General features: G+C 69.0%; 50 protein-coding genes and 6 pseudogenes (1 of these 56 cut by a window edge). 34 read left to right on the top strand and 22 right to left on the bottom strand.

Annotation, left to right across the window (positions count from 1 at the left end):
• From EAO77_RS34605 to EAO77_RS34590, 4 genes are all read left to right on the top strand, one after another.
• A protein-coding gene (locus tag EAO77_RS34605; RefSeq protein WP_187283542.1) for an MMPL family transporter crosses the window boundary here: on the top strand, nucleotides 1-2107 show its 3' portion. 122 nt of this gene lie to the left of the window's left edge; the window shows 2107 of its 2229 coding nt (coding positions 123-2229); its start codon lies beyond the left edge, outside the window; it ends in the stop codon at nucleotides 2105-2107.
• 575 nt (nucleotides 2108-2682) lie between these two features.
• Nucleotides 2683-3651: an NAD(P)H-quinone oxidoreductase gene (locus tag EAO77_RS34600; protein ID WP_147992284.1), complete on the top strand. Its 969-nt coding sequence runs from the start codon at nucleotides 2683-2685 to the stop codon at nucleotides 3649-3651.
• A gap of 195 nt (nucleotides 3652-3846) precedes the next feature.
• Entirely contained in the window at nucleotides 3847-4764 is a 918-nt protein-coding gene (locus EAO77_RS34595; protein ID WP_147992283.1) for an NAD-dependent epimerase/dehydratase family protein, read from the top strand.
• A gap of 297 nt (nucleotides 4765-5061) precedes the next feature.
• Nucleotides 5062-5946, top strand: a complete 885-nt coding sequence (locus EAO77_RS34590) for a DUF4394 domain-containing protein (protein WP_147992282.1) — start codon at nucleotides 5062-5064, stop codon at nucleotides 5944-5946.
• A 502-nt stretch (nucleotides 5947-6448) separates the two neighbouring features.
• On the opposite strand, the gene EAO77_RS34580 is transcribed toward EAO77_RS34590, so the two are convergent.
• Nucleotides 6449-7078, bottom strand: a complete 630-nt coding sequence (locus tag EAO77_RS34580) for a TetR/AcrR family transcriptional regulator (protein ID WP_147992280.1) — start codon at nucleotides 7076-7078, stop codon at nucleotides 6449-6451.
• A gap of 108 nt (nucleotides 7079-7186) precedes the next feature.
• On the opposite strand from EAO77_RS34580, the gene EAO77_RS34575 reads away from it, so the two are divergent.
• Nucleotides 7187-8170 (top strand): GNAT family N-acetyltransferase, encoded by a 984-nt coding sequence (locus EAO77_RS34575; RefSeq protein WP_147992279.1) that lies wholly within the window; start codon nucleotides 7187-7189, stop codon nucleotides 8168-8170.
• Between the two features lie 22 nt (nucleotides 8171-8192).
• On the opposite strand, the gene EAO77_RS34570 is transcribed toward EAO77_RS34575, so the two are convergent.
• Entirely contained in the window at nucleotides 8193-8678 is a 486-nt protein-coding gene (locus EAO77_RS34570) for an Lrp/AsnC family transcriptional regulator (RefSeq protein WP_187283541.1), read from the bottom strand.
• 124 nt (nucleotides 8679-8802) lie between these two features.
• Here EAO77_RS34570 and EAO77_RS34565 point away from each other — a divergent pair, with 124 nt between their 5' ends.
• Together EAO77_RS34565 and EAO77_RS34560 are read left to right on the top strand one after the other, a co-directional pair.
• On the top strand, nucleotides 8803-9831 hold the full coding sequence (locus EAO77_RS34565) for an alcohol dehydrogenase catalytic domain-containing protein (protein WP_147992277.1): 1029 nt from the start codon (nucleotides 8803-8805) through the stop codon (nucleotides 9829-9831).
• A 222-nt stretch (nucleotides 9832-10053) separates the two neighbouring features.
• Nucleotides 10054-10248, top strand: coding sequence for a hypothetical protein (locus EAO77_RS34560; RefSeq protein WP_147992276.1), 195 nt, complete (start codon nucleotides 10054-10056; stop codon nucleotides 10246-10248).
• A 58-nt stretch (nucleotides 10249-10306) separates the two neighbouring features.
• On the opposite strand, the pseudogene EAO77_RS34555 reads toward EAO77_RS34560, so the two are convergent.
• Together EAO77_RS34555 and EAO77_RS34550 are read right to left on the bottom strand one after the other, a co-directional pair.
• Nucleotides 10307-11015, bottom strand: a pseudogene (locus EAO77_RS34555) (IS5 family transposase).
• Nucleotides 11016-11046: 31 nt separating this feature from the next.
• Nucleotides 11047-11619 (bottom strand): S1 RNA-binding domain-containing protein, encoded by a 573-nt coding sequence (locus EAO77_RS34550; protein WP_147992275.1) that lies wholly within the window; start codon nucleotides 11617-11619, stop codon nucleotides 11047-11049.
• A 266-nt stretch (nucleotides 11620-11885) separates the two neighbouring features.
• Here EAO77_RS34550 and EAO77_RS34545 point away from each other — a divergent pair, with 266 nt between their 5' ends.
• On the top strand, nucleotides 11886-12743 hold the full coding sequence (locus EAO77_RS34545) for a hypothetical protein (protein ID WP_261994284.1): 858 nt from the start codon (nucleotides 11886-11888) through the stop codon (nucleotides 12741-12743).
• Nucleotides 12744-12820: 77 nt separating this feature from the next.
• On the opposite strand, the gene EAO77_RS34540 is transcribed toward EAO77_RS34545, so the two are convergent.
• Nucleotides 12821-14644: an FG-GAP-like repeat-containing protein gene (locus tag EAO77_RS34540; protein WP_147992274.1), complete on the bottom strand. Its 1824-nt coding sequence runs from the start codon at nucleotides 14642-14644 to the stop codon at nucleotides 12821-12823.
• 64 nt (nucleotides 14645-14708) lie between these two features.
• A complete protein-coding gene (locus tag EAO77_RS34535; RefSeq protein ID WP_147992273.1) occupies nucleotides 14709-15428 on the bottom strand; it encodes a hypothetical protein in 720 nt (239 codons plus the stop codon).
• A 425-nt stretch (nucleotides 15429-15853) separates the two neighbouring features.
• Here EAO77_RS34535 and EAO77_RS34530 point away from each other — a divergent pair, with 425 nt between their 5' ends.
• On the top strand, nucleotides 15854-16948 hold the full coding sequence (locus EAO77_RS34530; protein ID WP_147992272.1) for a hypothetical protein: 1095 nt from the start codon (nucleotides 15854-15856) through the stop codon (nucleotides 16946-16948).
• A gap of 45 nt (nucleotides 16949-16993) precedes the next feature.
• Complete coding sequence (locus EAO77_RS34525; protein WP_147992271.1) at nucleotides 16994-17500, top strand: hypothetical protein; 507 nt, start codon at nucleotides 16994-16996, stop codon at nucleotides 17498-17500.
• Between the two features lie 57 nt (nucleotides 17501-17557).
• Here EAO77_RS34525 and EAO77_RS34520 read toward each other — a convergent pair whose 3' ends face one another.
• Complete coding sequence (locus EAO77_RS34520; RefSeq protein WP_147992270.1) at nucleotides 17558-19084, bottom strand: RICIN domain-containing protein; 1527 nt, start codon at nucleotides 19082-19084, stop codon at nucleotides 17558-17560.
• 455 nt (nucleotides 19085-19539) lie between these two features.
• Here EAO77_RS34520 and EAO77_RS34515 point away from each other — a divergent pair.
• Nucleotides 19540-19985: pseudogene (locus EAO77_RS34515) on the top strand (SixA phosphatase family protein); the annotation flags it as partial.
• A 353-nt stretch (nucleotides 19986-20338) separates the two neighbouring features.
• Here the strand turns inward: EAO77_RS34515 and EAO77_RS34510 are convergent.
• From EAO77_RS34510 to EAO77_RS34500, 3 genes are all read right to left on the bottom strand, one after another.
• Nucleotides 20339-21805 carry an NUDIX domain-containing protein gene (locus EAO77_RS34510; RefSeq protein WP_147992269.1) on the bottom strand — a complete coding sequence of 489 codons (1467 nt, stop codon included), beginning with the start codon at nucleotides 21803-21805 and terminating at the stop codon, nucleotides 20339-20341.
• Between the two features lie 248 nt (nucleotides 21806-22053).
• A complete protein-coding gene (locus EAO77_RS34505; protein ID WP_261994283.1) occupies nucleotides 22054-23997 on the bottom strand; it encodes an ATP-binding cassette domain-containing protein in 1944 nt (647 codons plus the stop codon).
• Complete coding sequence (locus tag EAO77_RS34500; protein WP_147992268.1) at nucleotides 23994-24878, bottom strand: phosphotransferase; 885 nt, start codon at nucleotides 24876-24878, stop codon at nucleotides 23994-23996. The genes EAO77_RS34505 and EAO77_RS34500 overlap by 4 nt, the downstream gene beginning before the upstream one ends.
• 1054 nt (nucleotides 24879-25932) lie before the next feature.
• Between EAO77_RS34500 and EAO77_RS39545 the strand changes: the two genes are divergently transcribed.
• The 4 genes from EAO77_RS39545 (at nucleotide 25933) to EAO77_RS34490 (ending at nucleotide 27284) form a co-directional block, all read left to right on the top strand.
• Nucleotides 25933-26028, top strand: a complete 96-nt coding sequence (locus tag EAO77_RS39545) for a YfbM family protein (protein WP_222723733.1) — start codon at nucleotides 25933-25935, stop codon at nucleotides 26026-26028.
• Between the two features lie 20 nt (nucleotides 26029-26048).
• Nucleotides 26049-26204 (top strand): hypothetical protein, encoded by a 156-nt coding sequence (locus EAO77_RS39060; RefSeq protein ID WP_187283540.1) that lies wholly within the window; start codon nucleotides 26049-26051, stop codon nucleotides 26202-26204.
• A gap of 432 nt (nucleotides 26205-26636) precedes the next feature.
• Entirely contained in the window at nucleotides 26637-26954 is a 318-nt protein-coding gene (locus tag EAO77_RS34495; RefSeq protein ID WP_147992267.1) for a hypothetical protein, read from the top strand.
• 69 nt (nucleotides 26955-27023) lie between these two features.
• The gene (locus tag EAO77_RS34490; protein WP_222723732.1) at nucleotides 27024-27284 is read left to right on the top strand and encodes a hypothetical protein; all 261 of its coding nucleotides are present in this window, start codon (nucleotides 27024-27026) and stop codon (nucleotides 27282-27284) included.
• A 1130-nt stretch (nucleotides 27285-28414) separates the two neighbouring features.
• On the opposite strand, the gene EAO77_RS34485 is transcribed toward EAO77_RS34490, so the two are convergent.
• Both EAO77_RS34485 and EAO77_RS34480 read right to left on the bottom strand, forming a co-directional pair.
• Nucleotides 28415-28810 (bottom strand): DUF1330 domain-containing protein, encoded by a 396-nt coding sequence (locus tag EAO77_RS34485; protein WP_147992313.1) that lies wholly within the window; start codon nucleotides 28808-28810, stop codon nucleotides 28415-28417.
• Nucleotides 28811-29046: 236 nt separating this feature from the next.
• Nucleotides 29047-29328 (bottom strand): transposase, encoded by a 282-nt coding sequence (locus tag EAO77_RS34480; protein ID WP_261994282.1) that lies wholly within the window; start codon nucleotides 29326-29328, stop codon nucleotides 29047-29049.
• Nucleotides 29329-29421: 93 nt separating this feature from the next.
• Here EAO77_RS34480 and EAO77_RS34475 point away from each other — a divergent pair, with 93 nt between their 5' ends.
• The 4 genes from EAO77_RS34475 to EAO77_RS34460 all read left to right on the top strand — a co-directional run bounded on the left by EAO77_RS34475 (nucleotide 29422) and on the right by EAO77_RS34460 (nucleotide 34328).
• On the top strand, nucleotides 29422-30630 hold the full coding sequence (locus tag EAO77_RS34475; protein ID WP_147992265.1) for an alpha/beta hydrolase family protein: 1209 nt from the start codon (nucleotides 29422-29424) through the stop codon (nucleotides 30628-30630).
• A 720-nt stretch (nucleotides 30631-31350) separates the two neighbouring features.
• Nucleotides 31351-32238: a sigma-70 family RNA polymerase sigma factor gene (locus EAO77_RS34470; RefSeq protein ID WP_147992264.1), complete on the top strand. Its 888-nt coding sequence runs from the start codon at nucleotides 31351-31353 to the stop codon at nucleotides 32236-32238.
• Between the two features lie 204 nt (nucleotides 32239-32442).
• The gene (locus EAO77_RS34465; protein WP_147992263.1) at nucleotides 32443-32958 is read left to right on the top strand and encodes a carboxymuconolactone decarboxylase family protein; all 516 of its coding nucleotides are present in this window, start codon (nucleotides 32443-32445) and stop codon (nucleotides 32956-32958) included.
• Between the two features lie 116 nt (nucleotides 32959-33074).
• A complete protein-coding gene (locus EAO77_RS34460; protein WP_147992262.1) occupies nucleotides 33075-34328 on the top strand; it encodes an SGNH/GDSL hydrolase family protein in 1254 nt (417 codons plus the stop codon).
• A gap of 243 nt (nucleotides 34329-34571) precedes the next feature.
• On the opposite strand, the gene EAO77_RS34455 is transcribed toward EAO77_RS34460, so the two are convergent.
• Entirely contained in the window at nucleotides 34572-35237 is a 666-nt protein-coding gene (locus EAO77_RS34455) for a hypothetical protein (protein ID WP_147992261.1), read from the bottom strand.
• A 316-nt stretch (nucleotides 35238-35553) separates the two neighbouring features.
• Nucleotides 35554-36153, bottom strand: a complete 600-nt coding sequence (locus EAO77_RS34450; protein WP_147992260.1) for a TetR/AcrR family transcriptional regulator — start codon at nucleotides 36151-36153, stop codon at nucleotides 35554-35556.
• Between the two features lie 114 nt (nucleotides 36154-36267).
• On the opposite strand from EAO77_RS34450, the gene EAO77_RS34445 reads away from it, so the two are divergent.
• A complete protein-coding gene (locus tag EAO77_RS34445) occupies nucleotides 36268-37161 on the top strand; it encodes an SDR family NAD(P)-dependent oxidoreductase (protein WP_147992259.1) in 894 nt (297 codons plus the stop codon).
• Here EAO77_RS34445 and EAO77_RS34440 read toward each other — a convergent pair.
• Entirely contained in the window at nucleotides 37133-38116 is a 984-nt protein-coding gene (locus EAO77_RS34440) for an IS481 family transposase (RefSeq protein ID WP_147992258.1), read from the bottom strand. The two genes, EAO77_RS34445 and EAO77_RS34440, sit on opposite strands and share 29 nt — an antisense overlap.
• A gap of 613 nt (nucleotides 38117-38729) precedes the next feature.
• On the opposite strand from EAO77_RS34440, the gene EAO77_RS34430 reads away from it, so the two are divergent.
• From EAO77_RS34430 to EAO77_RS34405, 6 genes are all read left to right on the top strand, one after another.
• The gene (locus EAO77_RS34430; RefSeq protein WP_147992257.1) at nucleotides 38730-39380 is read left to right on the top strand and encodes an adenylate kinase; all 651 of its coding nucleotides are present in this window, start codon (nucleotides 38730-38732) and stop codon (nucleotides 39378-39380) included.
• A gap of 443 nt (nucleotides 39381-39823) precedes the next feature.
• Complete coding sequence (locus tag EAO77_RS34425; RefSeq protein ID WP_147992256.1) at nucleotides 39824-40102, top strand: hypothetical protein; 279 nt, start codon at nucleotides 39824-39826, stop codon at nucleotides 40100-40102.
• A gap of 36 nt (nucleotides 40103-40138) precedes the next feature.
• The gene (locus tag EAO77_RS34420; protein WP_315986128.1) at nucleotides 40139-40969 is read left to right on the top strand and encodes an ATP-binding cassette domain-containing protein; all 831 of its coding nucleotides are present in this window, start codon (nucleotides 40139-40141) and stop codon (nucleotides 40967-40969) included.
• Nucleotides 40966-42216, top strand: a complete 1251-nt coding sequence (locus EAO77_RS34415; RefSeq protein WP_147992254.1) for a hypothetical protein — start codon at nucleotides 40966-40968, stop codon at nucleotides 42214-42216. Before EAO77_RS34420 ends, EAO77_RS34415 begins: the two co-directional genes overlap by 4 nt.
• 211 nt (nucleotides 42217-42427) lie before the next feature.
• Nucleotides 42428-42892: a hypothetical protein gene (locus tag EAO77_RS34410; RefSeq protein ID WP_147992253.1), complete on the top strand. Its 465-nt coding sequence runs from the start codon at nucleotides 42428-42430 to the stop codon at nucleotides 42890-42892.
• Between the two features lie 310 nt (nucleotides 42893-43202).
• The gene (locus tag EAO77_RS34405) at nucleotides 43203-44135 is read left to right on the top strand and encodes an IS5 family transposase (protein WP_261994281.1); all 933 of its coding nucleotides are present in this window, start codon (nucleotides 43203-43205) and stop codon (nucleotides 44133-44135) included.
• A 509-nt stretch (nucleotides 44136-44644) separates the two neighbouring features.
• Here EAO77_RS34405 and EAO77_RS34395 read toward each other — a convergent pair.
• Both EAO77_RS34395 and EAO77_RS34390 read right to left on the bottom strand, forming a co-directional pair.
• Nucleotides 44645-45061 (bottom strand): hypothetical protein, encoded by a 417-nt coding sequence (locus EAO77_RS34395; protein ID WP_147992251.1) that lies wholly within the window; start codon nucleotides 45059-45061, stop codon nucleotides 44645-44647.
• An 85-nt stretch (nucleotides 45062-45146) separates the two neighbouring features.
• A pseudogene (locus EAO77_RS34390) lies at nucleotides 45147-45296 on the bottom strand (ATP-binding protein); the annotation flags it as partial.
• 146 nt (nucleotides 45297-45442) lie between these two features.
• On the opposite strand from EAO77_RS34390, the gene EAO77_RS34385 reads away from it, so the two are divergent.
• From EAO77_RS34385 to EAO77_RS34370, 4 genes are all read left to right on the top strand, one after another.
• On the top strand, nucleotides 45443-46507 hold the full coding sequence (locus EAO77_RS34385; RefSeq protein WP_147992250.1) for a tyrosine-type recombinase/integrase: 1065 nt from the start codon (nucleotides 45443-45445) through the stop codon (nucleotides 46505-46507).
• Nucleotides 46504-46818 (top strand): helix-turn-helix domain-containing protein, encoded by a 315-nt coding sequence (locus tag EAO77_RS34380; protein ID WP_147992249.1) that lies wholly within the window; start codon nucleotides 46504-46506, stop codon nucleotides 46816-46818. Before EAO77_RS34385 ends, EAO77_RS34380 begins: the two co-directional genes overlap by 4 nt.
• A 413-nt stretch (nucleotides 46819-47231) precedes the next feature.
• A complete protein-coding gene (locus tag EAO77_RS40705) occupies nucleotides 47232-48491 on the top strand; it encodes a tyrosine-type recombinase/integrase (RefSeq protein WP_261994280.1) in 1260 nt (419 codons plus the stop codon).
• A gap of 15 nt (nucleotides 48492-48506) precedes the next feature.
• Complete coding sequence (locus EAO77_RS34370; RefSeq protein WP_187283539.1) at nucleotides 48507-48971, top strand: DUF6228 family protein; 465 nt, start codon at nucleotides 48507-48509, stop codon at nucleotides 48969-48971.
• 497 nt (nucleotides 48972-49468) lie between these two features.
• Here the strand turns inward: EAO77_RS34370 and istB are convergent.
• Nucleotides 49469-50146: pseudogene (gene istB / locus EAO77_RS34360) on the bottom strand (IS21-like element helper ATPase IstB); the annotation flags it as partial.
• Nucleotides 50143-51784 (bottom strand): annotated as a pseudogene (gene istA / locus EAO77_RS34355) (IS21 family transposase). The pseudogenes istB and istA, both read right to left, overlap by 4 nt.
• Nucleotides 51785-52219: 435 nt before the next feature.
• On the opposite strand from istA, the gene EAO77_RS34350 reads away from it, so the two are divergent.
• Both EAO77_RS34350 and EAO77_RS34345 read left to right on the top strand, forming a co-directional pair.
• Nucleotides 52220-52423: a hypothetical protein gene (locus EAO77_RS34350; RefSeq protein ID WP_147992247.1), complete on the top strand. Its 204-nt coding sequence runs from the start codon at nucleotides 52220-52222 to the stop codon at nucleotides 52421-52423.
• Entirely contained in the window at nucleotides 52420-53088 is a 669-nt protein-coding gene (locus EAO77_RS34345; RefSeq protein WP_147992246.1) for a hypothetical protein, read from the top strand. The genes EAO77_RS34350 and EAO77_RS34345 overlap by 4 nt, the downstream gene beginning before the upstream one ends.
• Before the next feature lie 165 nt (nucleotides 53089-53253).
• On the opposite strand, the gene EAO77_RS34340 is transcribed toward EAO77_RS34345, so the two are convergent.
• Nucleotides 53254-53475: a hypothetical protein gene (locus EAO77_RS34340; RefSeq protein ID WP_147992245.1), complete on the bottom strand. Its 222-nt coding sequence runs from the start codon at nucleotides 53473-53475 to the stop codon at nucleotides 53254-53256.
• Nucleotides 53476-53515: 40 nt separating this feature from the next.
• On the opposite strand from EAO77_RS34340, the gene EAO77_RS34335 reads away from it, so the two are divergent.
• A protein-coding gene (locus EAO77_RS34335) for an IS5 family transposase (protein WP_410088753.1) occupies nucleotides 53516-54360 on the top strand; the annotation gives its coding sequence in 2 pieces (ribosomal slippage) (nucleotides 53516-53857 and nucleotides 53860-54360; 843 coding nt in all).
• 4 nt (nucleotides 54361-54364) lie between these two features.
• Here the strand turns inward: EAO77_RS34335 and EAO77_RS34330 are convergent.
• Nucleotides 54365-54829: a barstar family protein gene (locus EAO77_RS34330; RefSeq protein ID WP_261994279.1), complete on the bottom strand. Its 465-nt coding sequence runs from the start codon at nucleotides 54827-54829 to the stop codon at nucleotides 54365-54367.
• Between the two features lie 199 nt (nucleotides 54830-55028).
• Here EAO77_RS34330 and EAO77_RS34325 point away from each other — a divergent pair.
• Nucleotides 55029-55223, top strand: a pseudogene (locus EAO77_RS34325) (IS5/IS1182 family transposase); the annotation flags it as partial.
• A gap of 9 nt (nucleotides 55224-55232) precedes the next feature.
• On the opposite strand, the gene EAO77_RS34320 reads toward EAO77_RS34325, so the two are convergent.
• Nucleotides 55233-56372 (bottom strand): helicase associated domain-containing protein (locus EAO77_RS34320; protein WP_187283538.1); only part of this gene is annotated, 1140 nt, incomplete at its 5' end.

Below are 56372 nucleotides of genomic sequence, written 5' to 3'. Positions count from 1 at the left end.
GTCCACGCAGTTCACGATCCCCGGCGTCGAGGCGCAGGAGGCCCAGGACCTTCTCAAGGAGAAGTTCCCGCCCGCCGCCGGCGGTGTCGTGCGCATCGTGGTCGCCGCTCCCGAGGGCAGGACCGTCACGGAGCCGGCGCAGCAGAAGGCGCTCGGCAGCGTTCTGCGCGAGGCCGCGACCGTGGACGGCGTCATCGACGTGTCCCAGCCGGCCGAGGTCGGCGCGGTCTCGGCCGACCGGACCATCGCCTACTCCGACGTCCGGTTCACGGACGAAGCCCCCGAGGTGACGGAGGAAGCCAAGGAAGAACTCGCCGCCGCGGTCGAGCCCCTCCGTGAAATCGGCATGCAGGTCGAACTGGGCGGCTCCGCCATGCTCCCGCAGACCGAAGCCGGAGGCGTGGCCGAACTCGTCGGCGTCGTCATCGCCTTCGTGATCCTCGCCGTCGCACTGGGCTCCGTCGTCGCGGCCGGACTGCCGCTGCTGACCGCCCTCGTCGGCGTCGCCATCGGCCTGCTCGGCACGATGTTCGTCTCCGGCTTCGTGGAGATGACCGGTACCGCGACCGTACTGGCCCTGATGATCGGCCTCGCCGTCGGCATCGACTACGCCCTGTTCGTCATCTCCCGGCACCGTGAACAGCTCGCCGACCCCGACGCCGACTGGGAGGAGTCGATCGCACGCGCCACCGCCACCGCCGGCAGCGCCGTCGTCTTCGCCGGCGCCACGGTCGTCATCGCACTCGCCGCGCTGGCCGTCACCGGCATCCCGTTCCTCACCATCATGGGCCTGGCCGGAGCCGGAACCGTCCTGATCGCCGTTCTGGTCGCCATCAGCCTCCTCCCGGCCGTCCTCGGAGTGTTCGGCGAACGGATGCGCCCGCGCACCGCCAAGCAGAAGAGCGAGCGCAGGAACCGCGCTCCCGGCTCCTGGGGCCTGGCCTGGGCTCGCGGCGTCACCCGCACGCCGGCCGTCGTCCTGGTCGCCGGCATCCTGGGCCTGCTGGCTCTCGCCCTGCCCGCCAAGGACCTGCGCCTGGGCCTGCCCAGCTACGCCGCCCAGCCCGAGGCCAGCACCCAGCACAAGAGCTACGACCTGCTCAGCGAGGGCTTCGGTCCCGGCTTCAACGCCACCCTCGTCACCGTCGTCGACACCGAGAGGATCCCGCAGGACCAGCGGCAGGTCGCCGTGGCCCAACTGCGCGGCACCCTGGTCGCCGACGGGAACGTGGCCGCCGTATCGCCTCCCGTGCCCAGCCCCTCCGGCGACGTCGTGGTCATGGCCGTGATGCCGAAGTCGAGTCCTGACGCGGAAGCCACCACCGACCTGGTCCATCGCATGCGCGATCAGGCGCCCCAGGTCGCCGACGCGGGCGGAGACCTCTACGTCACCGGCCAGACGGCCATGGCGATCGATGTCGCCGACAAGCTCGGTGACGCACTGCCCCTGTTCATCGGCGTCATCGTCCTGCTCGCTCTGGTCCTGCTGGCCATCGCCTTCCGGTCGGTCCTCGTGCCCCTCAAGGCGGCACTCGGATTCCTCCTCTCGGTCGGTGCGAGCCTGGGCGCCTCCGTCTGGGTCTTCCAGGAGGGCCACCTGAACGGCCTGCTCGACGTGTCAGCAGTCGGACCGGTCACCAGCTTCCTCCCGATCCTGCTCACCGGCGTGCTCTTCGGCCTGGCCATGGACTACGAGGTGTTCCTCGTCAGCCGGATGCGCGAGCACTACGAGCACAGCCAGGACGCGGCCGAGGCCATCGCCCAGGGTGTCTCCAGCAGTGCGAGAGTCGTCCTGGCCGCCGCACTGATCATGGTCGCGGTCTTCGGCGGCTTCGTCTTCAACGAGGATCCGATCGTCAAGGCCATCGGATTCTCACTCGCCTTCGGCGTGTTCGTCGACGCCTTCGTCGTCCGCATGACGCTCGTGCCTGCCGCCATGGCCCTGCTCGGACGACGCGCATGGAGCATGCCCCGCCGGCTCGACCGAATCCTCCCGGACGTCGACATCGAGGGCGCGCGTCTGCCCGCCCCCGCTCCGCCCCAGCAGGCCGCGCACCCGCGAACCGAGGAGGAGGCCCCGCGCCGGAAGACGGCCACCCGGGTCTGACGGACCCACGCCGAACTCCGGGCCCGTCGACGTTCGGGTGGCGTGGACGGCCCCGGACACGACACCCTGCACCTCCCCTGGGACGAGGAGGTGCAGGGTGTCATTGCACATCAGGAACAACGGGCGGCCTGCCGGCCCCTTGCGGCCGCGGACGGCCGGGAGCGCCGCGCCATGTCTGCTGCCGCCCGCGGATCGGAAAGCAGCCGGCCCGTCGGTTCCCCGACACGCCTGCCACGGGCCGGCGCGGCCCTTCCCGCTCTGCTCGCGGCGCCAGAACGCCGAGTGCCGATTCCCGAGGCCCTCGGGCGGAGCCTTCCCGACCGCGGCCGCGGCGCGACGAGGACGTGGCCCGCGTGCCGGCCGCGTGCCGCCTTCTGCTTCCTCGGTGAAGGTCGCTACGGGAGGCGCGATACCCGGGGGGCGGCCGATGATCGGTTCAGGGAGTCGGAGCCTTCCGGATGTTTGCGGTGCTTACTTCCGTCGGGTAATGTGAGTGGTGTACACATTGAGCTCGCGGTGATCCGGCCTCCCGGATCGCGAGAGTTCCTCATTTCGCTTTTGGGAACGGAGTCGTCGTGAAGGCTGTGTCGATCACGGAGCATGGTGGTCCTGAGGTTCTGCAGTGGGTGGACGTCGAGGACCCGACACCTGCCGCGGGCGAGGTGGTCGTCGATGTGGTGGCCAGCGCCCTGAACCGGGCGGACGTGATGCAGCGGTGGGGGCTGTACCCGCTGCAGCCCGGCTGGTCGCCGTACCCGGGCCTGGAGGTCTCCGGCCGGATCGGCGCGATCGGTGAGGGCGTGACCGGATGGCAGGTGGGAGACGAGGTCTGCGCCCTGCTGACGGGTGGCGGATACGCGCAGAAGGTCGCCGTTCCGGCGGGGCAGCTGCTCACGGTCCCGGAGGGTGTCGGGCTGACGGCGGCGGCTGGTCTGCCGGAGGTGACGGCGACGGTCTGGTCGAACATCGTCATGACCGCGGGCTTGAAAGCAGGGGAGACCCTCCTGGTGCACGGCGGTGGCGGTGGTGTGGGGACGATGGCGATCCAGATCGCAAAGGCTCTCGCCGCCCGTGTGGTGACGACGGTGGGCGGTGCGGAGAAGGCGGCCCAAGCCCGCGAGCTGGGCGCGGACATGGCGATCGACTACCGGACCGAGGACTTCACCGAGCACGGTCCCTACGACGTCATCCTCGACGTCGTGGGCGGTGACTACTTGGAGCGCAACGTCCGCTCTCTCGCCGCCGACGGCCGACTGGTCGTGATCGGTCTGCAGAAGGGCCTGGAGGGCCGGCTCGACCTGGCGGAGATCGTGTTCAAGCGGGCGTCGGTGCACGGGACGACGCTGCGGACACGTTCGAAGGAGTACAAGGCCGAGGTCGTGGCCGAGGTGCAGAAGAACGTGTGGCCGATGATCGAGAACGGGACGGTCAAGCCGATTGTCGACCAGACCGTACCGATGGCGGACGCCGCCGAAGGTCACCGGCTGATGGAGGCCGGCGGCCACCTCGGCAAGATCCTCCTCGTCAATGACGAAAACGCCTGATCGAGGGTGCCGGGAAGGCTCCGTACGGCGCACGCAGCCTCCGGCGGCCCCGGACCACCGCCATCGAGCGCGTGATCCCCGCCGGAGCACCCGACGCGATCGACCCCGTACGCCGGGCCCGCGCCGTCACTGCGGGCCTGAAGATCCTCAAGCGCCTGCCGGGGATCGAGCAGACACGAAAGAGAGATGAATTCCATGCAGACGGTTCTGGGCGCCAACGGGCCCATCGGCGAAGAACTCACCCGCGAGCTGCACCGCAGCTTCACCCACGACCTCCGGCTGGTCAGCCGTAATCCAACGAAGATCCACGACACCGATCAGCTCCTTCAGGCCGATCTGACGGACCCGGAGGCCGCACACCGGGCCGTCGAGGGCAGCGAGATCGCCTACCTCACTGTGGGACTGCCCATGGATTCGCAGCTGTGGGAGAGGCAGTTCCCCGCCATGATGCGCAACGTCATCGACGCCTGCGCGACGTACGGCACCAAGCTCGTGTTCTTCGACAACACCTACATGTACCCGGGTACAACAGCCCCGCAGACCGAGGCGACCAGCTTCGAACCGAACGGCCGCAAGGGCCGCGTGCGTGCCGAGATCGCGACGATGCTGATGAATGCGATCACCGCAGGAACAGTCGACGCCGTCATCTGCCGGGCGCCGGAGTTCTACGGCCCCGGCAAGACCAAGAGCCTGACCAACTCGCTCGTCTTCGACCGGATCAAGGCCGGCAAGCGGCCACTCGTTCCCGTCAGCGCAAAGACCGCCCGGTCCCTCATCTGGACACCCGACGCCAGCCGGGCCATGGCCCTGATCGGCAACACCTCCGACGCCTACGGTCAGACCTGGCACCTGCCCGTCGACCCGCACCGCCCCACCTACGCCGAGATCATCCGCGTGGCCGAACAGGTCACCGGCCGCCGCATCCGGTACACGGTGCTGCCACTGGCCGCGTTCAGGATCGGAGGCCGCTTCATCGGTCAGCTCGAAGAGGTCCAGGAGCTGCTACCGCGCTACCGAGGTGACAACATCTTCGACACCTCGAAGTTCACGGCACGGTTTCCCGCCTTCGCCATCACCTCCCACCACGAGGGCATCGCCGAAATCCTCGGCTGAACCGCCGTCCGTGCCAACGGCGGACCGGTCCGCGGACTCCGGAACGCGGCAGTCCCGGAGTCTGCGCCCAGCGGCGCTCGGGCCCGGAACCGGCGCGGGGGAGCCCGCGTGCTCGACGCTCCGCAAGTGATCCGTTGCTCCGCAAATGACCCGTTGGAGGGCGCGTCGATAGCACTTTTGTGGACCAACCGAAGGACAGTCCCCCTTCGGTGCAATCCAGGGCCATCGTCGTGTCGAAGGATCTGCGGATTCGCCCCGACCCGGGTGCGGGCCACAGATTCGATCGGAGCCACCTTCGTGCGTACTCGTCTCGTCGCGGGCATCCTTGCCGCCTCCGCCGCCCTTGCCGCGCCGCTGATCGCACCTGCCCTGGCGGCCGCAGACCCCGCCGCTCCCAGCTCTTTCGCGCCCCAGGGCCGCGCCGCCAACGGAGCCCTGGTCGGCGTCGGGCTGACCACCGACCAGCGCCTGGTGGGCTTCCGTGTCGACAACCCGTCCGCCACGTGGAGCTTCGGCACCATCCGCGGCCTGCGCGGTGACACCAAGCTCGTCGGCATCGACTTCCGTGTCCAGAACGGCAAGCTCTACGGCGTCGGCGACAAGGGCGGCGTCTACACGCTCGACAGCGACGCCCGGGCCATCAAGGTCTCGCAGCTGACCGTCGCCCTCACCGGCCGCCACTTCGGCGTCGACTTCAACCCGGCCGCGAACCGGCTGCGCGTCATCAGCGACACCGGGCAGAACCTGCGCCACAACATCGACGACCCCGCCGCCCCCCGCACCACCACCGCCGACGGCACCCTCACCAACCCGACCACGCCGCCCTCCACCGCGCTCGGCGTCACCGGCGCCGCCTACACCAACAACGACCTCAACACCGCCACGGCCACCACGCTCTTCGACATCGACACCACCAACGACCGCGTCTCCCTGCAGTCCCCGGCCAACGCCGGCACCCTCGCCCCCACCGGCAGCCTCGGCGTCGACGCCGGCCCCTCGGCCGGCTTCGACATCTACTACAAGGCGTCCACCGGCGAGAACAAGGGCTTCGCCGCGCTCAACACCTCGGGCAGGTACCGCTTCTACACCGTGAATGTCCTCGACGGCGAGACCGTCTTCGTCGGCACGTTCCCCGCCGGCCGCCAGGTCACCGACCTCGCGCTGCCGCTCGACCAGCGCTAGGAACCGGCTATGACCAGCCCCGCACCAGCAGGGCCGCAGTGCACCACGACGCCCCCGACACCTCTGCCCGTGGTGCACCACCGCCGCTCTGATCCGCAGCCGGGCGACGGCCACCCCGCGCCTGTCGTCCCCGTCACCGGCATCGCGTTCCCTCCGAAGAGCCTGGGGCGGACCGCCGGACAGGTGTGGGGCTGGCCGGGACTGCTGCCGTACTCCCTGGCGTTCCTCTTCGCAGACAACGGATCACCAGGGCCACACCAGCAGTGAGCCGGAGGCCGTCCCGCGCCTGCCGTGAGCGGCGGCGGGGCGGCCCCTTGCATCGTGTGACTGCTGCCCCTTGCATGACTGCTCCTCCACACGCGGACCGGCCGTGGCGCGTCCGGCCCGCGGCCGGCGGACTCCCACCGGCCCCCCGTCGCGCACCGCGGGTACGCGAAGACGCCACGGCGACGGAACGCGCTGCCCCTACGAGGCGACGCGACCGGTCGCGGACAGCGCGGCCTCAACGAGTTCGACGTTCATCCGGCCGTGTCGTCCCCGACCCGGCGAGCCGGGCAACGAAGCCGTCGACCATGTCGATCTGCACGTCCTCGGGAAACCGTCCGGGGTCGAAGAGTGCTTGGACCACGAGTCCGTGGACGAAGGCGACGGCGGCAGCGGCCAGTTGGCCGACGTCAGCCTGCGGGGGGATCTGCCCCAGGTCACGCGCCGACTCTAGATGAGGGCGGAAACTGTCGCGCAACCTCGTGTACCGGTCGCCCTGTTGGGCGGCCAGCGTCTCGTCGGCGAGGGACAGGTCCCAGGAGCTGACCCAGACGCGGTTGCGGGCGGTGTCGGCCGGCGTGAGCGGCAGGATGTCGAGCAGCATGGCCCGTACGGCGGGCAGGCCGTCGGCGGGTGGACGCCGGCGCGGGCGTCCCGCGGTGTCCTGTTCCAGCAGGCCCAGTGCGTGCGTGACGAGGGCCCGCTTGCTCGGGAAGTAGTGCGTCAGCATGCCGGTCGAGACACCCATCTCCGCGGCGACGGCGCGCAGGGTCAGACCACCGAACCCTTTGGCGGCAAGGACGCGCCACACCGCCTCGGACACGTCCTTGCGGCGGGCTTCGTGATCTCCGGGTGCGGGGGGCGTCATGCCGTTAGCCTACATACCAAACGCTTGTTACGTATCCTCTCGCCATGTGCCTCTCGGCAGTTCCCTGCCGGCGTCCGAGGCCGGCTTGACCTGGAAGGCGGAACGCCCATGTTCACCACCCCCCTCGACGACCACGCGCAACTCCGTCCTCTGGAACCCTGGCAGGCACCGGAGTTCCTCGCGCACATCGACCGGGCCCGCCCTCTGGTCGACCCGTGGATCCCCTGGGCGTCGCTCACCACCGACCTCGCCTCGGCCAGAACCACCCTCCAGCGCTACGCCGACCTCTCGTCCACCGACAGCGGCCGGATATACGGGATCTGGCGGGACGGTGTGCTCGTCGGCGGCGTCATGTTCACCCGCTTCGACGCCCCCTCGGGCGTGTGCGAGCTCGGCTGCTGGCTGGAGGAGGCCGGTCAGGGGCACGGGCTGGTGACCCGCGCGTGCCGGGCACTGATCGACTGGGCCTTCACCGAACGCGGGATGACCAGGGTCGAGTGGTGGGTCGCTGCCGGCAACACCCGCAGCATCGCGTCCGCGCGCCGTCTGGGCATGTCCCGCGAGGGCGTGCTCCGGCAGCGCTATCCGCACCGCGGGCTGCGGCACGACAGCGAGGTGTGGTCCGTCCTGGCCCAGGAGTGGCCGCCGGCAGCGGACCGCTCCGCGCCCGCGTCCGGCGACCGGGCGGAGATCGACCGGTTGACGGGCCTGTTCATGGACTCCTTCACCAACACCGGCGGAAAGACCCCCGACCTGCGGATCATCCATGAGTTGTTCGTCCCGGAGGGGAGGATCGTCTCGAACACCGGAGACGACCCCGTGATCATGGATGTGGACGCCTTCGTCGAGCCGCGTCAGAAGATGCTCACCGACGGAACGCTGACGGACTTCTCCGAGTGGGAGGTCGTTGAGCGGACGGACATCTTCGGATCGGTCGCGCACCGGTCTGCCGAGTACCGCAAGTCCGGCGTCCGGAACGGAGTGCGTTTCGAGGGACACGGTCACAAGACCACCCAGTTCCTTCGGACCCGGGCCGGCTGGAGGATGGTCTCCATGGCCTGGGACGACGAACCGGACCGTTTCCCGGAGTGACGGTGGCGCCAGGGGCTGCAGCTCAGGGCCTGTCCTGCCGAGTGCCCCGGTCCCGGTCCTCCTGCAGGAGCCATGCGGCGATGTCCACGTCACGCGGCTGCACGGGCTCGGAGAGCACCACACCGGTGGTGGTGTCGCCCATCCCCGAAAGGTGCTCGATGACCTGTTCGAGATGTTGTGCGTCCCGGACCGCGAGCGTCAGCTCGTAGCAGTTCTCACCGGTGACGTGGACACACGACAGGATGTGTCCCATGGCCAGCAGCCGGTCACGCAGGCTCTGCGCATTCCGGGCGGCACGGAGCCGGGGGCGCAGAGACACGTGGGCTCGCAGGCCCAGCCCCAGCCGGTCGAGGTCGAGGTGGACGCCATAGCCCTTGATCACACCGGAGTCCTCCAGCCGCCGCACCCGCTCGGCGACCGCCGGCCGGCTGAGGGACACCCGGCGGCCCAACTCGGCAAGGCTCACACGGGCGTTGCGGGAGAGCTCGCTGATGATCGCGAGATCCACGGCATCTGCTCCTGACGTTTGGGAAACGAACATGCCCAAACACCTTCCTTTCGACGGAAACAGCGCGGTCATCCCGTCGGAACGGCATGGCCGGACGGGCGGCGGCAGCCTACCGTGGTCGCCCATGAGAGCCACCGTGCTGGAAGGGGTCGGGCAGGTCCGTCTCGTCGACGTTCCCGACCCGGTGATCGAGCAACCGAGTGACGCGCTGGTGAGGGTGTCCCTGGCCGCCGTGTGCGGATCCGACCTGTGGCCGTTCCGGGGCCAGGAGGCGTTCACGCCGGGCGACCGCATGGGCCACGAGTGGGTCGGAGTCGTCGAGGATGTCGGCGCGGACGTCACCCGTCTGCGGGCGGGTGATCTCGTCCTCGCACCGTTCGCCTTCGCGGACGGCACCTGCCGGCCGTGCCGCGACGGGTTGTTCACCTCCTGTCCCGACGGCGGCTTCTGGGGCGGTCGGCATGACGGCGGCCAGGCCGAGGCCGTACGCGTGCCGTTCGCCGAAAGTACGCTCGTCCCGGTACGCGCGGAGGCGGACGCCGAGCTCTTGCGCCGCCTGCTTCCGCTGACGGACGTCATGGCGACCGGTGCCCACGCCGTCTTCCTGGCCGCTGTCCGGCCGGGTTCGACCGTGGTCGTCCTCGGGGACGGCGCTGTCGGGCTCTGCGCGGTGCTCGCCGCCCATCGCGCCCGAGCCGGACGGATCATCCTCCTCGGCCGGCATCCCGACCGCAGCGACCTGGCCAAGCGCATGGGAGCGACCGACGTCCTGGCCGCGGACGACCCCGCGACCGTCGGATTCGTCCGGGACGAGACCGAAGGCGGTGTCAACGGCGTCGCCGAATGCGCGGGAACCCAGTCCGCCCTCGACCTCGCGATCGACCTGGTCCGGCCCGGCGGCACGATCGGTTCCGTCGGGGTCCCCAACGGCGTGGATCGCGTCGACCTCTACCGACTGTTCCGCCACAACATCGCCCTGCGGGCCGGGGTGACCCCGGCCCGCCACTACCTGGAACCTCTGCTGTCGGAAGTTCTCGCAGGGCGGCTCGACCCCTCGCCGGTCCTTTCGACCGACCTCCCCCTGGACTCCATTGCGACGGCCTATCAGGCCATGAACGCACGCCAGGCCATCAAGGTCGCCGTCCGGCCATGAGGACTGGGGGGAACCGTCCGGGACGTCGGGCACCAGGCCGTCCACCCTCGCTCGGCGGCCACCACTGCCCCGTCCCACGCCGGGCGGCCCCGCATTCAGGGCCTGCCCGCCGCCGCGTGCTCACGACATCCTGGAGTCCACAGGGCCCAACGCTTCGATCGCGTCGGCCAGCCTTCGCAAGAGCGCCGGCCCACGTCGCAGCCTGGGCCGACAGGGTTGCCGGTGCCGGTGCCGGTGCCGGTGCCGGTGGCGAAGGGCTGGGGGGCGATGTCCTACGTCGGGCCGTTGCTGGTGGTCACCGTGCTGGAAATGACGTCCAACTTCCTGGCAGCAGGCTCGGAGAACGCGATCCGGCCTCGGCAGCCGTGCGATGCGGGCATCGGCGACGGCCGGACGCTCGCGGGGAGGCCGGGCTAGACGCTGCTCGCGCAGATCCTCCCACGGGCGTGCGGTCCTCTAGGACTTGTCCGGCCGATCACGTTCGTAGCCAGATGGTCAGGGCTGCTGCGGTGGCCGTGCCGAGGAAGACATTGCCGCGCTTGTCGTAACGCGTGGCGACGGCCCGGTGCTGCTTCAGGCGGTTGATCGCTCGTTCGACGGCGTTGCGCTTCCTGTAACGCTCTTCATCGAAGCCGGGGGCCGTCCGCCGCGTGGGCCCTTGCGCAGGCGGGCGGCCTGACTGTCGGTCTTCTCCGGGATCGTGTGCCGGATACCGCGACGCCGCAGATACCCGCGGCATGGCCCGTTGCTGGAGGCCTTGTCGGCCGCGAGGCTGTCCGGCTTCTTACGGGGCCTGCCTGGCCCGGGCCGTGGCACGCGGATCTTCTCCAGGACGGGCTCGAACTGGGTGCAGTCGGCCCGCTGGCCTGCGGTGACGATCAGGGACAGCGGGCGGCAGCGGCCGTCCGCGCTCAGGTGGAGCTTGTTGGTGAACCCGCCGCGCGAGCGGCCCAGGGTCGCTCCCACGTGCCGTCGGCCGACCACAGCCGGTGGCGTTCATAAGCGGTCTTCCACGGGCCGAACCGCTCGGGCAGGTCACGCCACTGAACACCGGTCCGCACCCGGTGCAGAATCCCGTCGATCACCTGCCGGTGATCACGCCACCGGCCACAACGCCGGTTGCCAACAGGCAGGAACGGCCGCAGCCGTTCCCACTCGGCATCACTCAGATCACCCCGCCCCATGCTCACATCAACGGCCGGGGCACGCCCGGCGTCACGACATCTGCACGCCGGGCCCCTTCGGCCTGGAAAGAAAGACCCGGCGGGCCGGCACTTCGATTTCCGTGACGATGACGGCAATCTCCTGTCCGGCCTCGAAGTCCTCCGCCGGACTCACCGCGGGCCGACCGTAGACCTCCTTGCAGGGAATCAGCCCGACGATCCCGTCCCCGAGGTCGACGAAGACGCCGATGGGAACCGTCTTGTCCACCGTCCCGCGAAGCTCCTGGCCCATCGGCGTACGGTCGGCGAAGGCCTGCAGGGGGTCGGGCTCCAGCGCCTTCAAGGACAGTCTGGCCTCCGCGTTATAGGTGTCGAACTGGAGGAACTCGCACGAGACCCGCTGACCCACCTGAACGACATCGGTCGGAGCGTCGATGTGCCGCCAGGACAGTTCGGGGATGGCGATGAACCCGACACCGGGCAGGGTGGGATGGGCAGGTCCGTCGTCCAGGGCCACGAATACCCCGAACCGCTCGATCGCCGCGACGGTGCCGGACAGGATGTCACCGCGGTGTAGGGACTCCAGGAACGCCCAGAGTTCCGGGCTCTCAGACTGCCAATCCATACCGCCACCCTGGCACACGACCTCGTGTGTCGACCATGCCCTCGACGGGTGCCGAGCCGCAGACCCGCCATGACTCGGTAACCGGGACCATGATCGGCCGGACAAGTCCTCGTGCGGGCAGGCCGTTGGCGGCGATGTCATCGAGGACGGCGGCGAGCTGGTCGGCGCCCTCGCGGGTCCGGGCCGCGTACACGCCCAGCAAGCCCTCGGCGGTGGTCGGATCCAGCTGCTGCCGGGCGTGTTTGGCGGGGGCCTATGAGGAGGCGGTGGGCGACGACTGGTATTCCGCACCCGCACTGGCCACCTCTGCAGCCGCCCCCGGCGTCCTGGTCGCCGGTGAGCGGGAGGTCAGCCCAGCCACCATGGCCGTGTACGACGTACACACCGGCACTGCCCGCCGTACGGCCGAGCGGTGGCTGCCCGACGCCGGTGACACCCAGGACCTGACGTTCACCACCGACGGCAAGAACGTCATTCTGGCCGGCGGAAGCCCCTACTACCATCAGATGCTGCGCACCTCCGACCTCGCCGACGCGGGCCGCTACCCAGCCGCCGCCTACCCCAACGCGGTGGCCGTCGCCGCCGACGGCGCCATCGCGGCCGGGGTGGACAGCAACCACGGCTCCGACGTCTTCATGTTCACGCCGGGCACCCGCGTCTCGCACGGCGTGTTCGAGTTCGCCTCGGGCGACTCTTCTCCGCTGCTGCTGCTGCTGCTGCCGGCCGGACTTGGCTGGGCGCCGGACAACCGCCGTCTCTTCGCCGTCACCCGAGAGACACGCCAGGGCGCGCCGGTCATCCTGCGGGTGCTGACCACTCCCGGCAAGGCCGCCACCGGGACCGTGCTGCACATACCTTCCACGACCCCCTCCGGTACCCGCTCCCTGACCGGTCGTCTCGCCTCCGACCTGCCCTTTCCACCCGGCACCACCGTCACCCTCACGCGCCTGGACCCCGGCGCCGCGCAGCCTGTGACGCTCCCGCCCACCACGCTCGACGCGAACGGCACTTTCGCCCTCATCGACCGCGCCACCGCCCGCGGCTACACCACCTACACCGCGTCGTTCGCCGGTGACGCCCTCCACCTGCCGTCCAGGACCAGCATCGAGGTCCACATCCGCTGACCGCCACTCCCCGGGTCGTCCTTCTCAACGGGCCGTGGAACCGTCGCTGGCTGGCGCAGTCTTGTGGATGTGACGGGTTATCGGGTTCGGAAGCGGCGGTGGAGGTTTCGGGCCACGTACACCCCCGGGCCGCCGAATCCGACGATGTCGACGCGGCCGTCGCCGGTGATGTCGGCGAGGAAGCGAGGGTGGCGGTCGACCCGCCACGCGCCGGCGGCGTCGTGGTAGCCGAAGCCGCGGCATACCAGTTGGGCCTGCTCGAACTGGCCGTCGCCGGTGTTGTGGGACACCCAGACGCCTTCATTGCCGAAGCCGACGATGTCCGGCTTGCCGTCGCCGGTGACGTCGGCGAGGAACCTGAGGTGCTTGCCGGTGGTCCATCCCTGGGCGGTCCCGAAGTCGTTGAGCACGAGTTTCGCGGGCTCGAACGTGCCGTCCCCGCGTCCGCGCGCCACGACGACGCCCTGCGGGCCGAAGCCGACGATGTCCGCAGCTTCGCCGTCGGTGGTCCTGAGCAGGAAGCGGGGGTGCTCCTCGGCCGAGCTCCATCCCTGGTCGACGCCGAAGTGGTCGAGGACGTAGAGGGGTTCGGCGAAGTGTCCTTCTTCGTCCTGGAGGGAGATCCAGACGCCGTCGTCGTGGCAGCCGACGATGTCCGGCCTGCCGTTGCCGGTGGTGTCGGCGAGGAAGCGGGGGTGCTTGTCGGCAAGCCACCCGCCCGCGTCCTGTCCGTGGCCGAAGGCCTTGAGGACCGCTTCGTCGGCGAGCGGTGCGAAGTGTCCTTCTTCGTCCTGGAGGGAGATCCAGACGCCGTCGTCGTGGCAGCCGACGATGTCCAGCCTGCCGTTGCCGGTGGTGTCGGCGAGGAAGCGGGGGTGCTTGTCGGCAAGCCACCCGCCCGCCTCCTGTCCGTGGCCGAACGCCTTCAGGGCCGCCTCGCCGCCCTCGGCCGTGAACGCCCCGTCCTCGCCCTGGCGGGCCAGCCGGACGCCGTCGGCGCCGAGCACGACCACGTCGGGCCGGCCGTCACCGGTGGTGTCCACGAGGGTCCACAGGTCCTTGGGACTCGGAGAGGGCGCGGGCGGGTGCAGGAGGCGCTCCTCGTCGTCGAACGTGCCGTCGCCTTGGCTGGCCGAGGTCACAGCTCCCTTCGCGGGTTTGAGGCCTACGATGTCCGCTCGGCCTGCGCCCGTGGTGTCGGCGAGGAAGCGCTCACCGAGGCCACTCCACCACACGGGCTGCCCGCTGGGGCGGCGGCCGGCCCCGGCGCTCTTCCACCCGCCGGCGTCCTGGTCGCTGCCGAACTGCTCGAGGACCAGCAGCATGTCGCTGAACGAAGGCGTGGCGCCGGGAGCCGGGCGCAGCGCGGCGGAGTCGGCCAGCCGCCACGAGCGGCGGCCGTTCCAGTGGTCCAGCAGTGCCCAGCGCAGGACGGGGTCGCTGATGCGTTCGGGCTCGGCCGGGACGAGTTGCCAGCGCTGGCTCGGTGCGGCCTCGTCGTACTCGCGCAGGACGATGCGGGTCTCGTCCTGGTCGGCATCGGCGAGGTCGAGAACGGCGTTGTCGGTCGCGCCCTCGATGAAGTACAGGCCTGCTTCGCCGTCGACGGGAACGAGGTGCCACTGCTGGCTCCGCCTGCCGGCAGCGGCCGTGGCCTGGCGGACGGCTCGGTTGGCGGTGGCGGGGTCGTCGAGGACCTCGCCGCTGTCCGCGTTGCGGAGCACGTACGCGTGGTCGTCCTGCGCGGGCAGGAGTTGCCAGTGGTACGGGCTCGGCCCGCCCGCGGGGAAGTCGCGCACGACGAGTGCCCCGTCCGCGCCCGGCTCGGCCGGGGCGCCCAGGAACTTGCCGGTGGCGGCGTTGACGATCTGCAGCTTCAGTTCTTCCGTGGACACGGGCATCGTGCGGCCTCTTCCAGGCGGTAGGGGCGTTGGCTCGGGACGGATACGGCACGGCGGCCGCGGATCATGTGAAGACGTGGTGGTAGGGGACGTTCCACTCGCTGGGCAGGCGCGGGTAGAAGGTGTTGATGACCGTGCCGGTGAAGTCCCCGCCCCAGTTGTAGGTGAGCCGCACCTCGCTGTTGGGCGTCACCGCGTAGTCCTTGAACCCGAGGATGGCGTCGGGGTGGGTGATCGGCACGAAGGTGATCCCGCCCCACGGCGTGACCGTGACGACCCACAGCTGGGTGTCCTCGGGCGCGCCGTTCTTCCCCCGCCACTTGTCTGCGACCTTGTCGGGCAGGCCGACCTGGACGGTGTCGGCCGTGGTCTTGGGGGCGTCCTGGTGCACGGTCATGCGCCGGCGCTTCGGCTTGGGCGTGCCGTCGTCACCGCGTCCGTCGTCGGCTGTGCCCGTGCCGGGGGTTTCGGGTGACACCTGGCCGGCGGCGCTTTCGAGGAAGTACAGCGGCCGCTGCCCGAAGAACCCGGCCGGGGTGATGTACCAGAGATGGCCCTGCGCCTCCTTGGTCGCCGGGTCGAGCGCGGTGGCCAGCTGGACCCCCTTGTCGTGGCTCTCCTCCCTCAGCTCGGCGGGGCGCAGGTAGCCGCCGTTGAAGGCGTGCACGAGCATGACCGGCCGGTTCTCCACCAGCGCGGCCACGATCGCGTTGTCATAGCTGTTCACCGCCACCGGCCCGCCGACCACCAGATTCGACATCGTCGTGCGCTCTTGGGTGTACATCGCTGAAACCTCACCTGTTTCCCATAGGAGGGGGAGAACAATGCATCGAGCCCTGCCCTGACCCTGTAAGGAGCGACCTGTCGCGCGATAGGACAAGGCCCGCCCCGATCATTTTCACCGGGTGGCGACCGGAACAGAGCAGACGGCTGGATCAATGGCATCGTTCACGGCAACATCCGAGGTCACGGTACCCGCCGACGAATCACTGTGAAAGTCATCGATGGAGTGACGCAGAAGAAGAATGGTCACTCCATCGGCGTTTCGGAATCAATTACTGAAAATCGATCACTCGATGGAGTGCGACACTCCGGCTTCTCTTCCAGGGCTCCTGCGAGGGCGGTATTTTCGCTTGCCGGAACATGTGCAGATTTCTTTTCACCTTTCACCGGGCACGGTTCGGACGAAATTTAGTCGAGGACGGGTAGATGCCTTCCAACGCGTACAGCCTGGTACCGGCCAGGCGTCAGCCCCTGACGAAGAAGAACGTGCGGGAACTCAACATCGAGCAGACCTGGCAGTCGATCCTGGACCACCCCAATCTGGTCTATGTCGACGACTACGGTGTCCAGCACAAGCCCGTCGGGTTCTCCCTGAACAAAACGAGGTTCGGCTCCTTCCCCGGGACCGCGTTCAACCTGGGCTGGCTCGCCTACATGAACCTCGGGGAGCCACTGATCGAGGTGCGTGGCGACATCGCCCAGCCCCCGCCCGACACCTTCTCCTCACGCGACTACGTCAACCGCAGCCAGACGGAAATGACGTTCACCGACTCGGTCGACTTCACCGTCTCCAACGGGGTGACGTGGTCGTTGCACGGGGACGCCAAGCTCACCTTCGGCGGCAGCGTCGGCGCATCCCTCCAGCTGCAGCTGCAGAACCAGCTCCGCCTGGACCTCCAGTCGCAGCTCGCGGCGTCGTGCCAGAACGGCATGGCGAACAAGAACGCGAACACGGTCACCAACAAGAACAGCAAGGACAGCGTCGGCGTCGACAATGCCAACACCACCGAGACGTCTGCGAGCACCTCCGCGACGAACTCCGCCTCGACCGGGATGACCAACTCGGTGGGATTCACGACGAGCGGCAGCGCCACCGGCAACGCCTCGCTCAACGCCCAGCTCGCCCTGGGCATCGCGGCCACCGTCGGCGGCTCGCTGAACACCAGCTGGGCCTCGAAGTCGCAGATCTCCGGCAAGGTACCGCCGAACTCCCGCGTGCAGACCATCGTCTCGCAGCGGCGCACCCGCAAGCAGTACTCCTACGAGATCCCGGTGACCTTCTCCGGGCTGATCGCGGTGGAGTACGCCGTGCCGGCGCCGGTCCTGTCTCCCCCTCAGTCCGGGGACTATCCCGGCCTGGAGAAGGTGGTCGCCCGCGACATCGCCGACATCGACCTGGCACCCGGCGGCTTCCGCATGAAGGGGCTGGCCGAGGTCGTCTCCGCCCTGGAGGTCCACCACACGATGCTCGACGGCGAGGCCCTGGCCGTCAGCGAGCAGACGCTGTACAAGCTGCCCTGAGCCCGCGCGGCGCCGCCGCCACGACGACGACCAGAGGTGACGACCATGGTGTTCGACAACATCTTCAATTCCGCCGGCAGGGGCGCGGGTCTCTTCTCCGTGACCACCGACAGCACCAAGCCCCGCCCGGGCGAGGGCATCGACTTCGAGGACAGCGACGACGACACGTACGACGACACCACTCCCAGCCTGTTCAACAACGCGATCCACGGCGCCTCCTCCCGCGCGAAGATCGTGCAGGAAACCTGTCCCGAAGCGCGGGCGGTCCTGGGCTTTCTCGGCTCCTTCATCCAGACCACCCAGGCATCCGCGGGTGCACAGGCCCAGTACGCCCAGGATCCCGGCTCGGTGACCCAGGCGGCCTCCGCCGGCATGCAGGACGCGAGCGCGACCGTGACCGAACACAGCGACCTCCAGAAGGACGAGGACCTGGAGAGCAGGCCGAAGAAGAGCGACTACACCAAGCCCCCCAAGTCTCCGCAGACCCCCACGGCACCGGAGGCCCCCAAGGCGCCCAAGGCGACCGCTGAGAAGCCGCCCACTTCGCAGTAGGGCTCGCCGATTGGTGAGGAGGGGGCAGGGGCGAGGCCGCCCCTGCCCCCTCTCGCGTCATACGGGCAGCAGCTGCCACTGCCGTTCCCGGTGGTCGCCATCCGCGCCGTCCTGCTTGACCGCCGCACGGGCGTTCGTGTCGATGCGCAGGAGCAGACCGCTGTTGCGATTCGCGATCTCGTACACCGCCGGTGTGCCGTTCGCGGAGCCCACCGGAATCAGCCGCCACTGCTGATGGCGTGCGTCACCGCCCTCGTAGGCACGCTGCGCGAGAACCGCGCCGGCCGCCTCCTGCGCTCCGAGGACCTCCAGCACTTTGCCGCTGCGCACGTTCTCGATCCGGTACAGCACCTCGCCGTCCTCCTGGCCCGCCGCAATCAGCCGCCACCGCTGGTGGTCCCGGGGGGCGGTGAGCACCTGATGGATCTCGGCCCCGTCCTTGAGGGACTCCCGGTGGACCCCCATCCGCAGCCTGCTGCGGACGTTGGCCCAGGAGACCACCGTGCCCGACTCGGGCAGCCCGGCCATTCGCGCCGACGGGATCTTCCTGATCCGGTGGTTGCTGTAGTCGGCGATGTAGAGGGTGTCGACACAGTCCACAGCGAGTCCGATCGGGTTGTTCAGCTGGGCTGACGCGCCGGGGCCGCCGTCACCGCCGAATCCCGCGACCCCGGTGCCCGCGATCGTGGTGATCTTCCCGTCGGCCGTGATCTTCCGCACCCGGTGATTGCGGTGGTCGGAGAGGTAGAGGGCGCCGGTGCTGTCCAGCACCATCCCCAAAGGGTTGTTCAGCTGGGCCGAAGCGGCCGTGCCGCCGTCACCGCCGAAACCCGCCGTGCCCGTACCGGCAACCGTATTGATCTTCCCGTCGGCCGTGATCCTCCGTACCCGGTGGTTCTGGCCGTCTACGACATAAAGCGTGCCCGCGCCATCCACCACCACGCCGTTCGGCCACTTCAGCAGGGCTGAAGTCGCAGGACCACCATCCCCCCCGAATCCCGCGACCCCGGTCCCCGCGATCGTGGTGATCTTCCCGTCCGCCGTGATCTTCCGGACCCGGTGATTGCCGCCGTCGGCGACGTACAGGACGCCGGCGCTGTCCACCGCCACCGAGTACGGAAGGTTCAACCGGGCGGCGGTGGCGGGGCCCCCGTCACCGCCGAATCCCGCGGTGCCGCTGCCCGCGATCGTGGTGATCTTCCCGTCGGCCGTGATCTTCCGGACCCGGTGATTCTCACTGTCGGCGACATAGAGGTCCCCCGCGCTGTCCACCGTAATCCCCCGCGGGGTCTTCAACTGGGCTGAGACGGCAGGACCGTTGTCCCCCTTGTAGCCCGCGGTGCCGGTGCCCGCGACCGTGCTGATCCTCCCGTCCGTCGTGATCTTCCGGATTCGGTGACCGTCACGCTCGGTGAAGTAGAGGGTGCCGGTGCTGTCCATCGCGAGACCGTATGGGCGGTTCAGCTGGGCCGCAGCAGCACGCTCGTTGTCGCCTGCGAACCCCGCGACGCCGGTCCCCGCGACCGTGCTGATCGCAGCGGGGGAGTGCTCACCTTCCGCGGACTCTGTAGGGGCAGTGCTCATCGTCATTCCTTCACCGTTCACCGACTGCCTGCCACAGGCAGCCGTCAGTTGATTCCATCCAGCCCCCGCCGTACGGAGAGCTGCTGAGACTCTTCGAGCAGTCGATCAACTACTCGTGAAACGACCGCTTCACTGGCGACGGGCGCAGAACTCGGACCACCCCACGACGGACCCCACCCCTCCGGGCCCGTCGCACGCTCACGGCGCGCCCTTTCTGCGGGCCCGGTCGGGGCATGGCTCATCGCCTGAGTCCTGCCGACTGCGCCAGTGGCAGCCGACGGCAGCCTGTCCATATACACAGGGGTAATTCCGCATTCATACCGATGAGTGATCAGCTTCCAGCCACCCGCCCCGCACCCCACCGCTCGGGCGCTGCAACGTTTCCCCCGGTCCCTTCAGCGACGGAAGACCGTCCCGTTTGCGGCCTGATAGCGATCACGGCGCTCCACCGTCCTCACGAACGCCCGCTCGCGGAGCACGGCCAGGAGCAGGCGCCTGACGTCGGCCGGTGGATCGCCGGCTCTGGTATGCCTCTCGACTTGGCACTGTGCTCGACTGCTGCACGCTGCCGTGAAACGTGGAAGCTCATCGCAGGTGAGCTGTCGCAGCCGCCCGGTGCGGTATACGAAGAGCGCCTTTACGAAGCATTGTTGGGTGAGCTGATCGCCTATTGAACGAGGTCGACGACAAGGTCGAAAGCGTGGCGGTCATCGGGCACAACCCCGGACTCCACAGCCTCGCCGACGCCCTCGCAGCAGAGGCAGAGGGCGATCTGCTGGCGCAGATGAACCGCAGTGGCCTCCCTACGGCCGCCGTCGCCGTTCTCACCTTCAACGGCTCCTGGAAAGACGTCGAGCACGGCGTCGGAAAGCTGACCGCCTACTGGACCCCGCACGCCTGACATACCCGACGTCCACAGCACGGGCTGAGCGCGAGACCTCCCATCGACGCTCAGCCCGTCGGAGCCGCCCGCTGGGTCGCGCATGAGTGGCCGAGGATCACATGGGGGCCCTGAGTGAGGCTCGCCCATTGTCCGGCGTGTGTCCTCTGGAGTGCTGTCGGTATGCGTCTCGCCAACTGTCCGGCTTGAAGGTCACGATCGGGATCATGAAGACGCCGCCGTCCTCCCCGTCGACCAGGATCGGTCCGCCGCCCTCAACGGTGTGCCGGTCGTCGCCCGCTCCCGCGGCACGGGCGTGGGCTCGGCCAGGGACCGGCGGCCGAGCCCGCTTGTGGTGGGTGTGCTCACCCTGCTCACCAGCCCAGCTGGGAATAGGGGCGGCCTTCGGAGATCGCGCTGATGGCCGTCCGGGTGTACGGGACGATCCGGTCCGGGAGCTCGCGCGTCGGCCACCACTGCCAGGCCAGGCACTTGTGGGGCTCGCGAACCCCGGGGGTGCCCTCCCACCGGCGCGCCCGGAAGACGAGCTGCATCAGCGGCAGGCTGCCCGGGGCGTCAACGACGTGTGCGACGTGCACCAGCTCCACGTCCTCGGGATCGATGACCAGCCCCGCCTCCTCCCATGCCTCGCGGACCAGGCACGCGAGGGCGGACTCCTGCTCGCACCGCCCGGCGAGGTAGTGCCAGGTGTCGCCCGCGTACTTCGAGTCGGGGTGACGCAGACCGAGCAGCACCCGGCCTTCCGCGTCTTCGAGGTGGAGGTGTACTCCGATGCCGTTCAGCACCGTCCGGCTGCCCCCGTCCCACACCGCAGGAGTCGTGGCTGGCCCGTTGTCCGGAGGGTTCTCGGCCGCGTGCCGGCGAATCAGGCCCCGGGTGGCGGGACTCAGGCGCAGCCTGTCCAGCTCATCGGGCGCGAACCAGCGCAGCAGCACACCCTCGTACAGCGCGAGACGGTCCGGGTTGCCGCGCCACCTGCCGGTGAAGACCCGGACCGGGACGCTGAGGCCGTCGATGCTGGTTGCCTGCTGCGTGGCGTACGGCTCCGGGTCCTCAAGGCGGAGGTCGGGTACCTCCTCGGACAGCTCACGCAGCAGCGTGCCCTCAAGGTCCTGGTCGGCGTGGGTACGGCCGCCGCCGAGGAGGTCGAAGGCCCCCGACTGCCAGATGACTCCGGGCTTGTGGTCGCGCAGGTGAAGCAGGTATCGACCGGCCCCGTCGTGGATCAGCGCTGAAGCGTTCACCGGCTCGGGCCGGCCGTCCAGCCGTGCCGCGAGAAGTTTCGCGCGCAGCGCCGGCGAGGTGACCTCCGGCACGGCCAGCCACCGGGCGCCGGCCACCTCCGCCGCCTGCAGAGTGATCGTCGGCAGCTCTTCGCCGGCGAGGTAGAACACGTAGCGGAAGTCGTAGTGGCGGTGGGCCGGCTCGCCCCTGGACGAGGCGGCGGCGATGTCGTGGATGTCGATGTCGATCGGAGAGCCGAGCATCTGCCGGGTCAGGCACAGGGCCCCTGGCACGATCCCGACTTCCTCCCCCACCTCGCGCAGTGCCGCGGCGAGCAGTGTGCGGTCATGCGGCTCGATGTGGCCACCCGGGGTGAGCATGAGGCCGGTGGCCCGGTGCCGGATGTGCAGGACCCTGCCCTGGCGGTCGATCACGGAGGCGCTACACGTGACGTGAGCGGGGAGCGTGGCCCGGGCGGTCACGTCGGCGGGCCGGTCCAGGGCGGCGAGGAGTCCGGCCAGGGCATCATGCTCACCTGGATGACGGCCGAGGTACGCCTCGACAGTCTTGCGGATCGAGGAAGAGCTGGGGGACATGAGCGTCTCGCCTTCGACGTAGGGGCGGGGTGCTGCGGGGCCGGGCTGGTGGAGGTCGCGCGGGTGGGCGGCTCAGCTCGCCGTCACGTGGTCGAACCGGGCTGGGTGCCGCAGCGGCCTGGAGCATGCCGGTCGCCGGCGCGAGTGCGTACGAGCGTTGACGGTTGCGGTCCGGGGCGATGTCGGGGGAGTGGCGGGGCCGCGCCGGCTTGCGTGGCCCCGCGTTGGCCTCTGCTGGTGGCCGCGGGTCAGCGGTCCTGGGCGAGGGCGTACAGCTCGCCGAGCAAACTCCCCTCGATCGCGACGAGTTCGTCGAAGGAGCCCTGTTCCCGGATGCGGCCCTGGTCCAGGACGATCACCCGGTCGGCCATCCGTACGTTGTCCAGCCGGTGCGTCACCACCACGGTGATCCGGTCCGGGGCCATGTCCCGCAACTCCCGGAACATCTGGTGCTCCCCGCGGGCGTCCATCTCGCTGGTCGGCTCGTCCAGGACGAGGACGGCCGGCTGCCGGTACATCGCTCTCGCGCAGGCCAGCCTCTGCCACTGCCCTCCGGACAGTTCGTGGCCGCCCCAGACCGATCGGGCGAGCAGCGTCTCCAGCCGGTCGGGGAGGTCGCGCAGGGCCTTGGTCATGCCGACCCGCTCGGCTGCGTCCCAGATCCGCTCGTCGCCGTGCTCGCGGGGTTGCCCGAGAGTGATGTTCTCCCGGGCGGCGAGCGGCCAATGGCCGTTCTTCTGCGGGACCAGGCCCACATGCCGCCACACCGACTCCGCGTCGGCACCGGCCAGGTCGGTGTCGTCCCAGCGCACTGTGCCGTCGGTCGGTACGGTCAGTCCGGTGAGCATGCGGATCAGCGTGGACTTGCCGGCGCCGTTCTCCCCGACCAGGGCGACGACCTCGCCGCGGTTCAGGGTGAGCGTGATGGGCTGGACGGCCGCGGTGTCCTTGCTCGGGTAGGTGTAGGAGGCGCCTTCCATGCGAATCTGCTGCGGAGCCTTGGCCTGTGCGGTGCCGCGGGCCGTGGTCATGGCGCGGACCTCGTCGATGAACTCGTAGTAGTCGGAGAGGTAGAGGCCGTGGTGGAACATGACCGTCGAGTAGCGGATGATCGAGTTCAGGGCGCGGCCGGCGGTCTGCGAGGCGACGACTGCGGTGCCCGCGATCGCAGTCGTCATAGCGCCGGCGAGGACCAGCCCGGCGAGTGAGGCCCACATGCCGAGGGTGAACAGGCCGCCGAGCGAGGCTGCCAGCAGCGTGATCCGCAGATACGGGCGGGCGCCGGCGACTTCGCGCGTCTCGACACGGTCGCACATGGATCGGTACCAAAAGTGGAGGTAGCCGCGCATGGTGTTGGCCCGCAGTTCGTCGGCGAGCTCTGCCGTGGTCAGCCACCAGCGCATCATCCCGCGGACATTGCGGGCGGAGATCGTCTGGTCGTGGACGCGGTAGTCGACCCGAGCGGCGATCACGCCGCCGAGGCCGCGGGGGACGACGGACAGCAGCAGCACGACCAGGAGCAGGGGGTGCAAGGTGGTGAGCACCGCCGCTGCGGAGGCGAGCTGGATGAATCCGTTGGTGAGGGTCTTGGCGTCGTCGGCGAGATCGACGGCGCGGAGCGCGCCGATCTCCGCCGCCTGGCTCCGGTCGCCGAACCCTTCCGCGTCGTAGGCGGCGAGTTCGGCGCGCATGTGGAGATCGACGAGTTGCAGGTCCGCGGCGGAGGCGATCTTCGGGTTGAGACGCCGGGTCGCCCAGTCCGCGAGGATCCACATGGTCGCGCCGGTAGCCATCGCGAGCACGGCCACGGTCAGCGCCGGCCACGCGTGGGTCAGGCCCTGTCGGGGGTCGGCGACCATCAGCTGCGGCAGGGCCTCGGCGACCGCGCCGAGCATCACGGCCGTGCCGAGTCCGGACAGCAGCTGGCACACGACGATCGTCAGGGCCATTGGCCGGTCGACCTGCCAGGCCAGGCGAGCCGTCTGGAACAGCGCGGCGGGGATCCGGCGCGCCATCTCCCACAAGGTGGCATCATCCATCGCCCGCCGGTGCTTGCGCCCGTTGTAGTCGAGCTCCGGGGGCGCCGATGGCTGAGGAGCGCCCGCCCGAGCCGCCGGGAGGGACACCACCTCGCTGGAGCAACTCGCCTCGTCGCCTGCCGGGACGGTGCTCTTGTCGCGCGATGTCGTCATGCGAACACCCCCTCCGTCAGCCGGTCCAGGGAGCGCCGCCCGCGTGTGATGACCTCGGCATCGTCGAGCTGCGGCCCCCGGACCAGGCAACCCACCGCGTCGAGTGCCGCCAGGCCCATCACGGCGTGCTGTTTCCCGGGCATGACGTTGCGGCCGTAGCCCTGGAGACACGCAGCCCGCAGGTCGAGCCGATCGGTCCTGGTGGAGCAGGCCCTCAGCACGAAGTCCTGCATCGCGGTCGCGGGCCGGGACCTTTCGAAGTCGATCCCCCCGGCCCGCTGCCGGGTTCCCGACCACTTGGGGCTGCGGTTTGACGCGTCGCCGTGGATGTACGCGAGAGGCGGCAAGGCCCGCAGTGGCCCGGCCCCCTCCCGGACGAGTGTCTGTTCCGGCGCGGTCAGTCGGTCCCCGGCCGTCGCCAGATGCCCCTCGGCGCCTTCGACTAGGGCCTGCAGCGCCTGCTCGGCCTCGGCGCGGCGCGGACCGGACAGGTCGCCGGCCGCGGGGAAGCGGGCCAGCAGAGCACCGGCCTGCCGATGCGCCCGCGATTCCTGCGCAGGCGCGAGCGTTTGCTCCGTGAGTAGCCGCCCCGGGACAGCGGTCAGCAGCAGTGCCAGGTGTTCTGCGCTTGAGGCACGCAACTGTGGTGCGTCGCCGACGCCGAGGGCCGGTGCAGTACTTCTCAGAGCGAGCGTCTCACGCTCGTACAGGACGGCCTTGGGGGAGACCTTCAGGGAGAAGCGGACGGACCCGGGCAGGCCGAGCCGGCATGCGCGGGATCTCTCGCGCGGGTGGGAGATCTCCTGGCCCGAAAGCCGGGTACCGAGCACCCGGCTGGCCCACGAGAGAAGAGCGGGGGAGAGCGCGGTCGGGTCGGTCATGCCCCCCACCCCGATGACGGTCGTGATGCTGCGGCGAACAGGACGCGGCGCACGTCGACGGGCCGACGGAACGCGACGGCCTCGGCGGCCGCAGCAGGAGGGTTCTCGAGAACAGGGTGAAGAGGGACCAAGCGGACAGTATTCACGACGTCTCCTCGGTTGCGGGAAAGGGGTGGAGCACCTGACAGCAGGGCCGCGACGGGCAGCCGGGGGTGACGAGCCGAGTGAAGCTGGACACCGGGACGCGGACGGCTAGCACCGTCGGCCTGTGCGGCTTCTCTGCCTACGTCCGAATTCACACGTCCGGGGAAGGCAGCGGGCTGAAGCCCCGAGCGGCGGGTTGCATGACGCGTCGACAGCACCCATCTCCTTCGGCGTGGTGTGGCTGTGCTCTCCGGACGGACCCTTCCCCACGCCACTGACAATTCGCAGCAACCGGCATTGTGATCCGGTCATCCCGAACCTCACCGGCCACAGACGGCGGGCCGGACGGTAAGGGTCTTTGACCTGGATTGATGCCTGAAGAAAGGGTTCTTGAACTCTTCGGTCGCGCCCGGAATTCGGCGCCGGCGAGAGTGGCTCGATCTGGTTCTCGGCCGGGTGAGCGCGCGGAGCGTCACGCCCACGCGAGGCCGCGGCGGCGGCTGGCATCTGCACCTTCGACGCGGGCGGCGCACGCCCGGGTGGTGCTCGGGATCCAAGCCCGCGCCGGCAGATCGGCCGCGCAGGCGCTTGCCACGATCCGCGCACCATCGCCCCCGGGCGATGCGCACCACCCTTTCTGCGCTGCCGGGCCGCTGAGAAGATCGCGCGGCGCCGCCTCGCTCCCAGCGGGCCGGCTCACCCTCGCACCGAGGCTCCGCTGCGCCTGGTGGTGCATCCCGTACTGGATATCAGGTAATGGTCCGCCCGGCCGGAGCCTTGAGAACAGCTCCCGGCAGCCGGACAGGCCACCTTGAAGCCAGCCCGGCAGGACGCCGGTCAGTGGCAGAGCCACGACCACCGGAGCCCGAGTACCAGCATCAATGTCAGTGGCCGCGCCTAGCGTCCGGCCATGAGCATGATCGGTGAGTACTTCCGAGTGACAGCGGTCGAGCTGGAGCACTCGATGGGGAACTCGGACTGGGCCCTCGACCACATCGCGATCTGACCGAGGACGTCCCCCCCGTCATGGCCGTTGACAGCTCCAAAGCCAAGCTGAGCGACGCGATCACGAAGCCACTCGACGCTTTGATCCAAGACGGCGAGTACGGCGAGATGCTCGCCGATCGAGGGGGGCAGGACGGCGCCATCGCTGCGGCCCGAACCATCCGCAGCGCCCCGTAGGACTGGGTAGGAGCGTTTACGCCAGCCGTGCCCGCGGTCTGCTGGGCGAGGTGCGTTTTCGTCGTGGTGTTCATGGGCGACCTGGGCGATGGTGAGGATCCAGCTCATGCGGACTACCGGATCGTCGTCCACGGCCTGCCTGGAGTGAAGAGCTGAGCAGACACTCGCAATGCCGCTGGTTGCCGGCCTCGCGCGCGGGATGGAAGCTGCGCCGACGGGGGAGCCCTACCGCTGGCAGAGCTGGTTACGGGAGGGGCAGGCCGCGCAGGCGGTTGCCCGGTCCTGGCGCCCCACCCGCTGGGCGAGTCGGCATACGACTTGTGGACTCGGCCCGCCTCTCAGCCGCCGAATTCGGGCGGCTTCGTGCCCGGTCGCTCGGGTTCGCGGCGGTCACTCTCGACGCATCAGCGTCCGTCAGCCACCATGGGGGACATGTCCATGCCAGTAAGAGCAGCCCTCTCGTTCGTCGCCTTCAGTGCCCTCACCCTGGCCCTCGCAACTCCGGCAGGGGCGGAACCGACGGTCCCGGACCATGCGGTGATCATCTGTGACAGCGCAAGTTTCTACGCCAACTACGACAGCTCCACCGGCCCTGTCGGGCTCAAGCGCACACTCGAGCGTGGCAACAAGGTCGGACACACCCGCGGGGCTCACCCGGTGTACAACGGCTGGGCGGCGACGTTCGACTTCGGCCCCAACGACTGGGGCTTCGTGCGATGGGAGTGCCTCGGCGCCTTCGGATCATGGTGACGGTACGCCGCTCAACTCCAGCCAGCAGAATCGAGAGAGCCCATGATCCGCCTGCGAACCTCTGCCACAGTGGCACTCGCCCTGGCGGCGAGCCTCGCCGTCACGGCAACGCCGGCCTACTCCGCCGACGGTACGGTCGGCCAGCGGGAAACCGTCTGCGCGCAGGACCTCTTCGTCCGCGTCACGGCTCCCCACGGAGCATGGATGGGGACCCTGTATCGGGGCCAGACATTCCTCGTCGAGAAGGACAACGGCGATTGGGTGTACGGCTTCGCCTATGGGGACATCAACCGGCGCGGTTGGGTCCAGGACGGCTGGTTCTGCCCGTAGCCCCCCAGGACGATGCGGCGGGGCGGTGATCGGGGTCATCCTGCGGATCCTGGGGGCAGCGGGTCACGCGGTCGGTGGACGCCGTCACTGCTGGCAGGCGGCACAACTCCGCCGCGAATGCCGACCCCATCGCCACGGGCGGGCCGGAGCACTTCGTGAGGAGCAGGCCGTCGCGCAGCCGCGCGCGTACGGTGGGGGAGTCCCGGTCGGCGCGGTACGTGGTGCCGGGTTCGAAGGGGCCCTCGAACGACCAGTGCACGAAGCCGGTTTCCACCGACTCCGGCAGGTCGGCGTACTCGCAGTTGCCCGCGGCTCGGGGAAGGTCCATGCCCCGTGTGACCGTCAGCGCCCGCAGTTGCTCTCGGTCGGCAGCGAACCCTTGTTGACGAACGAGTACCTCGGATGCTGGACCTGGCCCCCGAAGGACCGGTCCTTCATGGGCACCCTGACCGGCGAAGAGTTCCGCTCCAGCCAACCCGCACGAGGGTCGAGGCGTGTGTGATGTGCTGGTACCAGCCCACGGAGCGGCGGACTCGTACTGGTCGCCAGGCCGCACTCGTTCTTCGCGCCCTGGAAGCGGCGGACGTGGTGCCCCTCTTGGCGAATCCGGTGTCGTCGTTGATCAGCGCCCCGCCGTCGGCCCCGAGACGGTCGGCGACGCAGGCCTGCGGGTCGTCGCGGATCTCGTCCGGGTCCCAGCGGCAGCGTGACAGCAGTTGCTGCAGGCCGTCCGGTATGGCGTGACCCGCGTGTTCGGCGAGCTGCCAGCTGTTCTCGCAGCCGACCCGGCCCAGGACTCAGCGGCCGCAGTCATGTGTTCGCCCGCCGCCGGGGTCCCGCCCGCGTACACCTGACGCCGACCCGCTGGACAAGATCAGCAAAATCGTTGTCCCAGGCGTTCCCTGATGCACGGTCGCTCACATCGGCGCATTGCCCGGAGCGCACTGTCAAACATGCGGGCGTGGGCACCCGTTGGCGGGACGGTCCGCGAAAGTCCAGCCCAAATCCGGTTCACAGCACTACACTCCCCACGCTCAGGCCCTTGACCAGAGAAAACGGAGAAGCGTTACTGGAGTGCCAAGTCGCTGTCCGCTTCTGGCTGTGGGGAGGGCGATCAAAGGGGTTCGGCTTCAGTGAGTGCGTGTTGCCTGCGGCTGTGGGTCCTGCCTCGTCGACTGACCGGCTTCGTCGGCTTCCTCCCGCAGTTTGCGGGCTCGTTCGGCCGGGTCATAGTTCGGCCCGACACCGTCGATCAGCAGCAGGTCGCCTTCGATGTGGTCGGTACGCAGGTGCAGGATCGTCTGGTAGGCGGGAGAGTCGTACCAGGCGCGGGCTTCGGCCAGACCGGGGAACTCGATCAGCACCATGCTGCCAGGCCAGTTGCCCTCTATGACTTCCGCCGGAGGACCGTGGATGACGAAGCGGCCTGCGAAGGGGTCGAGGGTCGCCTGCATGCGCTCCAGATACTCGATGACGTCGTAGTGATTCCGGCGGCTACGGAGATGTGCGAAGCCGTAAGAGGGCATCACGGGGCTCCTTCGTCCTGAGGGGTGATGGCCGCCAACGTAGATGAGCGCCCTTGAAAGGGCGATTACCTCGGCGGTAATCGTGGGGAGCGGTCCGCGATGAGACGCTGCACACCGGCGCCCACTCCCGGCCGCAGTGCTCTCCGTACGCCGCCGCCGTGCCGCGATCCCATTGCGGAGGTCCTGCTCCCGGGCTTGGACGCTCTCGTGGACGCCCCGCCGTATCTGTTGGTTCATCAGCTTGGCGAACCACCGCTCCACCAGGTCGAGCCGGGTGACCCGGTCGGTGTGCAATGAGGGCGGAGCCGAGGGGGAGCCAGTAGCCAGGTCTTGACGGCCGGGGTCTTGTGGGTGGTGTAGTTGTCGAGCACCAGGTGGATTGCGAGGCCGGCCTGGCCTTCCTTGTCGAGCTTGACGAGGAACTTCTCGAACTCTTCGGCCCGGTGGCGCCGGTGCAGCGGATGCCCACAGCTGAAGCCGCCCTGCTCCCACACCGGGCGCCCGGCTCGCGTATGCAACCCTGGGCGGACCCGCCCCCTTCCGCAGTCGTACGGACAACTACCGCTCACGAGTGACGAGTTGGCAGGTGAGGCCGCCTACCGTTCGATCCCATGAACCTACGACGTGGCGGCACCGCCTGCACCCTGCTCGGCCTGACGCTCACCTTCGCCCCCGCGGGTCCGGGTGTCGCCTCGGCCGCCCCCGCGCCCCTGCCCGTCTCCTCCGCCCGCCACACGTCGGAAGCGGGGATCGAGCTGCCGCGGCCCGCGGGCCGGTACGCGGTCGGGACGCGCACCCTGCACCTGTCCGACGACCGGCGCCGCGACCCGTGGGTGCCCTCGGCTCCCAGAGAACTGGTGGTGTCGGTCCACTATCCCGCCCGTGCCGGAACGGGCTCTGCGGCGGCCTACATGACGCCGGAGGAGGCCCGGCTGCTGCTGGAGGCGCGGGGCCTGGCCGGTGCCGTGCCCGCCGAGGCCGTCAGCGGTGTACGGACCCACGCACGGGCGGACGCCCGTCCCGCGTCCGGCCGCTTCCCGATGGTGCTGCTCTCACCGGGCTTCTCGATGCCGCGCACCACGCTCACCACCCTGGCGAACGACCTGGCGAGCCGCGGCTACGTCGTGGCCGCCGTGGACCACGCCTACGAATCCGTCGGCACGGCCTTCCCGGGTGGACGTGTGCTCACCTGCCGTGCGTGCGGGACGGTCGCCACCGACCAGGAGCGGGCGCAGGTGGCCGTCGGCCGAGCCCATGACCTCTCGTTCGTCATCGACCGGTTGACGACGACCCGGGCATCGTCCGGCACGGCCCACGGACACAGCGGCCTCCCCCTCGCCCGCATGATCGATCCCCGGCGGATCGGGGTGGCAGGCCACTCCATCGGGGGTGCGGCCGCCGCAGCGGTCATGCAGCACGACCCGCGTGTGCGCGCCGGCGTGAACCTGGACGGCAACTTCCTCACCCCCCTGCCGGGGGCGGGCATGGCAGGGCGGCCGTTCATGATGATGGGCACCTCCGCCACCCACGGCCCCGCCGCCCCGGAAAGCGACTGGCACGACGCCTGGATGCGCCTGGACGGATGGAAGCGCTGGCTGACGGTCGCCGGGGCCGAGCACTTCACCTTCACGGACCTGCCGGTCCTGGCCGACCGGCTGGGCCTCTCCGACCCAGCGGCGCCGCTCTCGGGCGAGCGCTCGTGGCTGCTCACACGGGACTACACAGCTGCCTTCTTCGACACACACCTGCGCGGCATGGCACGCCCGCTGCTCGACGGCCCCTCTGCTGACCGCCCGGAGGTCCAATTTCCCCGTATGTGACGGTGGGGGCCGGTTGCATCTGTCCGGTCGCAGGTGAGTGGCCGCAAGCGTTGGATGGACGCAAGCGGCTCCGTGCGGGCGCCGTCCTCCTTTGGCAGCCGACGGCACTCGTGTCGACGCAACAGTGCGGACCGGTTGGCAGGGCGAGTGAAGGGGACGCACTCGCACGGCACCTGAGCCCGTGCTCTGGGGTCGTCGCCCTCGACAACGGTCACCGCGCAGGCGCGTCCCGCTGGACGGCGGCTCTCCCCGAGGACTGGGTCCCGGGCAGGACTGCGGCGGCCGAGCGCCACGTCGCCGCCCTCCTCGCGAGCGGCGGCACCGAGAACCGCCGGGCGACGAGATCCCGGGGTGCCGAACTGCATGCTGCCGCCTTCGACGCGGCCACCGGAGCGCTCCTGTGGTCCGGCCGGCTCGGGGCGCGGCGCCTCGTCCCCTGTGGCTCGCTGGTCGTACGTCGCCAACGTGCGGAGCGCGACGACGAGGCCGTGCAGGGGAAGAGGGTGCTCCCTGGAACCGGCTCGCAGGTGTCGCGGCATCCGTTTCCGACGGGTCCGCGTTCCAGCAGTCCGGAGCACCGGCGCTGTCTGCGCAGACGTGGGAATGAGACGGTTCTGCGTCCTCCGGCGCCGCCGGGCAACGAGGCCGGCGGATGCAGCGTCACCTTTCCCGTGTGCGGGACGTCAGAGTGGCGATGCTGTCGGAGAAGGGCCTGTGATCATGAATCCCCCTGAGTTTCTTGCTGTGCGGTTCGAGGAGCACCGGCCGCATCTTCGTGCGGTGGCGTACCGCATGCTCGGTTCCCTGACCGAGGCGGACGACGCCATCCAGGAGGCATGGCTGCGCCTGGCGGGCTCCGACGACCGCAAGATCGACAACCTCGGCGGTTGGCTGACGACCGTGATCGGCCGTGTGTGTCTCGACATGCTCCGTGCCCGCAAGCGGCGCGGTGAGGAGTCGATCGATTCGAGGCTGCCCGATCCGGTGATCAGCCACGACGACAGGGCCGACCCCGAGCAGCAGGCACTGCTGGCGGACTCGGTCGGGCTGGCCCTGCTGGTGGTGCTGGAGTCGCTCAGCCCGGCGGAGCGACTGGCCTTCGTGCTGCACGACATGTTCGGGCTGTCGTTCGAGGAGATCGCGCCGATCGTCGACCGCACACCCGCGACGGCCAAGAAGCTGGCCAGCCGGGCGCGTCTGCGGGTCCGGGGGACGACACCGCCCCCGGATCCGGACCGGGCCGATCAACGCCGGGTGGTGGACGCCTTCCTGAGCGCCGCCCGAGGCGGCGACTTCGACGCGCTGCTGGCCCTCCTCGACCCGGACGTGGTGCTGCGCGCGGACGGCGGTGCTCTCACCGGTGGTCTGCGGACCATCCGCGGCGCGTCCGCGGTGGCCGGGCAGCTCGACACCTTCCAGCGGATGGCCACCGCCGCCACCACACGCCCGGCACTCGTCAACGGCTTCGCCGGTCTGGTCAACACGCTCGACGGTCAACCGCTGTCCGTCATGAGCTTCACCATCACCGGTGGCAGGATCGCCGCCATCGACATCCTGTCCGACCCCCGACGCCTGGCCCACCTCGACCTCGCGTCCACCGAGGGCTGACTCCTCGACAGCCGGCCCCCGTCCCGATGACTGTGCGTCCTCGGGGCGGGGGCCCGTGTCGTTGGTGCGCGTGCGGCACCGGTCGCACAACAGGCCGAAAAAGTCCGCGCCGGCCGGTCACCTTCGCGCCGGGGGCGTCGTCAGTGCAGTGAAGCAACCGATGAAGCGGACCCGGAAGCCCGCACCGACCAGAAGGACACACCCATGACCACGATGCCGAGCAGCCTCGCCGCCCTCACCTCCCGGTTCTCCGACCCGCAGCAGCTGGTTCCCGAACTCGGCGACGTCAGCACCGCCCTGTTCAAGATCACCGGGAACGGGGCGGTGCCCCGGAGCACCGTCACCCTGGTCCACCTCCGCGCCGGGCAGCTCACCGGGAACACCTACCTGACCGTGATGCACACCGCGAACGCGCGCCGCGCGGGCGTGCCGGAGGAGAAGATCGCCGCCGTCGCCTCCTGGAAGGACGCCCCCTACTTCACCGCCGCCGAGCGGGTGGCCCTGGAGATCGTGGAAGCCGTCCTCACCCCCGCCGGGCGCGGCGAGCGCGTCCCCGACGACCTGTACGCGCGGGCGGCCGAGCACTACGACGACAGGGCGCTGGCCACCCTCGCCATGGCGATCGGGCAGGTCAACTTCTTCATCCCCCTCGCACTGATCGGCAAGCCTCTGCCCGGCGTCTCCATGGCCGAGCAGTGGCGCACCGCCCCGGCCGGCTGACCACGGCACAGCCCACGCGGGCGCGGCAGGCCATCACCAGGATGCGCCGCCGGGCCCGCTCCCGACCACTGCCCACCCGCCCGTCACCACACTGCGCGAAGGAATCACGTCCCGCCATGACTTCACCCGAGGCCAGCCCGCCTGCGCTCACCCACGCCGGACCCGACCCCACCAACGCCCCGGCCGCCGGCCCTGCCGTCTGGCAGGGCGCGTGGACCACCCCGGTCATGCGGCCCTCCGCCGCGCCCTGGTTCGAGACATGGGCCGAGGAGGGCTTCACCGACCAGTCGCTCCGCCAGGTCGTCCGCCTCCACACCGGCGGCACCCGGATCAGAATCCGCCTCTCCAACGCCTACGGCGAGGCACCCCTGCACGTCACGGGCGCCGGCATCGGCCGCACCGCAGGCGCAGCGGCCGTGCACCCGGACAGCATGCGCACCCTGCGCTTCAACGGCTCCTCCTCCACCACCGTCCCCGCAAAGGGACGCGTCGTCAGCGACCCCGTCGCCCTGCCCACCGAACCGCTCGAACAGCTCACCATCACCCTGTACTTCAAGGAGGCCACCGGCCCAGCCACTTACCATCAGCTGTCCATGGCCACCACCTACCGGGCAGCCGGCGACCACCACCGCGACCCGTCCGCCACCGCCTACACCGACACGGTCCAACCCGCCTACGGATCCTGGTACTACCTCGAAGGCGTGGAGACCTCCGGCACCCACCGCCTGCCCCGCGCGGTCGTCACCTTCGGCGACTCGATCACCGACGGGTTCGGTGCGACCATCGACGGCGACGACCGCTACCCCGACCTCCTCGCCCGACGCCTGCTCGCCGCCGGCCGCCCCCGCCCGGTCCTGAACGCCGGCATCGGCTCCAACAAGCTGCTCACCGACATGCCCCTCGGCGGTGACGCCGGCATCGCGCGGTTCACCCGGGACGTCCTGGACCAACCCCGCGTCGGCACGGTCGTCGTGCTCATCGGCATCAACGACATCCAGCACATCGACGACCCGGTGAGCGGCATCGAGGACGACTCACCCCCGGCAACCGCCCGGCAGTTGATCGACGGGCACCGCACACTGATCCGCGCCGCCCACGCCCGTGGGGTGAAGGCCGTCGGAGCCACGCTCACTCCCTTCCGGGGCGCGGCGGGCTGGACGCCCGCAGGCGAAGCGATCCGCGGGCGGCTGAACGAGTGGATCAGCACCAGCGGCGCCTACGACGCCGTCGTCGACTTCGCGCACGCCCTGGACCCCGGCGGAACCGGCCGCATCCGCGACGACCTGCACATCGGCGACCACCTCCACCCCAGCCCCGACGGATACCGCGCCATGGCCGACGTCGTCGACGTCGCCGTACTGGATCAGTGAAGCAGCCCGCCGCGGCAGCCGACGGCGGCCCTGGGGGAGGGGCTGAGGGCATCGAACTCGGCAGGCTCGCAGTGGTCATGTGGTGCGACGTCGCATCCGCCCTGTCCCTCAGGGAACAGCTGCGGTAAGAGAAGACTGCGGCCAGCCAACTGGCCGGAGTTACACCGCCCCTATGACGAGGGCGTGTCTTCCCGACACAAGTGGGGCAACCGCTGCCGTGTCTGCCAAGCGAGCAGCGCGGACTCAGGACCCGGCGTACCAGCCACCCGCGCCGCTGCCTTCCGAGGGGTCGAACGACTGGTGCAGTCCCAGCAGAGCGGCCACCAGCCGGGGGTCCCAACTGCCGTCCAGGACCCGGTACTCGTCCGCGACGCCCCGGAAGACAAGGTGCGCCCGGCGTGCGGAGTCGCGCCATGTCACCCGGCGTGGCTTGCCGAAGCCGTCGTCGCCCTCGCCGAGCAGGGACAGGATGAGCCATACCAGGCTCACGGGCAGGCCGATGGGCCACCACACCGCCCACCAGAAAAGGCGCCCGCGGAAGCCTCGCACGGAGTGCCCCGCCGCCGACTCGACGGTCCAGCGTGCGCGGGCGCCGCGCAGGGCGCTACCGGGTCGGTACGTGATCCGGCCCAGCGGGGCACCGTACGGGTCGTCGACGCGGTACACGGCGGGGCGCCCACCCGCACGTGAGCCCGTCTCCTGCGTCGACACTCGCGCGATCGCGGTGTGACCTTCACCGACGACATCGAAGGACCGGTCCGAGGGATCCGCGACTCCGTTGCCGTCCGCGACGCGGCAGAGCAACCCGACGGCGACATCCCCCTCCCGTCCCACGCCGTCGCCACGGCGCACGACGACCGGCGAGGACGCCCCGTACCGCACGTTGTACGTCATCCGCCCCTGAGTCACGCTGTGTCCCCTTGCCCTGCCCTGCCCTGCCTTGCCGTACGGCGGCGCTTCCGCCTTTCATGATCCCACGCGCCGTTCACAGGCCCCGGGGACCGCCTCGACGGGGGAGTGCGGGGCGACAGCAGGGGACGTCGTCGCCCGTGACACCACCGATGTGCTGTGGCTCTACCAGGACAAAGGCGCCGGACGTGATCGCCCGGGCAGGCCACCGGCGCCGTACATGCCACGGGTTCGATGGGATGACAGCGCTGGCGACTTCTCTGTGCTGGCGAACCAGCGGTCTTCTGCCACTGGAGGAAGTCCTCCCTGCCCCTGTTCAGGGGGCGAAGGCTCTGAGGCTCGCCTCGACGAGGGAGTCGGCGTATGCGGCGGTGAGCGGGGCGCTGCGATGCAGCCACCGCTGGAACAGGGGCGCGTACAGGACTTCGAGGACCAGGTCGAGATCTGCGCCGGGGTCGAGCTGGCCCGCTTCCTGGGCGCTGCGCAGGCGTGCCTTCTTGGCTTCGTCCAGCGGCCGGGCCAGCTTGTCCTGGTACTCGGCCGCCAGCGCCGGGTCGTTGGCGATCTCGGTGTTGAGCGCGCGGATGAGCCGGTCGAAGGCGGGATCGGCGAACTCCTCCGCCGTTGCGCGCATGACGAGTTTGAGGTCCGCCTCGAGGTCGCCGGTGTCCGGCAGCGCGAGGGACTGCCCGTCGGCGTTCTCGCTCAGAGCCAGCAGTGCGGCGAAGACGACCGCGCTCTTCGACGGCCACCGCCGGTAGATCGTCTGCTTGCCGACGCCGGCCCGGGCGGCGATGGCCTCGACCGTGACCTTCTCGTATGCCTCTTCCGCGACCAGTTCGCGGGTCGCCGCGAGGATCGCCTGCCGGGACCGTTCCTTGCGCCGGGAGTGGTCCGGCCCCTTCTCGATGGCCATGGGAGCAGCCTAGCCCGGATCAGAAACAAGACGGTCCGTCTTGCGTGCAGCCCCGCTGGTGTCCTAAGCTTCAGGAAACGAGACGATCCGTTTACTTTACTGAGGGTGGGATTCGTGACGGAACCGAAAGTCTGGCTCATCACCGGGGCGTCCCGAGGCCTGGGCAGGGCCTTCACCGAGGCCGCCCTGGCGGACGGCCACCAAGTGGTAGCCGTCGCCCGCAACGTCGAACCCCTGGAAGATCTCGCCGGGAAGTACCCCGGCCGCCTGCTGGCGTTCCCGATGGACGTCGCCGACCGCCGAGGCGTGTTCGAGGGCGTGGAGCGGGCGGCGGCTGCGTTCGGCAGGCTCGACGTCGTCGTCAACAACGCCGGCGGATTGCTCTACGGCATGGTGGAGGAGGCCACGGAGGAGCAGATCCGCGCGCACCTCGACGTGAACTTCTTCGGCGCAGTGTGGGTGGCCCAGGCGGTCCTTCCCCACCTGCGCGCCCAGGGTGGCGGACGGCTCCTGCAGGTCACCTCGATGGGCAGTGGCGGCGGCATGGCCACCGTCGGCTTCTACGGCGCGGGCAAGGCCGCGCTGGACTCCGTCAGCGAGGCCCTCTCCATGGAAGTCGAACGCTTCGGCATCAAGGTCACCAACGTGCAGATGGGCGGCTACAACACCGGCCTGTTCACCACCGGCACCACCGCGACCGAAGCTCTGCCGCACTACCGGACCCTGCGCACCGAGATGGAGGAGATGTGGGGCGACACCACCGGCCCCGAGCCGGAGACCGCCGCTCCGGTCATCCTGGAACTGGCCGCCCTCCCGGACCACTCCCGGCGCAAGGAACGGTCCCGGCAGGCGATCCTCGCGGCGACCCGCGAACTGGTCGCGGAAGAGGCATACGAGAAGGTCACGGTCGAGGCCATCGCCGCCCGGGCCGGCGTCGGCAAGCAGACGATCTACCGGCGGTGGCCGTCGAAGAGGCGGCCTAGGTGTATTGACCCGCAGGGTTGTTGACGCGGGTGATGGGCGGCTGTCCGTCGAGTGCGGTGTGGCAGCGGTGGTGGTTGTAGGTGTGGAGGAAGTCTGCCGGTGCCGTTGTCCGCTCGGTGTTCGAGGTGTAGGGCCGTAGGTAGGCCCATTCGTCGAGCAGGGTGCGGTTGAAGCGTTCGACCTTGCCGTTGGTCTGCGGCCGGTAGGGCCGGGTCCTCTTGTGGGTGATGCCGGCCGCGGCCAGCGTCTGGGTGAACAGCCTGGACTTGTAACAGGAGCCGTTGTCGGTCAGGACCCGTTCGACGGTGATGCCGTGGGCGGCGAAGAAGGCGTTCGCCCGCTGCCAGAAGCCGGCGGCGGTCTCCTTGCGCTCGTCGGTGAGGACCTCGCTGTAGGCCAGGCGGGAGTAGTCGTCGACGGCGGAGTGGACGAACGAGTAGCCGATCACCGGCTTGCAGCTGCGGCGTCGGTCGGTGGTGGCGAGTTTGTTGTCCATCGCCTGTCGGCGGTCCATGATCTTGTGTCCGCCGCCGTCGGGGATATTGCCGAGCTTTTTGATGTCGACGTGGACGAGTTCGCCCGGCCGGGCGCGTTCGTGGCGGCGGACGATTGCCCCGGTAGGCCGGTCCAGCCAGGCGAGGCGGTTGAGGCCGTGGCGGGTCAGGATGCGGTGCACGGTCGAGGCGGGGAGGCCCAGGACCGGTCCGATGCGGGCTGGGCCGAGCTTGCGGTCGGTCCGCAGTCGGCAGACTTGGGCCTCGACCGCGGGCGAGGTGCGGTGGGGTGTGGTTCGGGGCTTGCTGGAACGGTCGTGCAGGCCGGCCTCACCCTCGGCCCGCCAGCGGCGGATCCACTTGTGCGCCGTGGGCCGCGATATGCCCATCTCGGCCGCCACATGCGCGACGGGGCGGCCGGACAGGACGCGTTCGACCAGGATCCGTCTGCCGTGAACGGTCAAACGGGCATTACGGTGGGACACGAAGACCTCCGTGCGGTGCAGTCCTAGACAGCTCCACCACACCGGAGGTCTTCGCCATGATCAAGACCCAGCCCTGTTAACAACGCTCGTGATCAATACACCTAGGCCGTCGCCGACGGCGTCGAGGCCTGCACCCACTGCCGTGCCGACACGGTGCTCGGTATCGCCTGACGCTGGCCTTCGCCGCCGAGTGCCAGCATGGGGACGACCCCGCGTGAATGGCCCGTACGGCGCGAGCGTGAGCAGCCCGAACCCGGAGAGTCGACCGCGCTGAACGCGCCGCCGCCTGACCCTCGCGCAAGCCCTTGGCGGAGGCGGGCTCCAAGTGCTGCGACGTTGGTCGGCGGGGACCGACTGGTCACGCATGGAGTCCTTCATTCGCCGCGCTTCTCAGCCATCACCCCATTGGTAGCCAACTCGAAGAATCTCACTGAATCTGCCGAGGAGATGCAGTTGGGGGATCGAGCAGGGGGCACCGCAACCCGGCGAAGTGCCTGATTGTGGTTATCCCCACCGGCCAGGCATGGCTTACCGGATGGACACCGTGAGGGGTGTACAGAGATCCTGTGTCCCGAGACGACTTGACCACGCATGGCGAAGGGGTATCTCATCGATGCGCATTGTCCTCATCGGGCCGCCCGGAGCTGGCAAGGGCACGCAGGCGGTGCGTCTTGCCGCACATCTGTCGATCCCTCACATTTCCACGGGTGATCTATTCCGCGAGCATATTGACCAGGGAACCGAGCTTGGACAGCACGCCCGCACCTGTATCCGCGACGGCCTTTTGGTGCCGGATGAGGTCACGATCGGCATGGTCAAGGAGCGCCTAGCCCGTCCCGACGCTCAGGGCGGTTTCTTACTAGACGGCTTCCCCCGGAATCTCGCCCAGGCTGAGGCGCTGGACGGCATCCTGGTCGACCCGGAATCAAAGCTGGATGCTGTGCTCGAGCTGGAGATTTCCGAAGCGGAAGTGGTCAAGCGAGTCACTGGACGGCGGTTGTGCCGAATGGATCGCGGGCACATCTTCCACGTCTACTTCAATCCCCCTGAAGTCGCGGGTGTGTGCGACGCCTGTGGAGGGGAGCTCTACCAGCGAGATGACGATCGCGAGGCAACTATTCGACAACGACTTAAGGTATATCGCAGCGAGACGGCTCCGGTCATTGACCGATATCAAGCCCAGGGTTTCGTAACCACAATCTCGGCCCTGGGCTCCGTGAAAGAGGTCCTGAACCGCGCGCTCCGTTCAATCGGCAAAGAATAGTCGATGCCTCCGGAATGTAGAATTGTCGACCTGATTGTCAGGGTATGGCCTTCGATTTTTTACCCAAGATGATGCCGGCATGCGAGTGTCCGGGGGCTTGGACGGAAAAGGGTAAAAATATCGATGCGAGGCGGGGCGACCGGGCGGGAAGGCCATGTTCACTCGCACCCGTGCAGCCTCTTTGGCCGAAACCGTCTTGCGGTGTGAGGGTTGCCCCCTTGCCGACATGGGCGGCCAGCCAGATCGTCAGGTTCCGGACACGTCAAAGAAACCGCATGCTGGTCTGACAGCATCCGTGGCAGGGTTGCGACGACAAGCACAACCAGACACTAGTTCGGCCCGTTTGGGTCAGAATTGGTCAACTCTAGGGGAGGGCTTTCCTCATGCGGATGAGTTCCGACTGGCGTGCACGTACGGCATCCACCTGCGCCGGCCTGCTGATAATGGGCGGCGCAGCGGTCGCCGTCGCGCCGCAGGCCTCTGCCGGCGGTGACGGAAACAAGGTCCACAACTGCTTCGGCCGGTGGTACAACACCGACTGGGACCAGCGATGCGGCAGCCTCGGTGCGAACTACACCGGTACGTACGTGTCCACGGCCAACTGCAGCTTCGAGCCGGACAACACGATGGAGCAGTGGCGGAGAATGGGCAGTACTGCGGTGTACAACGGGCACGACTGCGACTGGTCCGCAGCGGGCGTGCAGACCTACTTCTACGAGTAGGAAGCCTCGCGCCGCCGCCAGCGGCCTGATGCAGTGATGCTGCGGCCTGTCTGCCCGCACTCCAATTGCGGGCAGACAGGCCGCGTTTCCCATTTTACTCACGCACGGCAAGGTGCCTATATGCAGGTTCACGTATCCGACCTTCGTCAGGGATATTCGGGACGTGTGGTCCTTGAGGGACTCGACCTCGAACTCCGCCCCGGTGTAACTGGCCTCCTCGGGCCCAACGGCGCAGGTAAGTCAACTTTGATGCGGACCCTGGCTACGGTGCAGCCACCTCTGCGCGGCCGTGTTGCCCTCGATGGTGTGACCATCGAGGGAGAGAAGGCCGCGAGGCACATCCGCCGCAGGATCGGCTATCTGCCCCAGCGGTTCGGATGGGACCCGGGGATGCGCGTGCGTGACTTCGTCGAGTATGCGGCATGGATGCGCGAGGTCCCTGGCAAACTCCGGCCCAGCGCTGTTGCGCGAGCACTGAGCCAGGTTGACTTGGCGGACCGCAAGCAGGAGCGGATGTCCCGGCTCTCCGGTGGCATGCGGCAGCGTGCGGGAATCGCATGGGCCATCGTCGGCGACCCTGATCTGGTGATCCTTGACGAGCCCACCGTAGGTCTGGACCCACGCCAGCGCCTGCAGTTCCGTCGGATCCTCGCTGAACTCACGGACACCACAGTCCTCCTGAGCACTCACCTCATTGACGATGTGGCCGCCGCTTGTGATCGCGTCGTCGTCCTGCACAGCGGGCGGGTGCTCTTCCATGGTGAGGTGGCCGAGATGGCAGACCGGGCCGCTGACGGGACCGCCGGACACACCCCGTTGGAGCGCGCCTACATGGAACTGTTGCCGGACGGAGAGCGGGAACTGTGACCTCTTTTCTCCTCGCACTGCGTTCTTCCCCGCTGCGGTGGCTACTCGTTCCCCTGATCGCACTCGATCTCATCCTCATCCTCGCCCGTGACGACTACTGGCACGGGTTGTGGGGAGACACCGGCGCCGTAGGACAGGTTCCCACCCTCCTCCTGGGCGTTTTCGCCGCGGCTGCAACAGCGTGGACCTCCTCGCTGCGCCGCCCGGTCGAGACGGCAGACACTCTGGCCGCGATGCCCCGTCCCAGGCCGCAGGCCGAACTGTCACGCCTTGCCGTGGTCCTGTATCTCTTCCTCGTTCCGTACCTGGTAGGGCAGGCGGTCTGCTTCACAGTCACAGCGTCTTCGTGGCCGCCCGGCTTCAACCAGTACCTGGGGTACTTCCTGCTCGGTGTCGCGACCCTCCTGACCGCGACAGGATTCGGCTGGGTCGTCGGGCGGCTGCTGTCCACCCGCTGGGGGCCGGCGGCCGGTGCTCTCGGCTGGCTGCTCATTCCCATGGCGCTCGACATCGACTTTTCCGTAACAAATGGCCCGGCCCGAATGCAGCCCGACCTCCCGGACATAGGGATGCGTTTGCTGGCCGCGTTGCTGCTCCTTACTGCCTGCCTCTGGCTGCCGTACGGCCCCCGAATCTCGCGCATCAACCCACTGGCAGGGCTTGCTACCATCCTGGCTCTCGCCGCGACCGCGGCAGCCTCTGGAAATCCTGTGATTGATGAGCGGCACGGCTCCCCATCAATGACCTGCGTCAAGGGCAGTGCCGACATCTGCTTGTGGCCCGAGGAGGACAAGTACAAGGCGATGGCCCAGGATGTGCTGACGCGGGCCGAACACCTCCCTCCAGTACTGGACATGCCGAAGACGGTGTACTCGAACGGCCTTGTCTACACCATGGACCGCAGGTGGGGCGGTGACTTCTACCTCGACAGCGGTTCCGTCTGGTCAATGGCAGACGGTGTGGCAAGGGCGATCAGCACGCAGACGTTCGCCGCCTGCCAAGAAAACAACTTCAAGGGCTTTCTCGCTCTAGAGAACGCCGACGATCAATCGGTGCTCGCTGTGGAACGTTGGCTGGAGAAACGGCTGGCCGGTGGCGGCGAGCCGGAGTACAAGGAAGCGGGAATGACGGCATCCATGGCGAAGGCAATGGAGACCGGCAAGGAAATGGCCGACCGTCCTGCGGCGGAGCAGAGCGCGTGGGTCACGGCAACGGTGCGGCGCGTCCTGGACAAGTACTGTGCCTGACACTCCTTCCGGTACACGCCCCGGCACATTGCTGCCAACCCGGTGGCTCGGTCGGGGCAATCGCTTCCACCCACCGTGCGGCGTAAGGCAGCCGGGCAGCGTCCTGCTCATGGTCCTGCTCAGCGGGCTGGCCGTTGCCTGGCTGGGAGACAAAATGGCCCCTCTGCCTACCGTGGCGGGGTCGCAAGGCCCAGGGACTCCGAGCTGGCGAATGCTGGCCATGTTCGCGGGCGTCCTGCCTGTTCTGTCCCTGCACAGTCGCATGGCGGCGCTGGAGGCAGTCGGCACTACCCGCTTTCACCGCGGGAGGGCGTTGCGGCTGTCAATTCTGTGGGCCATGAGCATGACCATTTTCCTGGGCACGTGCGCCATGTCCGTGGAAGGCCGAGTACTGGAAGTCATGGCCGGTGCTCTTCCTGGATGGACCGGGCTGGGTCTGCTCAGCGGGCGCATGTTCGGTTGGCGACAGGGGTGGATCTTGCCCGCATTGGTTCTTCTTCTCGTCAGCTACTGGAGTGTGCAGGATATAACAGGCAGCTATCCATGGTGGGACTTCACCCGCTCGCCGTTGGAGCAGCCGACCAGTCTCGGGATGAGTCTGGGACTGCTGGCCGTAGGGATAGCGGCCTACCGGATGACACCCTGGCGCCTGCGACGTCTGCTTCAGCAGGGGTGACGAAGGCCAGGTCCTCGTATCTCACGTCGTGACTCGTCTGTCTCCGGGCGAGGGCCTTCATGTCGGACGAGGGCATGGGAGAGGAAGGACCCGCTCCGTCAACTGCCCGCGAAGGCGCGTGCCGGCGACCACGGCCCCGGCAAGCCATCCCGCCCCGGTCAGTTCGTCGAACACAGCCTGCAGTTGAGCCGTCTCGTTAGCGGCCAGGGAGGCGAGCAGGTCCGTGGCGATGCCCTGATGGCTTTGTTCACTTCTAGGACTTGTCCGGCCGATCATGTGACTACTCCGTGCCCGAGTCGTTCCTGTGGGCATGGGGCGGGGTGATCTGAGTGATGCCGAGTGGGAGCGGCTGCGGCCGTTCCTGCCGGTCAGCAACGGGCGTTGTGGCAGGTGGCGGGATCACCGGCAGGTGATCGACGGGATTCTGCACCGGGTGCGGACCGGGGTGCAGTGGCGTGATCTGCCTGAACGGTTCGGGCCGTGGAAGACGGTCTACGAGCGCCACCGCCTGTGGTCGGCCGACGGCAAACTGGGAACGCTTGCTCCAGCAGGTCCAGGCCGTGGCCGACGCCGCTGGCGAGATCGACTGGGACATCTCGGTCGACTCCACCATCGTCCGCGCGCATCAGCACGCGGCCGGCGCCCGTACCGACCCGCCTCCGGCACCGGGATCAAAAGGGGCCGAAGGGATGGAACAACAGGACGAGACGCCGTGGCAGAGTCTCGTCGCCCGCCTGGTGGAGGTGGTGCTGGAAGCGAGGGCCTGGGCCGCTCGCGCGGCGGGTTCACCAGCAAGCTCTACCTGAGCGCGGACGGCCGCTGCCGCCCGCTGTCCTTGATCGTCACGCCAGGTCAGCGGGCGGACTGCACCCAGTTCAAGCCGGTCCTTGAGAAGATCCGGGTGCCCAGACCTGGCCTGGGCCGGCCACGCAAGAAGCCTGACAGCCTCGCGGCCGACAAGGCTTACAGCAACGGCCCCATCCGCGAGTACCTGCGACGACGGGGCATCCGCCACACCATCCCGGAGAAGACCGACAGCCAGGCGGCCCGCCTTCGCAAGGGCTCACGCGGTGGACGGCCGCCCGGCTTCGATGAGGACCGCTACAAGAAGCGCAACACTGTCGAACGGGCGATCAACCGCCTGAAGCAGTCCCGAGCCGTTGCTACTCGCTATGACAAGCGCGGCTACGTCTTCCTCGGCACCGCCACCGCGGCGGCCGTCGCCATCTGGCTCCGCACATGAGCTCCTACGCGACCCAGCAGTAGACGCCCTGGTTCTGGCGCCGGGCGCTGCTGACGAGGTCAGCCAGATCACTCAGGATCGCGTCCGCGATCTCCGTGTCAATGGTCTCGCCGTCCTGTTCGCGGGATTTAGCAGCGTCGGCGGCGCGTCACTGCCCGGCGGGTGCGGGTGCGGGTGCGGGTGCGGGTGCTGGGCGGGTGAGTCCGGCTCCGACCCTGGCCAGCATCTGGCCGAGGAGGTGGAGAGCCCGTGCCCGTCCAGTAGGCGTCGGTGAGTTTCTCGATCACCGCGAGAGTCTGACTGTCGTCTTGGGCGGCCAGCACGAGGATGAAGCGCACGTAGTCACCGATGTCGGTGCCCTGGGGGTGCTGGTTCATGATGGTGTGCAGGCGCGCTGTCAGGGCGGGCAGAGTGCGGTCCGTCGGGAAGACGACTGCGAGGCCGGCGAGGGCCATCCGAACTGCGGGGCATTCGGCGGGCCAGCGGGCCAGCAGATCAGGGGTGTGCAACTAGACCGCGTTGCGGGCCCGGGCCTCGCTGTCGGGATCGGCATGCTGCGGGGTGGCCGGCCAGGTCTCAGCGAGGTGGCGCTCGGCAACGGTGGCGGACCGGAACAGCAGGTCGACGGCTTGGAACCGGTGTCGGGCGGGAATCCGGTCGTCGACGGCCAGGGCCACGAGCAGGACGAGGCCGTCAGCGGTGGTCGGCTGGCAGGTGTCCTGATGGAGGATCTCGTTGTAGAACTCGGCGAGGAAGGCCCGGTCGTCCCAGTCGGGGTCGATCTCTGAGCCGAACAGCATCGCCGCTTGGAGCGGCATGCGGTCCGGCAGGCGATCGGCGATGACGTCCCGGAAGAGCTGCCGGATCGGCGGACCACAAGCGATCGCGTGGTGCTGGGTCTGCTCGGGTGCGGCGTGCGTGTCCATGACCAGCGCAGCCTACTGGAGCGTCTCAGGCTGACGGCCCGGCGCCCGGAGGGCGGCGGGCCGTCGAGGCAGGAAGCGGCAGAGATCAGCCGGCCTTGGCCGCCTCCTCGGCGCGGGCTCGGGTGCTGGCGAGGCGGTAGGAGTCGGTGCCGGTCTCGATGATGGTGCCGTTGAAGGTGAGCCGGTCGACGATGGCCGCGCAGAGGCGGGGGTCGGTGAACGTCTTGGTCCAGCCAACTGGGGCTGGCACTTGTTCGTTGGATCGCATCCGCCCTGCGACGTGCCCGTATCTGGGTCCTGGGCGGCTCTTTGATTGTCTTGCTGACAGCGCGGTTTTGTAGGCGCTACCTTCATTCGTCAGGTGCGAGAAAGGTGTGCCGGATGGTGGAGTCGCGTCTGCGGGTGATCGAGGGCCGGACGGTGCCCGAGATACCCGTTGCCTGGGATCCATGGGAGTTCCAGGCCCTGTGTGTGGAGGCGTTCGTGGCTTCCTGGCGGGCCCGAGGGTTCAGCCCGGTGACGGTAGACAACGACATCGGCCTGCTGGAGCGGACATTGAAGGCGCTGGGGCGGCCGGCATGGGATGTCACGCCCGAGGACATCGACCGCGTGGTCGGTGGCCTGGCCGTGGAGGGGCGGGCTCCGTCCACCCGCCGCGGATACGTCCAGATCTTCAAGGGCTTCCACCGGTTCCTGCAGGCCCGTAGGGCCGTTGAGATCGAGGCCGCGTTCGGGGTCCGGCTGGTCTGCCCGGTGGACGAGTTCAACGCGTCGCGGCATGTCGGCGACGACTCGCCAGCCCTGCTGCCGCCACCGACGCCGGAGCGGGTCGAGGAGTTCTTCGACTTCCTCAAGGCCAGGATCGCCACCGCCCGCAAGTACGCACCCGCCGCCCGCGACTACGCGCTGTTCCGGACGCTGTATCACGCCGGCCTGCGCTCGGAGGAGGCTTCGCTCCTGGATCGCCCAGACGTCCACTTCGGCCGCGGCCCGTTCGGCAAACTGCACGTGCGCTTCGGCAAGGGCGCCCACACCTCCGGCCCCCGGCCGCGCTGGGTGCCCATGCTCGACCAGCTGGACCTTGTCCTGCGCTGGTTCCTCGACGACGTCCGCGGCAAGTTCCCCGACTCGCCCCCGCTGTTCGCCGACGAGTCGGGCGGCCACCTGCACCAGGGCACCGTCCGCAATCGCCTGCGCTATCTGATGGAACTGGAGGGCCGCCCAGCCGCTGACCGGTTCAGCCCACATGCACTGCGGAGGGCCTGCGCGACCCACAACTACGAGCGCGGAGTGGACCTGGTGGCCATCCAGCAGCTGCTCGGTCATTGGACTGTCAGTTCCACGATGAGATACGTCCGGCCCTCGGCCACGTTCATCGAGGACGCATATCGACGCGCCGTGACCAGCACGCTCGGCGAGCTCACCGGAGAGGAACCCACGCCGTGAACATCAAGTGGAAGCTGCGGATGGCCGCCGCTCAGCGCGAGGTCTGGACCGGTGCCCAGCTGCGGCGGCTCCTGGCCGAGAAGGCCGGCCTGGAACTGTCCTCCGCCTCGGTGTCTGCCCTGTTCACCAAGGAACCCTCGCAGGTGAAGATGTCCACGCTCGCAGCGTTGTGCACCGCGTTGGAGTGCACCCCCAACGACCTGATCGAGGTCGACACCACCCCAGTCGAACGTCCTCCGGCTCCTCCTCGACCAGCGGTAGATCTTCCCCGGGTCGCCTCGGCCCGGGGCCGGTCCATGCCGCCGATCTGAGCAAAGGATGGTGCGGGCGAGGCATGGGCAAGCGACAGCGGGACTGCGTCGGGTGCGGGGCGCCGGTCGGCTTCATCGACCGGCAGCACTGCTGCCGCTGGACGGCCCGGATGAAGGACGAAGCCGCTCGCGCGTCCTGCCCTGCCTGTGGGCGGTCACGCGTCCTGCAGGCCGACACCGGACGGTGCATCACCTGCTCGCGGACCTGCGCGGGCTGCGGCCGCCCGGTCCGCTCACCGGCCGCCAGCCACTGCGGGATCTGCCGACGCGAAGCCGACAGGCAGGCCGCGAAGCGGCTCTGTCCTCGCTGTCAGCGGCCCGGCTTCCTGCAGACCGGCACGGGATGGTGCGGCCACTGCTCGCGCCAGCGGCAAACCAAGCAGCCACCGCGGAAGTGCGCCGACTGCGGCCAGGTGCGGCGCCATGCCGGGCTCGGACTCTGTTCGGCCTGCTGGCAGAAGCACCCCGACCGGCCCTTCTTCGCTGCCGAGAATCTGGCCGCGCGGCTCGCCGAGCCGGTGCCCTGGCTTGGTGACTTCGCCGGCCATCTCGCCGAACGGCACTGCGCGAGTCGCGCCTGCACCATGATCAGCACCTTGGGCAGACTGCTGGAGGACGAACAGCCCAACCACCCCCAGGCCCTGCTGGAGCGCGCCCGCCACCCCGGCCGGTCGATTGGCTCCCTCGCCCGGGCGCTCGAAGGCTTCTTCACTCAGCGCGGCCTTGCCCTTCCCACCGACCAGGCTCAACGGCTTGCCGCCGGTCGCCGCCGACGCCGCATCGACGCCGCCCCGCTCCCGCTGCGGCCGCAGGTGCAGGCGTTCGCGGAGTCCATGCTGCGAGCACGCGAGCGCGCCCTGAAGGCCGGCACCCTGCCTCGCACGGACAGCACCATCGAGGCGGCCCTGGCCATCGTCCGTGACCTCGCCCGCTTCCTGACCGGCACGCGCAACAAGCAGGACTGGGCACTGACCGACGTGCACGACGTCGAGGCGTTCCTGGCGACCATGCCCAAGGCCCGCCAACGCCGACTGACCGTGCTGCGGCAGTACTTCCGCTTCGCCCGCTCCCGCAAGGTCGTACTCATCGACCCCACCCGGGGAGTGAAGGCCAAAGGCCCGTCCGGGTTCAGCGGCACCACCGTCGCCGTCGACCAGCAGCGCCAGCTGTTCCGCCGCTGGACCACCGGCACCGACGCGTACCCGCACGAGGCACTGCTCGGAATCCTGGCCCTCCTCCACGCGGCCTCCAGCAGTGAGGTCCGGCTCCTGCGCGTAGACGACCTCGACCCGACCAACCGCAGTCTCCGCCTGGGAAAACGGCCACATCCGGTGCCTATGGACCCGGCCAGCTGGTCGGTGCTGCAGCGCTGCCTGGCCCACCGCGAGAGTCAGCACACCGACAACCCCCATGTGATCGTCACCAAGATCACCAAGAGCGGCCGGGCACCGGCGTCGACCGCCTATGTCAGCCACCTCCTGGACCCCTGCGGCGTTGCGCCTCGGACTCTGCGGTGCACCCGCCTTGCCTACCTCGTGAACACTCTGGACCCCAAGCTCGTCGCCGCAGGGCTCGGCATGGATCCCGAGGGCGTCATGATCTACCTCGCCGACCAGGTCGATGCAGGACGCCTCCCTGACGCGTGCTCTCGGCGACGGGTGGGGCCTTCGTGATCTACCGTTCAATCGATGAGCTCCCACGACACCGACCTCGACACGCCGACCGCCGTGACCGTCAGCTGCCACAACAACCGCTCCGTCAGCGTGCGGCTCTGCGACTCTTCCCGGCCTGACGAGGACCGCGTGCAGTACGCCGTCGAGGCGGCCGCGCCGGGGCTGACAATCCGCGTTGACGGGGTGGTCGCCTGGAACTGGGGTGCCGACCTGGCGCCCTTCCTGGAGGGACTGGCGGCCGACTTCCGCGGCTGGGACGGGCAGCGGGTCTGGCAGACCAACGACCGCGATCTCACCATCAGCGCGGTCTTCCACTCCGGCGGTCACGTCGGGCTGACCTGGACTCTTCGCCCATGGCGAAGTGCGGCCGGTGGTTGGGAGGCATCCGTCACGACCTGGCTCGACGCCGGCGAGCAGATGTCTGCCCTCGCGGTCGACGTCCGACGCTTCCTGACACAGCAGGACGGTGGCCGTGGCTGATCTGCGGCTCGTCTGGACTCTCAACGGACACGGGTGGGCGGACTGCAGTATCGCTGACGGGCAAACCGATGCCGAACTCACAGCCTCGTACATCACCGGCGCCCCCGAGGACCTTCTGACGGCGATCGCCCGGCTGGTCAGCGGTGAGGCCGAGACGCGTGCCCAGTTCGAGGCAGAGCCCACCGCTTTCCGGTGGATCTTCTACCGTGCAGGCAACGACGTGTGGATCCGCCTCCTTCAGCTACCGGACGGCGCCAAGCACGACAACGCCGGGACCGAGATCTGGTCGACCCAGCAGAGCGTCGATGCAGTGGCGCGAGCAGTGATCCGCTGCTTCGACGAAGTCGCCAGGAAGCACGGCGAGAGCGGATACCGCGGCAAGTGGGGCGAACACTTCCCCCGCACCGAACTTGAAACCCTGAGATCGCTCTGGCGCACACACACCGGTCCGACCCGGCAGGCTGAACCCCCGAACCCGTCGACATTCGGCGCTGCCTCGCACACGTTCGCCGGAACATGTGCGCTTTGCCGAAGGACTCGTTGGAGGCGATGGCGACGCTGTTCTTCTCCTCGCGTTCGGTCAGGACCTGGAAGAGGAACTCGGCGCCGCGGCGGTCGAGTTCCATGTAGCCGAGCTCGTCGATGCACAAAAGATCAACACGGCCGTAGCGGGCGATCGTCTTGGACAGCTGCTTCTCGTCGGCGGCCTCGACGAGCTCGTTGACCAGCTTCGTGGCCAGCACGTACTTGACCCGGTAGCCGGCCATCGCCGCCTCGGTTCCCAGAGCGATCAGCATGTGCGACTTGCCGGTCCCGGAGTCACCGATCAGGCAGAGCAGCTGACTCTTCTTGATCCAGTCGCAGCTGGCGAGCGTGTGGATCACAGCCGCGTCGATGTTCGGGTTCGCGTCGAAGTCGAAGGTCCGCAGGGACTTGTCCCGGGGGAAGCCTGCCGCCTTGATCCGCCGTTCTGAACGGCGCCGGGACCGGTCGTCGCACTCGGCCATCAGCAGCTCGGCGAGGAAGCCGCGGTAGGTCATCTGGTCCTTCAACGCCCGGTCGGCGATGTCGGAGAACTCGTTTCTGATCGAGGGGAGCCGCAGCAGGCGGCAGGCGGTGTCGATGGCCGTGGTGGCGGCCTGCTCGGTCAATCCTCGCTGGCGGGGCAGGGTCACTGTGCTTCTCCCTCGCGGTGTTCACCGCCGCTGGCGCGGCGGCGTCGGAGCAGTTGGTCGTAGTGGGTCACCGAGGGCAGAGGCGTGGTGTCCGGGGGAAGATGCGCGAGCCGCCACTCGTGCAGGAACGTCACCGTGGCCGCGCCGCCAGCGTCCGCCGGCGAAGGGTGCCCGGCGGGTTCGTCCTCGGCCTGGGCGACCTTGCGGGCCTCCAGCGCGACCGCGTCCGCCGTCAGGGCCCCGGCCCGCAGAGCCATTGCGAGGCCGGCGACCAAGTGCTCGTGCGAGATGTGGCGGGCCAGCAGCAGCACCTCGATCAGGGCCCTGGTTCCGGCGGTGTCTCCGTGGGCCCTGACCGCCGCGGCCCACCAGGCGTCATGGACCGGGGTGAACTTGCCTGCCGAGCGGGCTTGTTCGAGCGCCGTCGCGCCGGGGAAAGCCCCCGGCTTGCGGATCAGGGCCTCCAGGTAGTGGGCCAGATCCAGGCGGCAGCCGCCCTTCGCGATCAGACGCTCGTGCCGGGCAACTTCCACGTTCCGGTCGTAAACCACCAGGTGAGAAGCGTGAAGCACGACCCGGACCCGCTTGCCGATCAGCCGGACCGGGACCGAGTACCGGTTCGTGCGGACCGCGATCTGGCTGTAGGGGTCGACCCTCGGAGTGAACAGCCGGCCCGTCTCGAACGGCTCCTCGGGCAGCGGCATCAGCAGCGGACGCTCGACCTGGAAGTACTCGTCGATCGTCCGCGGCCGCGAACCGATCCGGCGCCGGCCGTCATGCAGGTCCCACTGGTCGACGAGCTCGTTCAGCTCGGCCAGCGAGTCGACCTCGGGCACCGGTGTGAAGTGGTTGCGGCGGAAGTAGCCGATCTGCCCTTCCACTCCGCCCTTCTCGTGGGCGCCCTCGATGCCGGGCCGGCAGTAGAAGCTCTCGATCCCGAAGTGCGACCTGAATGCGATCCATCGGTCGGCCTCCACCCTGGCCCGGCTCAGCCCCAGTACTCGGGCGACGGCAGCCTTCAAGTTGTCGTAGCGGACCTTGCTCCGCGGGACCCCACCCAGCGTCCGAAGCGCGTGCACGTGCCCTTCGAAGAAGGCCTCCTGACCGCAGGACGCGAACACGCGATGGACGGCCTTGCCCGAGTAAGACAGGCGGAAGGAGAACAAATAGCAGGTCACAAGCTCACCGGCGAGCCGGATCGTCACGTCGCCGAAGTCGACCTCGGCCTCCATGCCAGGCTGGTGGGTCTGCGGCACGAACGCTTCGATCGGCGCCTTCCCCGACTCGACGAGGATCTGCGGTTTCCTGTCGGAGACGTAGCGACGGACCATCTGGTAGGAGACGTCCGCGGCGTGTTCCTCGACCAGGCGATGGAAGATCCGCGTGATCGTGTTCCGCTGCTTGCGCGGCGCGTCCAGATCCGCCTGAAGCATCCCGTCGATCACCGACTTATACGGATCCAGGGCCGTCGGCCGTGGCGGCAGCTGCTTCCTCGGCTCGGGCCAGACCGAGTCGACGGCCTTGCGGACCGTTCGCCACGACACGTTGTACTTGCGGCTCGATCTCCCGGATCTTCATGCCGCCGCGGTGGTCCCGGCGGATCGCCGCGTAGAGCTCGACCTTCGACATCTGCGGCATGACCAGGCCCTTTCACCAGGAGCATCCCGATGCTGCCCTGGCAAGCACCCCGGTGACTTCAAAACTCGTGAACATCACCCGACCGTGGATCTGGGCGCCTCCCAAACCCGTGAACAACTGACTTCACAACCGGTGAATAAAGCCACCCTGACCTGCTGCTCCGAGGTGTCCTTCTGCGTCGCTGTGCCGCGGCGGTACCCGAGCTTGCCGGGCGTGTACAGGCGACGGCGTTCGACGCGGAGACTGGCCGCGCGCGCTCCGGGAAGGGCAGACCTCCCGTCACGGTTGGCAGTACGGCACCGTGTCCGAGACCTTCGACGCCGCCCGGGCCACATCATGTTTGCCCAGTTCAAAGGCTGTCCACATTTTTCCTACCTCTTCTGCGGACCGGCCAAAACTGGATTGGGCTCGACGTCGGGCGCAAGAGTGTTGCCCATGACAGTTACTCGTTACCGCGTGCTGGTAGTCGTCTTGGTGGGTCTCCTCGCTGCGGCCGCCGCCGTAATCCTCGCCGTGCTCGACAAGCACGCCGCTACGGATGCCATCCGGAATGCTGGCGTCGCATTCGGCGGGACCACCACGCTGGGCTTGCTGCTGAGCACCGCACTCAAGGACAACCCCGGCCAGGGGGTCCAGTGACCTCCTACTGGAGCGAGGGCATGTATGTGGAGCCCACCTCAGACCATCCCGGCGATGAGGAGTGGTTCAAGGAGCCCATGGTCAAGGTGGCCGGCCACCTCTTCCCCCCGCGCTTCCGGATCTACATGAAGTGCCACGCGTCGGACATCGCAATGTGCATCGCCCTGGAGGTCGACCGTGGGGGCTTCATCGAGCAGGAGAACGCCATCACGATCCACGGTGTTGCTTCCGACCGGGAGCGGGACCAGGTGCGGGTGGCCGCACGGAAGCTTGCGCTCCCCCTTGCTCTGGCCGCCGTACCCTTCGGTCCTGCCCGGAAGACAGAAGAGGGCTGGGAGTGGGCGGCCACAGGCTGGTCACCGCCGACCGTGCACAAGGTCGGCCACCTGCCCAGCCCGCAGCTTGCCTTGCTCAAGGAGCTTCGGCGCCGGACAGGGCCGAAGTGGTGGGACGTCTACTTGCCGCGAATCGAACAGACAGCCTTCATCGTCGCTTGCGCCTCGCCTGAGAAATCAACACGCAAAGTGATCGTGGAGGACGTGTGCCCCCAGAGCTACGTCAGCCGTACGCAGGCGTACCAAGACCTGCAGACCGCACGTGAGCTTGGCTTGATCCCTCCTGAGCGATGCGACTCGGCCGGGAACCCCCTTTACTCCCGGGCGTAGCAAGGCCCCGCACCGGTCGGTGCGGGGCCCTGCGTTCGGGTTGCTCAGGCTGTTAGGGCTTCGACTTGGAGCGGAATGCACGCAGGGCAGCTCCGCTGGCGAGAAGAACGAGAGCTGTGGTAAGGCCGCCCAGGAACTCGGGGATGGTGGCGTACAGGATTTCGCTCACCTGGCCACCGCCACCGCGCGTTGGGCCTGGCGGGCGCCGAGGCGGTGGAGCTTGCGGCGCACCCGCTCGCCGTATGCCGCGGGCAGGTCGGCACCGAGGGCAGATTCGGTCCATGTGCCGGCGCCCTGCGCCCACCGTGCGGCAACGGCTGCCTCGTCAGCCGTGAGACCTCGCAGGACCGTGCGGAGCCGCTCGTCGTCGAGTTGGTGATGCAGCACTAGGCCGTTTCGTTCGGATCATCTGATCGTGTGCCCTGGTGTGTCATTGAGTGACGCGCAGTGGGCGCGGATCGAGCCGTTGCTCCCGGACCGGACCCCGAAGCGGGGTGGGCGGTGGCGGGAGCACCGTGAAGTGATCGACGCGATCACCTGGAAGTTCAAGACCGGATCGCAGTGGCTGCACCTGCCGGAGAAGTACGGCAACTGGCGGGGCGTATACAACCGGCTGCGGAGGTGGGCCGTCGACGGGACGTGGGAGCGGGTGTTCACCGCGCTGATGGCCCACGCTGACGCTGATGAGGATCCGAACTGGGTCGTCTCGGTGGACTCCACGATCGTGCGCGCTCACCAGCACGCCGCCGGGGCCCGCAAAAAGGGGCCCTGGCCGGTGAGCCCGGTGACCATGCCATCGGCCGCTCCCGCGGCGGGCTGACCACGAAGATTCACCTCGCCGCCGCCGGCAATTGCCGACCGTTGGCCTTCGTGCTCACCGCCGGCCAGGCCGGTGACGCACCCGCTTTCGCGGACGTGATGGCCCGCCTGCGTGTCCCACGCCGACGCGGCAGACCTCGCACCAGGCCGGATGTGGTCCTAGCCGACAAGGCGTACTCCTCACGCGCCATTCGCGACCACCTGAGCAAACGCGGGATCCGAGCGGTGATCCCCGTCCCGGCGGACCAGCGGGGCCACCGGCTGCGTCGAGGCAGCCGCGGCGGTCGGCCACCCGCCTTCGACCGCGAGGCATACAAGCAGCGCAACACAGTTGAGCGGTGCATCAACCGCCTGAAGCAGTGGCGCGGCATCGCAACCCGCTATGAGAAGACCGCGACCATCTACCTGGCCGGACTCCACGTCGCCGGCATCTTCCTCTGGTCCGCGAGATGAGGCCCTATGGCGATGCCGTCTCTTCCAAGCATGACTGGAGCCGTCCCTGCAGGGACGGGACGGACGGGGCGTCACAAGACATGACAACAACGAGCCTGCCGAGTTCGATGCCCTCGGGCCGCTGTGTGTAGGACCATCGCTGCCCTGCCCGCAGCAGGGTGTTGAAGAGCAGCCGCTGTTCGGAGGGATCGCCCGACAGTGCCTCATCCGCGGCCTCGACGATCAACACCCAGTGGTCCGAAGACAGCCATTTCAGATCACACAGACAGTCGGAGAGGGCACTCCAGTTCCACCCGAAGTAATCAGGCAGCCTCAGTCCGTCGTAGAACTGCTGGAACACAGCGTCCGTGTCGCGCATCTCCCGGCCGTCGAGACGCGCTACGTACGTCCTGCCGGTCACGGGAAGCAGCAGATCGACAGGCAGAGCGCCTTGCTTCGCAACCACGTGCAACCAGGGCACGGTGTCCACCGCCACCCTCCCTCCAGTGATCCAGGCCGTCGACCGCTGGCAGCCGGTCATGGCGGCGAGCTGCAAAGTCTAGATCCAAACGAAACGGCCTAGCACGGCAGCGGCGCCACCGGCACGTCATGGGAGATCAGGTGGGGCAGGCCGTCGACGACGGAGCTGGGGCCGACGAGGTACCCGTCGCGACGGCGGCCGGGGCCGCCTGATCACGCCGGGCCAGTGGAGCGATAGCCCGCAATTGATCCCGATCCTGGAACGCATCAGGGTCAACTTCCCAGGTGGCGGCCGCCCGCGCACCCGGCCTGACCACCTCGGCGGCGGTAAGGCCTACAGCTCCCGCCGAAACCGGTGCTACCTGCGGAGACGGCAGCTCAAGCACACCATCCCGGAGCCGAAGGCCAGCGTGTCACGCCCAGTCGATGCCGAGTGCGGCCAGCCGGCTGCGCTGTTCCTCGCTGAGCCCGGCACGCCGTGAGCGGGTGTTGGAGAGCCACACACCGAGCCTGATCGCCGTCCCGTCCTGCAGGTCTTCGCACCACCCCCTCGGCACCACGGTGCGTCCTTCCCGCTCGATGTACTGGGCGAGCGCCGCGATCCCGCGGTCGAACGCCGCGCTCGCCCCAGCCCCCGCCCGCTTCCCGCGCGCAGCGGCGGGCTTCTCGGCCGCCGGCCGCGGTTGTACGCCGAGTTGCTCCAGGCGCTCGCGCTGCCCGGGGGCGAGGCGCTGCCAGTCCTGTTTCTGCACGGCGAGCCAGCGGCCGACGTCGACGCCGTGAACCAATGTGCCCGGTTCCACGAACGCCAGCACCCCACCCTCACCCCCACTCGGCCCGAGGGCGGTCTTCAGGGCGGCGTAGGAGCGTTGCCAGTCGATGGGCCAGTCCGGTCGCCAGTCGGGGTCGATGGCGGCCAGCAAAGCGGCTCTGCGCGCTGCCTCGGCAGGGTTCTTGCCGAGCCCGTGCTTCTTCCGCGCGTTCGCCAGCCATTGGCCAATGGGCTTGTCCATGATCGAGGCCGTGACCGGAGCTGCGAGAGTTGCATACGCCTCGTAGTAGGCGCGCGCCGCGCCGAGGTTCTCCTCCCACGCCGCATCCGCCGGATCCCACACGATCCCCAGCTCTTCCAGCTTCTCCGCCCGCGGAGTGAGGATGCCCCCGGCCCGCATCGCCTGCCGCTGATCCGACAGCCACCTGCCCAGCGGAAACCCCGCCCCCGACCCGCCTGCGGCACCCTCCCCGCCCGGGATYCCGCCCTCGACGTGGTTGTACGGCACCGCGAGGTGCCCCTCCCGCCGCCGGTACGCCACTGCGGCGCGGTGGCCGGCGTTCCACGCCGCCGTCTCCGGCTCCAGCACGTTGTACTGCACCAGCCGCGCCACCAACAGCGGGTCCCGGTGCGTGCCGAACCGCAGCAGCAGCCGCTGCTCCTCCTCACCGTCGCTCTCGGGCGCCTCGCCCAGCCACGACGACGCCTGAGACACTGCAGCCGAGGTTTCCTGGGGAATAGCGAGCATTTCCACCGCGCGTTCATCATGCGCCCGAAGCCC

The sequence above is a fragment of the Streptomyces sp. T39 genome, assembly GCF_008042045.1.
Classification (GTDB): Bacteria; Actinomycetota; Actinomycetes; order Streptomycetales; family Streptomycetaceae; genus Streptomyces.
Note: the sequence above shows the minus strand (reverse complement) of the source record. Positions and strands in the feature narration are given on the sequence as shown.

Excerpts from the sequence above, each read along its gene's own strand:
- EAO77_RS34595 (WP_147992283.1), top strand. The coding sequence starts at position 3,847 with ATGCAGACGGTTCTGGGCGCCAACGGGCCCATCGGCGAAGAACTCACC.
- EAO77_RS34580 (WP_147992280.1), bottom strand. The coding sequence starts at position 7,078 with ATGACGCCCCCCGCACCCGGAGATCACGAAGCCCGCCGCAAGGACGTG.
- EAO77_RS34575 (WP_147992279.1), top strand. The coding sequence starts at position 7,187 with ATGTTCACCACCCCCCTCGACGACCACGCGCAACTCCGTCCTCTGGAA.
- EAO77_RS34565 (WP_147992277.1), top strand. The coding sequence starts at position 8,803 with ATGAGAGCCACCGTGCTGGAAGGGGTCGGGCAGGTCCGTCTCGTCGAC.
- EAO77_RS34550 (WP_147992275.1), bottom strand. The coding sequence starts at position 11,619 with ATGGATTGGCAGTCTGAGAGCCCGGAACTCTGGGCGTTCCTGGAGTCC.
- EAO77_RS34540 (WP_147992274.1), bottom strand. The coding sequence starts at position 14,644 with ATGCCCGTGTCCACGGAAGAACTGAAGCTGCAGATCGTCAACGCCGCC.
- EAO77_RS34535 (WP_147992273.1), bottom strand. The coding sequence starts at position 15,428 with ATGTACACCCAAGAGCGCACGACGATGTCGAATCTGGTGGTCGGCGGG.
- EAO77_RS34530 (WP_147992272.1), top strand. The coding sequence starts at position 15,854 with ATGCCTTCCAACGCGTACAGCCTGGTACCGGCCAGGCGTCAGCCCCTG.
- EAO77_RS34525 (WP_147992271.1), top strand. The coding sequence starts at position 16,994 with ATGGTGTTCGACAACATCTTCAATTCCGCCGGCAGGGGCGCGGGTCTC.
- EAO77_RS34520 (WP_147992270.1), bottom strand. The coding sequence starts at position 19,084 with ATGAGCACTGCCCCTACAGAGTCCGCGGAAGGTGAGCACTCCCCCGCT.
- EAO77_RS34510 (WP_147992269.1), bottom strand. The coding sequence starts at position 21,805 with ATGTCCCCCAGCTCTTCCTCGATCCGCAAGACTGTCGAGGCGTACCTC.
- EAO77_RS34505 (WP_261994283.1), bottom strand. The coding sequence starts at position 23,997 with ATGACGACATCGCGCGACAAGAGCACCGTCCCGGCAGGCGACGAGGCG.
- EAO77_RS34500 (WP_147992268.1), bottom strand. The coding sequence starts at position 24,878 with ATGACCGACCCGACCGCGCTCTCCCCCGCTCTTCTCTCGTGGGCCAGC.
- EAO77_RS39545 (WP_222723733.1), top strand. The coding sequence starts at position 25,933 with ATGAGCATGATCGGTGAGTACTTCCGAGTGACAGCGGTCGAGCTGGAG.
- EAO77_RS39060 (WP_187283540.1), top strand. The coding sequence starts at position 26,049 with ATGGCCGTTGACAGCTCCAAAGCCAAGCTGAGCGACGCGATCACGAAG.
- EAO77_RS34495 (WP_147992267.1), top strand. The coding sequence starts at position 26,637 with ATGTCCATGCCAGTAAGAGCAGCCCTCTCGTTCGTCGCCTTCAGTGCC.
- EAO77_RS34485 (WP_147992313.1), bottom strand. The coding sequence starts at position 28,810 with ATGCCCTCTTACGGCTTCGCACATCTCCGTAGCCGCCGGAATCACTAC.
- EAO77_RS34475 (WP_147992265.1), top strand. The coding sequence starts at position 29,422 with ATGAACCTACGACGTGGCGGCACCGCCTGCACCCTGCTCGGCCTGACG.
- EAO77_RS34470 (WP_147992264.1), top strand. The coding sequence starts at position 31,351 with ATGAATCCCCCTGAGTTTCTTGCTGTGCGGTTCGAGGAGCACCGGCCG.
- EAO77_RS34465 (WP_147992263.1), top strand. The coding sequence starts at position 32,443 with ATGACCACGATGCCGAGCAGCCTCGCCGCCCTCACCTCCCGGTTCTCC.
- EAO77_RS34460 (WP_147992262.1), top strand. The coding sequence starts at position 33,075 with ATGACTTCACCCGAGGCCAGCCCGCCTGCGCTCACCCACGCCGGACCC.
- EAO77_RS34450 (WP_147992260.1), bottom strand. The coding sequence starts at position 36,153 with ATGGCCATCGAGAAGGGGCCGGACCACTCCCGGCGCAAGGAACGGTCC.
- EAO77_RS34430 (WP_147992257.1), top strand. The coding sequence starts at position 38,730 with ATGCGCATTGTCCTCATCGGGCCGCCCGGAGCTGGCAAGGGCACGCAG.
- EAO77_RS34425 (WP_147992256.1), top strand. The coding sequence starts at position 39,824 with ATGGGCGGCGCAGCGGTCGCCGTCGCGCCGCAGGCCTCTGCCGGCGGT.
- EAO77_RS34420 (WP_315986128.1), top strand. The coding sequence starts at position 40,139 with ATGCTGCGGCCTGTCTGCCCGCACTCCAATTGCGGGCAGACAGGCCGC.
- EAO77_RS34410 (WP_147992253.1), top strand. The coding sequence starts at position 42,428 with ATGCTGGCCATGTTCGCGGGCGTCCTGCCTGTTCTGTCCCTGCACAGT.
- EAO77_RS34405 (WP_261994281.1), top strand. The coding sequence starts at position 43,203 with ATGGGGCGGGGTGATCTGAGTGATGCCGAGTGGGAGCGGCTGCGGCCG.
- EAO77_RS34395 (WP_147992251.1), bottom strand. The coding sequence starts at position 45,061 with ATGGACACGCACGCCGCACCCGAGCAGACCCAGCACCACGCGATCGCT.
- EAO77_RS34385 (WP_147992250.1), top strand. The coding sequence starts at position 45,443 with ATGGTGGAGTCGCGTCTGCGGGTGATCGAGGGCCGGACGGTGCCCGAG.
- EAO77_RS34370 (WP_187283539.1), top strand. The coding sequence starts at position 48,507 with ATGAGCTCCCACGACACCGACCTCGACACGCCGACCGCCGTGACCGTC.
- EAO77_RS34350 (WP_147992247.1), top strand. The coding sequence starts at position 52,220 with ATGACAGTTACTCGTTACCGCGTGCTGGTAGTCGTCTTGGTGGGTCTC.